Source organism: Flavobacterium sp., from assembly GCF_043780635.1.
GTDB lineage: Bacteria > Bacteroidota > Bacteroidia > Flavobacteriales > Flavobacteriaceae > Flavobacterium.
Map to the genome: position 1 here is coordinate 1 of NZ_JAYWCK010000027.1, position 44935 is coordinate 44935.

General features: G+C 35.3%; 29 protein-coding genes and 1 tRNA gene. 11 read left to right on the forward strand and 19 right to left on the reverse strand.

The genetic code is table 11. The annotated features are described in order from the left end of the window. Window positions 1–214 precede the first annotated feature (214 nt). A complete protein-coding gene (locus tag ACH2BV_RS02165; RefSeq protein ID WP_395049008.1) occupies window positions 215–667 on the forward strand; it encodes a GNAT family N-acetyltransferase in 453 nt (150 codons plus the stop codon). After that, the gene (locus tag ACH2BV_RS02170) at window positions 664–1347 is read left to right on the forward strand and encodes a formyltransferase family protein (RefSeq protein ID WP_395048968.1); all 684 of its coding nucleotides are present in this window, start codon (window positions 664–666) and stop codon (window positions 1345–1347) included. Before ACH2BV_RS02165 ends, ACH2BV_RS02170 begins: the two co-directional genes overlap by 4 nt. Window positions 1348–1452: 105 nt before the next feature. Here the strand turns inward: ACH2BV_RS02170 and ACH2BV_RS02175 are convergent, their stop codons facing one another. Beyond that, complete coding sequence (locus tag ACH2BV_RS02175; RefSeq protein ID WP_395048970.1) at window positions 1453–2661, reverse strand: NAD(P)/FAD-dependent oxidoreductase; 1209 nt, start codon at window positions 2659–2661, stop codon at window positions 1453–1455. Continuing rightward, a complete protein-coding gene (locus ACH2BV_RS02180; RefSeq protein ID WP_395048971.1) occupies window positions 2658–3335 on the reverse strand; it encodes a glycerophosphodiester phosphodiesterase in 678 nt (225 codons plus the stop codon). Before ACH2BV_RS02180 ends, ACH2BV_RS02175 begins: the two co-directional genes overlap by 4 nt. Window positions 3336–3489: 154 nt before the next feature. On the opposite strand from ACH2BV_RS02180, the gene ACH2BV_RS02185 reads away from it, so the two are divergent. Further along, on the forward strand, window positions 3490–6201 hold the full coding sequence (locus tag ACH2BV_RS02185) for a M16 family metallopeptidase (protein WP_395048972.1): 2712 nt from the start codon (window positions 3490–3492) through the stop codon (window positions 6199–6201). Between the two features lie 75 nt (window positions 6202–6276). On the opposite strand, the gene ACH2BV_RS02190 is transcribed toward ACH2BV_RS02185, so the two are convergent. From ACH2BV_RS02190 to ACH2BV_RS02220, 7 genes are all read right to left on the reverse strand, one after another. Continuing rightward, window positions 6277–7932 carry an alpha-amylase family glycosyl hydrolase gene (locus tag ACH2BV_RS02190; RefSeq protein WP_395048973.1) on the reverse strand — a complete coding sequence of 552 codons (1656 nt, stop codon included), beginning with the start codon at window positions 7930–7932 and terminating at the stop codon, window positions 6277–6279. A gap of 1 nt (window position 7933) precedes the next feature. Continuing rightward, complete coding sequence (locus tag ACH2BV_RS02195; RefSeq protein WP_395048975.1) at window positions 7934–10366, reverse strand: TIM-barrel domain-containing protein; 2433 nt, start codon at window positions 10364–10366, stop codon at window positions 7934–7936. 34 nt (window positions 10367–10400) lie between these two features. Further along, window positions 10401–12260 (reverse strand): glycoside hydrolase family 13 protein, encoded by a 1860-nt coding sequence (locus ACH2BV_RS02200; RefSeq protein ID WP_395048976.1) that lies wholly within the window; start codon window positions 12258–12260, stop codon window positions 10401–10403. 106 nt (window positions 12261–12366) lie between these two features. Next, window positions 12367–14673 (reverse strand): glycoside hydrolase family 65 protein, encoded by a 2307-nt coding sequence (locus tag ACH2BV_RS02205; protein ID WP_395048977.1) that lies wholly within the window; start codon window positions 14671–14673, stop codon window positions 12367–12369. 23 nt (window positions 14674–14696) lie between these two features. Then, window positions 14697–15353 carry a beta-phosphoglucomutase gene (gene pgmB, locus ACH2BV_RS02210; protein WP_395048978.1) on the reverse strand — a complete coding sequence of 219 codons (657 nt, stop codon included), beginning with the start codon at window positions 15351–15353 and terminating at the stop codon, window positions 14697–14699. Between the two features lie 13 nt (window positions 15354–15366). After that, window positions 15367–16698, reverse strand: a complete 1332-nt coding sequence (locus ACH2BV_RS02215) for an MFS transporter (RefSeq protein WP_395048979.1) — start codon at window positions 16696–16698, stop codon at window positions 15367–15369. 193 nt (window positions 16699–16891) lie between these two features. Further along, window positions 16892–17926, reverse strand: coding sequence for a LacI family DNA-binding transcriptional regulator (locus tag ACH2BV_RS02220; RefSeq protein ID WP_395048980.1), 1035 nt, complete (start codon window positions 17924–17926; stop codon window positions 16892–16894). 225 nt (window positions 17927–18151) lie between these two features. On the opposite strand from ACH2BV_RS02220, the gene ACH2BV_RS02225 reads away from it, so the two are divergent. From ACH2BV_RS02225 to ACH2BV_RS02245, 5 genes are all read left to right on the forward strand, one after another. After that, entirely contained in the window at window positions 18152–21064 is a 2913-nt protein-coding gene (locus ACH2BV_RS02225; RefSeq protein WP_395048982.1) for a SusC/RagA family TonB-linked outer membrane protein, read from the forward strand. Window positions 21065–21083: 19 nt separating this feature from the next. Beyond that, window positions 21084–22712, forward strand: a complete 1629-nt coding sequence (locus ACH2BV_RS02230) for a RagB/SusD family nutrient uptake outer membrane protein (protein ID WP_395048984.1) — start codon at window positions 21084–21086, stop codon at window positions 22710–22712. A gap of 35 nt (window positions 22713–22747) precedes the next feature. Beyond that, on the forward strand, window positions 22748–23818 hold the full coding sequence (locus ACH2BV_RS02235; protein ID WP_395048985.1) for a SusE domain-containing protein: 1071 nt from the start codon (window positions 22748–22750) through the stop codon (window positions 23816–23818). Window positions 23819–23877: 59 nt separating this feature from the next. Next, entirely contained in the window at window positions 23878–26805 is a 2928-nt protein-coding gene (locus tag ACH2BV_RS02240) for an alpha-amylase family glycosyl hydrolase (RefSeq protein WP_395048987.1), read from the forward strand. A gap of 235 nt (window positions 26806–27040) precedes the next feature. Continuing rightward, the gene (locus ACH2BV_RS02245) at window positions 27041–28630 is read left to right on the forward strand and encodes a T9SS type A sorting domain-containing protein (RefSeq protein WP_395048988.1); all 1590 of its coding nucleotides are present in this window, start codon (window positions 27041–27043) and stop codon (window positions 28628–28630) included. A 547-nt stretch (window positions 28631–29177) separates the two neighbouring features. On the opposite strand, the gene acs is transcribed toward ACH2BV_RS02245, so the two are convergent. The 9 genes from acs to ACH2BV_RS02290 form a co-directional block, all read right to left on the reverse strand. Continuing rightward, the gene (gene acs / locus ACH2BV_RS02250; RefSeq protein ID WP_395048990.1) at window positions 29178–31085 is read right to left on the reverse strand and encodes an acetate--CoA ligase; all 1908 of its coding nucleotides are present in this window, start codon (window positions 31083–31085) and stop codon (window positions 29178–29180) included. Window positions 31086–31110: 25 nt separating this feature from the next. Beyond that, window positions 31111–33012, reverse strand: coding sequence for an AMP-binding protein (locus ACH2BV_RS02255; protein WP_395048991.1), 1902 nt, complete (start codon window positions 33010–33012; stop codon window positions 31111–31113). Window positions 33013–33028: 16 nt separating this feature from the next. Then, window positions 33029–33391 carry a response regulator transcription factor gene (locus ACH2BV_RS02260; protein WP_395048993.1) on the reverse strand — a complete coding sequence of 121 codons (363 nt, stop codon included), beginning with the start codon at window positions 33389–33391 and terminating at the stop codon, window positions 33029–33031. Beyond that, window positions 33388–36099 (reverse strand): ATP-binding protein, encoded by a 2712-nt coding sequence (locus tag ACH2BV_RS02265; protein ID WP_395048994.1) that lies wholly within the window; start codon window positions 36097–36099, stop codon window positions 33388–33390. The genes ACH2BV_RS02260 and ACH2BV_RS02265 overlap by 4 nt, the downstream gene beginning before the upstream one ends. Next, window positions 36092–36286 (reverse strand): hypothetical protein, encoded by a 195-nt coding sequence (locus ACH2BV_RS02270; protein ID WP_395048995.1) that lies wholly within the window; start codon window positions 36284–36286, stop codon window positions 36092–36094. Before ACH2BV_RS02270 ends, ACH2BV_RS02265 begins: the two co-directional genes overlap by 8 nt. Before the next feature lie 72 nt (window positions 36287–36358). Further along, on the reverse strand, window positions 36359–36586 hold the full coding sequence (locus ACH2BV_RS02275; RefSeq protein WP_395048996.1) for a DUF6814 family protein: 228 nt from the start codon (window positions 36584–36586) through the stop codon (window positions 36359–36361). Window positions 36587–36596: 10 nt separating this feature from the next. Beyond that, entirely contained in the window at window positions 36597–38381 is a 1785-nt protein-coding gene (locus ACH2BV_RS02280; RefSeq protein ID WP_395048998.1) for an MFS transporter, read from the reverse strand. Window positions 38382–38405: 24 nt separating this feature from the next. Next, entirely contained in the window at window positions 38406–39707 is a 1302-nt protein-coding gene (locus tag ACH2BV_RS02285) for a hypothetical protein (RefSeq protein WP_395049000.1), read from the reverse strand. A gap of 108 nt (window positions 39708–39815) precedes the next feature. Then, the gene (locus ACH2BV_RS02290) at window positions 39816–40235 is read right to left on the reverse strand and encodes a helix-turn-helix domain-containing protein (protein ID WP_395049001.1); all 420 of its coding nucleotides are present in this window, start codon (window positions 40233–40235) and stop codon (window positions 39816–39818) included. Between the two features lie 478 nt (window positions 40236–40713). On the opposite strand from ACH2BV_RS02290, the gene ppdK reads away from it, so the two are divergent. Beyond that, window positions 40714–43467, forward strand: coding sequence for a pyruvate, phosphate dikinase (gene ppdK, locus ACH2BV_RS02295; RefSeq protein WP_395049003.1), 2754 nt, complete (start codon window positions 40714–40716; stop codon window positions 43465–43467). A 414-nt stretch (window positions 43468–43881) separates the two neighbouring features. Next, on the forward strand, window positions 43882–44436 hold the full coding sequence (locus tag ACH2BV_RS02300) for an REP-associated tyrosine transposase (protein ID WP_395049004.1): 555 nt from the start codon (window positions 43882–43884) through the stop codon (window positions 44434–44436). Between the two features lie 140 nt (window positions 44437–44576). Here ACH2BV_RS02300 and ACH2BV_RS02305 read toward each other — a convergent pair. Beyond that, window positions 44577–44649, reverse strand: a tRNA-Phe gene (locus ACH2BV_RS02305). A gap of 97 nt (window positions 44650–44746) precedes the next feature. Here ACH2BV_RS02305 and ACH2BV_RS02310 point away from each other — a divergent pair. After that, the coding region (locus ACH2BV_RS02310) for a type III pantothenate kinase (protein WP_395049006.1) at window positions 44747–44935 on the forward strand (189 nt) is incomplete at its 3' end.

Genomic DNA, 44935 nt, shown 5'->3' on the forward strand with positions numbered 1-44935 from the left:
AAATGCAGTTCCGTTAGTCACAGGTGGAGCAGGAACAGGTAAAACTATTAAAATAGCCGGGTTATCAACTAACGCCACAATGATTTCAGACCAAAACGGAACCGGCGTAACTGTCACACAATTCACAAATTATTAAAAATACAAATATGAAACTAATAGCACAAACATACGTGTCACCTTTGTTGAACCAAGGCACATCGGAACTTACTGGAAACTGTTTAAAGAGCATTATTATTTAGATCTCGCACACCCACCTGCAGCGGAGTATTTTGTGGGAGTTGTCGATGGTGAACTTGTGGCACACCTTGCCGTTTGTCCAATGTTTACCGCTAATGCATACCGAGCCACACGTTTAGTTGTTATGCCGGAGTGGCAAGGAGCCGGTGTAGGAACCGCCTTTTTAAATGAGGTTATGCAATACCACCTTGAAGGTAACGGCCGATGTCAACGAAAGTACCACACGTTCTTTCATACTTCGCACCCGCAATTGTGCGGTTACCTTCGAAATGCTGACGTTTGGAAACAAACAAATGCCATTCTTTATGGTGCGAATAAATCAAGGAGTAACGCCAGTATAACGAAAACAGGCAAAAAAGGCACCATAACCGGGTGCGGCTACGGTGGCCACTTCAGAGCCGTACAAAGTTTTAAATATTTAGGAAAATGAAAAAATTAAGAGTTTTTATAAGCGGTCAGAAGTATTTTGGCCAAGAAGTATTCAGGTTATGCAATGAGCTGCCGTTTGTTGAGATTGTAGGCGTTTGTACTCCGCTTGATGATAAGTGTATGACTAAAATGGCGCATACGTTTAACGTTCCTATTGTTGCCGGTGGCACGCTCAGAGAGGACACGTTACCCGATAATGTTGACTTAGGTATAACTGCGCACTCTTTTGATTATATTGGCGTAAAGACCCGATTTAAGACTAAGTTTGGTTGGATAGGTTACCATCCAAGTTTGTTACCCAGGCATCGTGGCCGGTCTTCCATTGAGTGGGCGGTTCGTATGCGTGACGCAATAACTGGCGGCACGGTGTTTTGGCTCAACGCAGGGATTGACAGAGGCGATATCGCTTATCAGGATATTTGCTTTATTGACCCAAAGATGTACGGCATGGAGCCTAAAAAGGCGGCAAAGCTGCTATGGGAACATGAACTGCAAGCGATGGGGCTAAAACTGTTAGAGCAAGCGCTCACGGATATTAATAACGGTGTTGTTATTAAGAGGCCGCAGCGTAAAGAGTTTAGCACGTTTGAACCTAATGCGGACGTTAAGGATGTGTTTAAACCTGATTTGTTGATGCTAGAGCAATACAGCTCCGCAAGTAAAGAGAAAAGCCCCAGTTAGGGGCTTTTTAAGTATTGTTTAAATACTGATTAAATATTTTATATTTGCCACGAAACTGCATGATTCATTTTGGATTTATGCATGTTTCATTTTTTCGATTATAAGTTATAATGAATTTGCCAAAATAAAACCACTTGTCCATGCATTTTGAAAGTTAAAACCACCAGTGACAGCATCAATATTTACGATTTCCCCAGCAAAAAAGAGGTTCTCGTGCAGTTTGCTTTCCATTGTTTTGAAGTTGATTTCCTTTAAATCAATGCCGCCAGCAGTCACGAATTCTTCCTTGAAAGTGCTTTTTCCATTGACTTGAAAACAGCAATTAGTCAATTGATTCGCCAAATGTTGTAGTTGAACCTTTGTCAAATCAGCCCATTTGGTTTCCTCTTGAATATTGGACGTCAGAACCAGACTTTCCCAAAGTCGATTCGGAAAGTCAAAAGGAGACTTTTTGGAAACCGCTTTCTTGGCATTTTCCTGTTTTAAATCTTTGAGGATTTTTTCGGCATCATCAGTTTCAATGTCATTGAGCCAATTGACGAATATAGTAAATTGGTAATTTTTTTCGAATAATATCCTTGCGCCCCAAGCCGACAATTTCAAAATCGCAGGGCCACTCATTCCCCAATGCGTTATTAACAAAGGACCTGTTGAGGTTAGTTTTGTATCTTTTACTTTTACACTTACTTCTGCTGAAACTCCTGGCAATTCCTTTATTCTCGGATCTTTAATATTGAAAGTAAATAAAGAAGGAACAGGATTTACAATCGCGTGACCAAAAGTTTGTAACATTTCCCATATTTTAGGATTGCTTCCAGTCGCAAGAATTAATTTTTCGGTGATGTAATTTTCCTTCTGGGTTTCAATTTTCCAAAGATTGTCTTTTTTGAAAATGGATTGTACGCTTTGTCCGGTCAAAACTGTAATTCCCAATTTTTGAGTTGCTTTTAGAAAACAATCAATGATGGTTTGCGAAGAATTCGAGACAGGAAACATACGACCGTCATCCTCGATTTTGAGTTCCACGCCATGATTGCTGAACCATTCAACAGTATCGCCAGAGCAAAATTGATGAAAAGGACCACGTAATTCTTTTTCGCCTCGTGGATAAAATTTTACTAATTCGTTTGGTTCAAAACAGGCGTGGGTCACGTTGCATCTTCCGCCACCAGAGATTCTGACTTTTGTTAATACTTCGCTCCCTCGTTCGAGAATAGCTATTTTTAGCTTCGGATTTTTCTCCACAATATTAATTGCAGTGAAAAATCCAGCTGCACCTCCACCTACAATTATAATATCGAAATTCTGGTTCATAATTTATCTGGAAAATTCGAAATAATTCCGTTTACGTTGTATGATTTTATTTTTTGAATGGCATCTTCAGTGTTCACTGTCCAAGGTAAGATCTCGAAACCATTTTCTTGCATCAAAGCTACATTTTCTTTAGATAATAATGCATATTCGGGATGAATAGAAAAGGCTTTTACTTTTTTGGCGAAAGCCCAAGCCTCTTCAATAGATTCTTCTGTTAAAACTCCAATTCGAATTTTTGGATTCAAAATATGAAATTCTTCCAGCATATTCCAATCGAAACTTGATACAAGAAAATCGTTAATCTCCCATTTTTCATCTAAAATGTAATGATTTATCAGGTCGTTTACTGGTTTGGCGGTCCCAATTCCTTTGAGTTCAATATTGATGAAGCAACGTCGGTGTACTAAATCAAAAACTTCAATCAATGTTGGAATTTCTTGATTTTTACCTGAATGAAATTTTTTTAATTCTTTTAAAGTAAAATCTTTAACTGCACCTTTTCCGTTGGTGGTTCGGTCAATCGTCTCATCGTGTATTACAATTAATTCACCATCCGAACTCAAATGCACATCGAGTTCAATACCGTCAGTTTTCAATTCAATTGCTTTTTCAAATGAAATTAAGGTGTTTTCAGGTTCATAACCTGATGCTCCACGATGTCCAATTTTCTTCATTTGCTGGGTTTTTGAATACAAAAAAAAGCAAAATATTCAAGTTAAGTCTTTTATATGATTTTTATTTCTTTAAAAAGATATAGCTATTTAAAAAAAGTCGGATATTTACCTAAGATTTTTAAAAAAATAACTCTTTAAATTTAAAATTACATTTATGAAAAAAACCATTTTATCATTCCTGTTAACGGGTATGTTGGTAAGTTCAAGTTTTGCACAACTGCCAAAATTTGTTACATCAGTTGAAGGTATTAAAGAATATTCTTTGCCAAACGGGCTTAAAATTCTTTTAATTCCAGATGCAGCACAATCTAATGTTGTTGTAAATATTGTTTATAATGTGGGTTCAAGAAATGAAGGTTATGGAGAAACCGGTATGGCGCATTTATTAGAACATATGTTGTTTAAACGTTCCTCTAAGTTTAGTGAAATAAAAAAAGCAATTGCAGATAAAGGGGCTGAGGCAAACGGAACGACTTTTTATGACAGAACAAATTATTATGAAATTCTTCCTGCGACGGATGAAAACCTGACATGGGCTTTGGATATGGAAGCGGACAGGATGATTACTTCAGCTATTTTGCAATCAGATCTGGATAAAGAATTTTCTGTTGTTCGAAATGAGTTCGAAATAGGAGAAAATAACCCATCAGGGATTCTTCGGGAAAGGGTATTTTCTTCAGCCTATCTTTGGCATAATTACGGAAATTCAACCATTGGAAGTAAAGAAGATATCGAAAGAGTAAAAGCAAGTTCGCTTAAAAACTTCTACAAAAAATATTATCAGCCCAATAATGCAACATTAATTGTTGGTGGAAAATTTGATGAAAAGAAAACATTGGATTTGATTGCAAAATATTTTGCTATGATTCCAAAATCTAAACAAATTATCGAACCAACATATACAGTTGAACCAGCACAAGATGGGGAACGATTTATAGAATTAAAAAGAAATGGAGATATGCAGTATGTGGCAATGGCGTATCACACTCCCAGTTTTTCGGATAAAGAAAATGCCGCAAACACCGCTTTGATTTCAATTCTAACTAACAATCCTTCTGGCGCTTTGTACAAAGCATTGATAGAAACGAAATTTGCAACTAATGTTTATGGGTATAGTATTACTCTAAAAGACCCAGGGTTAGGTTATTTTGCGTGTGAAATCCCAAAAGATAAAGATTTAAAAACAGCTCAGGATGCTTTTCTACAAACTATGAATGAGGTACCAAAAATGTCGTTTACGGAAGATGATTTGAAAAGAGCCAAAAACGAATTGTTAAAACAATTTGAAAACACTTATAATAAAACAATCGACTTATCAATTGCATTGACTGAAGATATTGCTGCCGGAGATTGGCGTTTATTCTTTATTGATAGGGATAATGTTGAAAAATTAACAGTTGCCGATATTCAAAATGTTGCCAAAAAATATTATTTGCAAAGCAATAGAACTTGGGGAAGATTTGTTCCCGAGAATAATGCAGAACGGGTAAAAGTAAGCGATACACCTGATATTGCAGTTTTGACAAATGGATATAAAGGCAAAACTTTAGAAGCAAATAAGGCCACTTTCGAAACTTCGGTTGCCAATATTTTAAAAACTACTGAAATGGGGAAATTAGCTTCCGGAGGGCAATATGCATTACTGGAAAAACCATCAAAAGGAGACAAAATTAACGCCCGGTTTTTATTGCGAATGGGCGACGAAAAGTCACTGGAAGGCAAAAGTTTAATTGCGAATTTAACTGCCCAAATGCTTAAATTAGGCACAAAAACAAGAACTAAAAAAGATATAAACGATCAGTTGGATCAATATAAAACTACTATAAATGTTCAAGGGAATGTTGATGGATTGTATATTGGTCTAAACACGGATAAAAATAATCTAAATAATGCTTTGGTACTTCTTAAAGATATTTTGAGAAACCCAATATTTGACGCCTCCGAATTTGAAAAATTGAAATTGGAAATGAAAAGTGGGTTGGAAGCTAATAAAAGTGAACCTCAGGCATTAGTAAGCGAGGCAATCGAAAAGCAAACCGCTTTGTATCCAAAATCACACCCCTACTATTCACAAACTTCCGATGAAAAATTAGCTGAATTAAGTACAATTACTTTGGATGATATAAAAAAATATTACAATGATTTTTACAATGGCAACAGCAGCAAAATTGCTTTTGTTGGAGGATTAGACAAGAAAATTATCAAAACTTTTTTAACCGAAACATTTGATAACTGGAATACTAAATTTACTTATACTAGGATTCCAACTCAATATTTTGAAGTTAATGCCTTTAATAATACTATCCAAGTTAATGACAAAACCAATGCTATTGTTTTAGGGAAAGTCAACTTGAATATTGGAATGAACGAACCGGATTATCCAGCAGTTGAAATTGCAAATGAATTGTTAGGAGGAGGAGCTTTTATGTCATCCAGAATTCCAAAACGATTACGCGAAGCTGAAGGAATGAGTTATGGTGCGGGATCTTTTGTTTCAGGAAATGGAATTGATAAAAATGGAGATTGGGGAGTTTACGCCTTTTTTAATCCATTGTTTAAAGATAAATTGGACAGCGCTTTGAAAGAAGAAATTCAAAAAGCGTCGGATAAAGGTTTTACAAAAGAGGAATTCGATGCAGTAGTAAAATCTTGGTTACAACAACGTCAGACAACTCTTGGAACAGATGAGTTTCTAGCCCGGCAACTTAGAGAATATTTAGATCAGAATAAGTCATTTAAAGAATACTCTGATTATGAAAATAAAGTAAAAGCTTTGGATGCGGCTAAGGTAAATGCAGCTATGAAAAAGTATTTTGATTTGCAAAAATTTGTCTTGATTTACGCTGGCGATTTTACTAAAAAATAAGATTTAATGAATTAAACAAATAAGGCTGTTTGAAAGAACAGCCTTATTTTTTTGTAAAAATCAAAAAATGGATACTTACAACTTTTCCAATAATACTATGTCAAAATCAGTGTCAATACTAACTTTTCCATTGATAACGACAGTTTCTTTTCCGGAATAAGCATCTTTTAATTTTGTTCCATCCTTGAAAATGCTTCCCGCCAAAATTTCTTTTTGTCCTTTTGGTAAATCCAGTCCAATAACTACGTTATCCGTATAATTATCTTTACTGAAAGTTCGGCTAAAAACATAAGGACTGGCCAAAATTTCTTGGTGAATTCCAGCTCCAATAGCTGGATGATTTTTTCTAAAATTACCCAGTTTTTGCCAATGCAAAAGCACTTTTTGAGTTTCGGGATTGGTTTTTATTTCGTTCCAATTCATCATCGAACGCAAGGTTGCGTCTCCTGTAGTTCCAGGAATGTCTAACGTACGAGCACTTTCGTCCCCATAATAAACTTGCGAAATTCCTGGGGTGAGCAATAATTTTGTACCGCTTTCGAATGTTTTTTCACGTTTCTTGTCATACGGAGAGCTGTCATCGTGAGAAGAAACGTAGTTCATTACCGTATTTCCCTTTAAGTCATTTTGAAGAATTGTGTTATATTTTGAAAACAAAGGTTCATAATTCAACTTGGCCTCATTTCTAAAATCAAAATTGATTAATCCCGTAAAACCATTTTCAAAATAGTTTACTTTTTTGTCTCCAAAATCAAATAGTTTTTTTGCTCCAATGTTGTAACCATAAACTTCGCCAACCGTGAAAAAGGCATTGTTGTCCAATATTTTTTTAGGATTGTTTTTTTTAAAATCGGCAAATGCGCCATCACATACTTTCTTGAAATCTGCCCAAACATCTTCATATGTGTGTTTCGCTGTATCTACGCGATAGCCATCAATTCCGTAATCGGTGATGTAATCCGATAACCATTTCATAATATAATATTTTGGCGCACGAGGATAACTGGTTTTGGCGAAAAACGCATCTAGTTCGGCTACTTCTTGTTCATAACGACCTTCTTTTTTCCATTTTTCAATCAAGAAAGGAGGCAAAGCTACAGCCTCATTGCTTTCTGTTTTTACATCTGGAAGATTCTCAACCAAAGTGCAATTAATATAAGTGTCATAGGATTTGTAAGTGCATTTTGGAGTCGTTCTCACCCAATCATTCGGATATGCAGGATCTTCACCGGTAACGGGTCCAGTATGATTGATAACAGCATCCAATAAAACTCGAATCCCTTTTGCGTGTGCTTTTTGTACCAATTCAGCCAAGTCCTTTTTAGTTCCAAAACTAGGATCTAAAGTAGTCCAATCTCTTGCCCAATAGCCGTGAAAAGCATAGGTAAAGCCAGTTCCTTCATTGACTCCATCGTGAATTTGTTCAACAACCGGTGTCATCCAAAGGGCAGTTATTCCCAGTTTTTCAAAATAGCCTTCATCCAGTTTTTGAATCACACCTCGAATATCGCCGCCTTCAAAACCCCGCAATTTTGCCGCTGCTTTATTTCTATTGTAAGTTTGATCGTTCGTTTTGTCTCCGTTGTTGAATCTGTCAATTAAAAGAAAATACACATTGGCATTTTCCCAAACAAAAGGAGTTTTGGATGCTGTTTTTGCTGTTTTTGTTGAGGAACAACTTGTGAAAAGCATAGAAAGTAATGCTATTGAAAATAAAAGGTTTTTTTTCATTTTATAATTGAATTTTGATTTCGACTTCAGTTCCTTTTTTCCAAAAAACTGGAATCTCTATGTTGTTTTTAACGGTTTTGAAAGCAATGGTTTTTCCGTTTATGACCACTGAATTTGGTTTTATATTATGGATAATCAAATTTATATTTTTATCCAAAGATTGAAAGTTTTTTCCAATTTCCGAATTCATTTTGATAACAGCCGTTTTGTTATTGATATTACCATTGAAATTCAATATTTCAAATTCTCCCTTTTCAAATGCGTTTGCCGTTGTGCCGTCGTCATTGTATATTTTTCCTTTGCTTTGTCTCGTTTTCGCATCAAAATAAAAATGCAAATCAAAGCTTTCCAACGAATATTTCGATGTATTCTGGATGGTTTTTATCATTGGAATAAAAGCGCCACCTCGAACAAAAACAGGAATATGGTCTTCAACAACGGCAATTGTCGAAGTCGTTCCTGCTAATTGCTCAGCATCCGAATAGAAATCAAACCAGTTGTTGTTTTTTGGAAAATATACAGAAGTTGAAGTTACTCCAGGTTTTGTAATTGGTGTAACCAAAAAGTCATTTCCCCATAAATAAGTTTCGCAAACTGTATAAAGGTTTTTGTTTTCTGGTTCTTCAAAAAACAACGGACGCATTAATGGTGTTCCTTTTTGATTGTTTTCAAATGCCAAAGTATAATTATATGGCATTAATTGATAACGCAATTCCACTTGAATTTTTGCTTTAGCTTTAGTTACAATGTCTTTATAAACGGGTTCTGCAGCAACATCTTCATGTGCGTGTGGACGAAAGATAGGATTGAAAACGCCGTATTGCAACCAACGAATGTACAATTCATTGTCGAAATAATCTCCTGCAAAACCACCTAAATCCGAGTGCATATACCCCATTCCTTGCATTCCCATTTGCAATGCAATTTCGGTTTGTGGTTGTAATCCGCCCCAACTTCTACTTACATCACCTGACCAAGGTATCATTCCATAACGTTGCGAACCTGAATATCCAGCGCGCATTAATATAAACGGACGCTGATTTGAAAAGTCTTTTTTGTAACCATCAGCAATTAATTTTGCCCAATTGTGCCCATAAACATTATGAACTTCATCGGCTTTTCCTCCGACAGTTATGGCTTCTGATGGAAATACTTCTGGTTCACCCAAATCGCCCCAAAGACCTCCAACGCCCTGATTAATCAGGTTTTTATAAATATTCCAAAACCATTCTTTTCCTTCGGGTTTAAAAATGTCGATGATTCCCGTGTTTCCAAAATAGAAATCATAGGTAAATGCCTTTCCATTTTTATCTGTTGCCACTACTTTTTTATCAACAGCTTCCTGCCATTTCTTGGAGGTTGTAAGTACAAAAGGTTCAGTAATGAGAACGGTTTTTATGCCTTTCGTATTTAAATCGGCAATCATTTTCGTTGGATTTTGAAATTTGTCTTTGTCCCAATCCAAATTTCCCATTGTTCCTTGAATAGTTTTTCCAAACCAATACAAATCGAGAATTATTGCATCGACAGGGATTTTATCTTCTTCGAATTTCTTGATGGTTTTCTCGACTTCTTCCTGAGAGTGATAGCCAAAACGGCTGGAGAAATTGCCCAAAGTCCACCGAGCTGGTAAAGGTTGTCTTCCGGTTAAATCGGTGTAACTTGAAATCAAATCCGTCCAGGAATCACCCACAATTACTTGATATGTTTTTCTGCCGGAAATGGTCTCATAAGCCAAAGTATTGTCTTTTTTGCTGTCTAAATCCAAATAGCCAATAGCGGAATTATCGAAATGAACGGCGTACATTTTCGAGGACAAAACCATTGGAATAGTAAAATTCATTAACTCTGAATGGCTTTGATATCCATAATGCGCTCTGTTATATAAAGCTAATTTATGGCCACGACGATTCATTCCCAAAGCACGAGCACCGCCACCATACAAAACTTCATCAGGCGAAATGTTGAATTGAATTACTTCGGTTGAATCCGCTTTTATGTTGCCCTTTACATTTTCTAACGGAATATGTTTTTGCTTGAAATAACCTTCTTTTTCAGAAAATAAAAGTTTTTGTTGGTTGAAATAAGAAATTTGAAAAGGAGATTTTTGAATAGAAACCACGATTCCAGAAGTTGAAAACTTTATTAAATTTGGTTTTTCAGAAATCTTTGCAATTCCTTTTTTTGGAACTAAAACGACTGCTTCTGAAATAGGGTTGAAGGTTTGCTTCACCGATTCGCTGTCGCTCGGGTCTCCTTTTGGAATAAAAGAGGTTTCCACAATTTTATCCGAATAGTCTTTGATGATGTATTGACCATCGGAAGTTTTTATTTCTAAAGAGTTGTTGACTTTTTTGAAACTTTCGAATTTCCTGTTAGCATTTTGTGCAAAAGAAAGGGAAGTTATAAATAGTAAGAAAAATAATTTTTTCATAGTTGTATTTTAAAACCTGTTGGGTTTGTTGTGATTATTTCAATTCCAATATCAAAACTGATTTTGCATCCATAGTAATTTCTTTAGTCACGTCAATTATTTTGTCTGTTATGACGTCTTTTCCAGTTTTATAATTCCCGATGTTTTCTTTGAAACGATTCGTTTTAAGAGTTTTGGTTTCATTGCTATTGTTGAACAGAACCATCACGCTTTGCTCCGCCAGTTCGCTAACGCTCGGGTCAGTAGCATTGTATCTGAAATAGACATAGGTATTGTTTTCTGGAATATAATGCGTCATTTTCCCGAAATGAACCGCCGATTTTGTTTTTCTCCAATTGAATAACTTGGAGGTAAAATCAAAATATTCGTTTTGCCCTTGTGTTCTTCCTTCTTTGGTAAAAGCATTATTGGTATCGCCTTCCCATCCGCCTGGAAAATCTTGACGAACATCGGCATCGCCTTTGTCTTTATTTCCTGCCATCCCAATTTCGGAGCCATAATAAGTTTGTGGGATTCCTCTAACGGTGGCTAACAATGCCATCGCCATTTTGTATTTTCTAATGTCGTTGTTATAAACGTGATTTACTCTTTGGGTGTCGTGATTTTCGGCAAAAATCAGTAAATTGTTTACGTTTGGATAAAGAAAGTCATTGGCAAAATTGTTGTAAACTCGTATCATTCCTGTTTCCCAATTACCATCTTCGTTAAATATAGTCAAAAGATCATCGGATAAAATGAAATCCATTACACTGGGTAAATAGGAATTGAAATTTTGAATTTTACCTATTGGGCTGTCTTTTTGCCAATACGAAAGTTGGGCTTGATCCCGCATCGAAATTTCCCCAACGATATTGAAATTCGGGTATTCATCGGTTATGGCTTTGGTCCATTTTGCAATAGCACTTGGTTCTGCATAATTATAAGTGTCCACTCTAAAGCCATCCAAATTGGCGTATTCAATCCACCAAATCGCATTTTGGGTAAGATAATTCAAAACCAAAGGATTTCTTTGATTCAAATCGGGCATTGAAGGTACAAACCAGCCATCGAAACATATTTTGGTATCTATTTTTGAGGCGTTGATATCGTGAACAAGGGTTCTTTTATGATTGGTTTGGGTGTAATTTTCAAATTGGTTAATCCAGTCGTGAGTGGGTAGATCTTTTATCATCCAATGTTCTTTTCCCCAATGATTCGTCACATAATCCAGCACCAATTTCATTTTCATTTTGTGCATTTCTGAAGATAATCGCAAATAATCTTCATTGGTTCCGTAACGAGGATCAATTTTGTAAACGTCAGATTGTCCATAGGTATGATAGGAATATGCTTCGTCATTATCCTCGCAAAGTGGAGTGCTCCAAATAGTTGTCGCACCTAGTTCCTTAATATAATCTAAATGATTGATGATGCCTTGAATGTCTCCACCGTGTCTTCCTCCGGGTAAATCACGATTGAATTTTTCTAAAGTAGAATCGCTGGAATCATTATTTTTTTTACCATTTGAGAAACGGTCCGGCATCAATAAATATATCATGTCCGAGGCATCGTAACTTTTCCGTTGTGCCGAGTTATCTCTTCTCTTTTTCAGAGAATAATTTTGGGTAAATGCTTTTTTATTGCTGTCTTTGAAAGTGAAAATACAGTCGGATGCCTTAACATTTTTGGTGTTAATAGTAACGAAAAGATAATTGGAATTTTCGGTTCTTTTTATGTCTGTAATTTTAATCGGATTGGAAACAGTAACCTGAAATTGTGCAATGTTTTTTCCGTAAAACATAATTTGCACTTCAGGATTGTTCATTCCGGCATACCAAAATGGAGGTTCTATTCTTTCGATTTGTGCAAACATAGTTGAAGTTGTAAAAATAAAGAGTAAAATTATTTTTTTCATTTGACAAATAATTAAATTTTCCAACAATTTTTATTTAAACAAATAAGGCAAAAAAGGTAATTTAAGAAAAACTTAAATGAACTTAAATGCCTTATTAAATTGGATTTTAAACTGTTACTAAAATATTTGGTTCAACCAAAACAGCATTACCATTAACAAAAACTGTCAAACCATTAGTTCCTTCAAGCGAGAATTGAGTTTTTTTGTGATTGATTACTACTTTCAAAATCTGGTTTCTGAAATTAATTTTAAAGGAATAACCTGTCCATTCTTTTGGAATTTTTGGAGAAAAATGAAGTGCATCGTTTTTCACTCGCATTCCACCAAAACCTTCTACAATACTCATCCAGGTCCCTGCCATTGACGTAATGTGACAGCCTTCTTCCACTTCTTTGTTGTAATCATCCAAGTCCAATCTGGAAGTCCTTAAATAGAAAGTGTAAGCCATATCCATTTTGTCCAATTTTGCAGCTTGAATAGAGTGTACACAAGGTGAAAGCGAACTTTCGTGAACGGTAAAGGGTTCGTAAAAATCGAAATGTTTTTCTAATTGTTCTTTGGTAAAATGATCTTCAAAGAAATAAAAACCTTGTAAAGTATCGGCTTGTTTGATGTAAGGCGAACGCAAAACTCTGTCCCAAGACCATTTTTGGTTGATTGGTCGTTGGCTTTTGTCCAAATCTTTTACCAAAATTAAATCTTTATCTAAGAAGCCGTCTTGTTGCAAATAGATTCCCAATTCTTCGGAAAATGGAAAGTACATATTGCCGGAAACTTTTTTCCAATCTTGCAATTCAGCATCCGATAATTTTACTTTTTCGATGATGCGTTTGTGGTCTGATGGATACTCCAAAGACACTTTTTGAATTTGCTCGTGTGTGTAATCAATACACCATTTTGCAATATAATTAGTGTAGAAATTATTGTTTACGTTGTTTTCGTATTCGTTTGGACCAGTAACTCCCAAGATTACGTATTGGTTTTTATCTTTCGAAAAATTAGCTCTTTGATGCCAAAAACGGGCAATTCCGATTAATACTTCCAAACCTTTTTCAGGAATATAGGAGTAATCACCAGTGAAACGATGGTAATTAAAAATTGCAAAAGCAATCGCTCCATTTCTATGGATTTCTTCGTGCGTGATTTCCCATTCGTTATGACATTCTTCACCATTCATCGTCACCATTGGATACAATGCCGCTCCGTTTTTAAAACCAAGATTATTCTGGGCGTTTTCAATCGCTTTGTCTAATTGATTGAAACGATAGGTCAATAAATTTCTCGCCACTTGCTGGTCTTTGGTCGCCATATAAAACGGAATACAATAGGCTTCGGTGTCCCAATACGTGGAACCGCCGTATTTTTCGCCAGTGAACCCTTTTGGACCAATGTTCAAACGAGAATCTTTACCGGAATACGTTTGGTTCAATTGAAATATATTGAATCGAATACCTTGTTGTGCTTTTACGTCACCATCAATAGTAATGTCTGACATTTCCCAAATTTTTGCCCAAGCTGTAATTTGTTCTGCTAATAATAAGTCATATCCTTTTGCCAAAGCAGCTTTGATTACTTTTTCAGCGCCGGAAAGTGTGTTTTCGTGATTTAAGGAAACCGTATAACCACCTATTTTTTGAATGGATGATGTTGCATCTTTAGCTATGGAAACAGAATAAGTGAATTCAACTTTATCCTTGGTTGCTGAAACAAGTTCAGGTAAAATATCTAGTTTTTTACCGTTTTCCAGGATGCTGTTTTCCATAAAAGTCGTCACCTTGAAATGAGTTTTGAAAGTTTGAGCCGTAACAAAAGCTTCGTTTTCGTGGTCTTTTGTTTCCAAAGGTTCCCAGAATTTTTCTTCCCAGTTTGCATCTTCATTTGTTACACCTGCATCAATATAAGGTTTGTAAACTATTTGCGCTTCCTTGTTTAAAGGCGTGATTTCGTAATTTATAACGCCAACTTCATCTAAATCCATACAAAGGAAACGACGAATATTAACCGCAACTTCAGTTCCGTTTTGCAAAGTAGCTTCAAAAGAACGGTTGTACCAACCTTCTTTCATATTCAATTCGCGACGGAAATTTTTTACTGCCGTACAAGCATTCAAATCAAGACTTTCGCCGTTGATTTCAATTTCAATTCCTATCCAGTTTGGAGCATTTAATACTTTGGCAAAATATTTTGGATAACCATTTTTCCACCAGCCCACTTTAGTTTTATCGGGATAATAAATTCCTGCGATATAACTTCCTTGGAAAGTTTCTCCTGAATAATTTTCTTCAAAATTAGCACGTTGTCCCATAGCACCGTTGCCAATGCTGAAAAGACTTTCGGACGATTTCACACTCTCAACATCAAATCCCTCTTCAATGATGGACCAATTGTCTGCTTTTATATAATCTTGGTTCATTCTTTCTGTTTTCTATTCGTTTATTATCCTTTAATCAAATCATCGATAAAACTTTTATCAATATGCGTAAAATCTTTAAATATGTATTTTGCTTCGTGCAATGTTGATGCTTCGCCAATTCCTACGCTCATCATTCCGCCGATATTAGCGGCCTGAATTCCCGCTACCGAATCTTCAAAAACTATCGAATCTTCGGGTTTTGTATTCAATAATTTTGCTGCAAGCAAAAAGACTTCGGGATCAGGTTTTGCATTCGAAACATCATTTCCGTCAACAATAGCGTCAAAATACTCTAGTGTTCCCGTCTTTTCGAGAATAGGTCTGGCGTTTTTACTTGCCGAACCCAATGCAATTAATTGATTCTTTTCTTTCAAATATTTTAAAACTGGCATAACACCAGGCAGGATTTCGCTTTCGTCCATATCGACTAAATAGGACAAATAATTTTCGTTTTTCTCAAAAAGCCATTTGTTTTTGTCTTCTTGAGAAGCTTCCACTCTTCCTAATCCTAAAATAATATCAAGTGAGCGAACGCGACTCACACCTTTTAATAATTCGTTATGTTCGTGTGTAAATTCGATTCCTAATTGATTGGCAATTTTAAGCCAAGCCAAATAATGGTATTTCGCCGTATCGACAATTACGCCGTCAAGGTCGAATATAAATGCTTTTGTATTCATTAATTTTAATAATTTATTTAGCTGTTGAGATATTTTCTTTGACAAAAAATACTGCCAGTCCGGCAATCAGCATTGAAACTCCTGCGATTACAATAATTGCCATTGGAAAACCTCCAAACAAAGCAATGATTGTACTGCCTAATACTCCAGCCGCGATTTGCGGAATGGTAATGGTTGCATTAAACAATCCCATGTAAACGCCCATTTTGTCTGCAGGTAATGAACCGGAAAGCATAGCATAAGGCATTGCCAATATTGCGGCCCAAGCCAATCCTACTCCGGAAATCGAAAGTAACAAAATAGTTTTGTCGTGTACAAAATACATCGAAGCCAATCCAATCCCTCCCATTAAAAGAGAAAAACTATAGGTTTTCTTTCTGCCGATTGATTTTGCAATTGACGGGATGAGTAATGAGAATAGCGCTGCAACGGCACTATAAAAAGCAAACATTACACCTGTCCAGTCTCCGGCTTCGTTAAAACCAATTGATTTTGGATCCAATGCTTCTGCTCCCCATACCTGATTGGCAATGGCTCTTGTGGTGTATACCCACATTAAAAATAAAGCAAACCAAGAAAAGAACTGTACAATTCCCAATTGCCAAAAGATTTTTGGAGCGTTAGAAATCAATTTCAAAATGCTTGTTTTTTCGGTTACAGTTGCAGATTCTAAGTCAATGTCATTGTATAGAGCGTGTTCTTTAGGAGCATATTCTTTGGTTCTAAAAGCAGTCCAAAGAACGGTTATCAACAAAATAGCTCCTCCAATATAGAAAGACCATATTACTGACGCCGCTACTTTCTCACCAGCAGCAGGGACATTTGCAACTCCTGCTTTGGCAAGAATCCAAGGCAATAAGGAACCAAATACAGCTCCAAAATTGATTAAGGCACTTTGCAAGGAATAGCCAAGGTTTTTCTGTTCATCATTTACCATATCGCCTACAAGGGCTCTAAAGGGTTGCATGGTGACATTAAATGAAGTGTCCATTAAAAGAAGCATCACGGCACCAAAAATTAATGGTGGTAACAGATAGGTAAAGTATTCCGCATTTGGCATAAAAAACATCGCCAAAGCCGAAACAATTGCACCAAAAAAGATAAATGGAATTCTTCGACCAAGACGCGTCCATGTTTTATCGCTTGAAAGACCAATGATGGGCTGAACAATTAAACCTGCAAGAGGTGCTGCCAACCAAAAATAACCTATGCTGTGAACATCGGCACCAAGGGCTTCCAATATTCTGCTGGTATTACCATTTTGTAGTGAATATCCAATCTGTACTCCCAGGAATCCAAAGCTTAGATTCCAGATTTGCCAAAAACTTAATTTGGGTTTTTTCATTATCGTATATTGTTTTAAATGTACGATAAGCGCCTTGCTTATCAAAACTTAACTTATTTTTCGAAGTAAAAGTAAAAGTTTTGAATTGTGTAAATATATAAAAGAATTTAAATATTTAATATTTATAATTTATAATAAATAAAATTACTAGTTACTACAACGTAATAGTGTGAATAAATAAATTATTTTGTAGCTAATTTGTTGATTCTCTTTCTATCAGATGCGTTTCAATTACTACGGTTTTGTATATTTCTTCTTCCTCTTCTTCTAATTCATGTTCCTCTGATTCTAATCTATCAATGAGAATTTTTGCAGCAGTGTTTCCCATTTCTATTCCGTTTTGGGTTACCGTTGTAATAGTTGGAGTCGAATATTTAGAAATAATTCCATCGGTAAAAGCGATAACAGCCAAATCATCGGGAACTTTTATTCCCATTTTATGGGCAATTTTAATGATGGTTACGGCAAATAATTCATTCACTGCAAAAACAGCATCAAAAGCTTTGTCTTCGAGTAATTTAGCTATTGTGACTTCGCAATTATCAACATTTTCAATTTTAATAATCAGATTTTCATCAAAAGGCAAGCCATTGTCTCTTAATGCCTTGGTATAACCGTCAGTTCTGAATTTCCCTACACTAACATAATCGACTGTTGTTACGAGGGCAATTTTTTTCCTTCCTTTATCAATCAAACTTTGAACTGCTCCGTAAGCGGATAATTCATCGTTAATAATTACTTTGTCGCATAAGATATCATTGGTAACTCTATCAAACATAACTACAGGCATTCCTTGATTAATTACTTCTGTAATATGATGAAAATCTCCTTTTTGCTGAGTTTCTTTAGAGAGTGACATAATAAATCCATCAATACTGCCATTAGCAAGCATTTCCATATTTAGAACTTCTTTATCAAAGGAATCATCTGATAAGCAAATAATAACACTATACCCTTTTTCATTGGCTATTTGTTCAATTCCGTTGATAACAGTCGAAAAGAAATAATGCACAATTTCAGGAATAATAAGACCTATGGTTTTTGTTTTTCTGTTTTTTAGACTAAGCGCAATATTATTGGGTTTGTAGTGATAAAACTTGGCAAAAGCCTGCACTTTTAATCTAGTTTCTTCTCCAATTTCCAAGCTGTTTCTCAAAGATTTAGAAACGGTCGAAATAGAGACATCTAGCTCTCTGGCAATTTGTTTAAGTGTTATTTTCTTTTTCATATAGAAATTTCATAAAAATCATTTTCGTAATAAAGATAAGATATTATATAGATTATGGTAATTTTAATCCGCTTTTTTCATCAAAAAACAGAAAGTTTTCAACACTACCACGTTTTCGTAACCTATTTAATTTTTACATTTGTTATAAGCTAAAAAATTAATGTAATTTTAACATTCGAAGTAAAGGTAAATTAAACAAAAATCAAATTAATTTAAACAAAAAGTATGAAAACAATTTACAATAAGTTGTTATTTTTATTACTATTCTTACCATTTAGCGTTCTTGCACAAGGAACATTGGGCGGTACGGTTTTAGATTCAAAAACGAATCAGCCAATTCCTGGTGTAAATATAGTAATACAAGGTTCCACAAATGGAATGCAAACTGATTTTGACGGAAAATTCAAATTACCTAAAGTTAATATAGGCGATAAAATCGTTTTTTCTTTTATTGGTTATACAAGTCAAACGGTTGTTTTTAACAATCAACAAACATTGACTGTAAATCTTGCTGAAGAATCTAATGAATTAAAAGAAGTTGTAGTTCAGGTAGGTTATGGATCTGTAAAGAAGAAAGACGCTACGGGTGCAGTTGCTTTAATTACGGCTAAAGACTTTAATAAAGGAGCCATTGTAAGCGTTGACGGTTTGTTAAACGGTAGAGCCGCGGGTGTAGTAGTTACATCTTCTGGGACTCCGGGTAACGATCCTGTGATTAGAATTCGTGGCGGATCTTCGTTGCTTGCCAGTAATGATCCATTAATTGTTGTTGATGGATTGCCAATTGATGGAGGTTTATCAGCTATAAATCCGAATGATATTGAATCTTTTTCTATCTTGAAAGATGCTTCGGCAACTGCAATTTACGGAAATAGAGGATCTAATGGGGTTATCCTTATTACTACCAAAAAAGGTTCTAAAAAAGACTTGCAAGTTTCTTTCAACTCTTTTACTACCTTAAATACATTGGCCAAAAAAGTAGATGTTTATTCTGCGGATGAATATAGAGTACTGATTAATGAAAAAGCACCTTTAAAAGCAAACCTTTTAGGGAAATCAAATACAGATTGGCAGAATGAAATTTTCAGTAATTCTCTTACTTCTGATATTAATTTATCTGTAATGGGTAATCTTTTCAAAACGGTACCTTCCAGATTAACTATAGGAAATACTGATAATAGTGGGATATTAAAAACTTCTAATTTTAAAAGATCAACAGCGTCTATTGCATTGAATCCTAGTTTTTTTGATAACCATTTAAAATTTAATATCACTGGAAATTATTCTTATACTTTTAGACAAAATGCAGATGAAGGAGCTATAGGAAGTGCTATTTCTTATGACCCTACACAATCTGTTTATAATCCAAACTCAATTTTTGCAGGATATACGGAATGGGTGGTTGGTGGACTACCGAAAGGAACTGCAAACCCTGTAAGTTTATTGAATGAGAAAAGAAATGTAGGAAATCAGTTTAGATTTTTTGGGAATATTAATATTGATTATAAGTTTCATTTTTTGCCTGAATTAAGAGCGATTGTAAATGCAGGTATGGATAAACAAGATGGAGACGGAAGTGTAACCGTAAATCCGCTTTCAAGATCAGGGTTTAACAATAATGTGCCAAACAAACAAATTGGGTCTTACTCAGAAACTTGGTATCACAACAAAAATGAAAACCTAAATGCTCAATTGAATTATACCAAAGCATTTGGAAAATTAAATGTTGATTTATTGGCTGGTTACGAGTACCAACAATTTGATTGGCAAAATTATTATTCAGGAAACAAAAACTTGTTTGGTTTAGGTCAGAATGAAGAAGCCAATGAAGATGTTTATACGGATCCAGGAAATAATTTGCAAGCCTTTTTCGGTCGTTTAAACTTAGGATATAATGATAAATATTTATTGACAGTCAATTTTAGACGAGATGGTTCTACAAGGGTTTCTCCAGTTAATAAATGGGCTAATTTCCCGGGAGTTGCTTTTGCTTGGAAAATCAAAGAAGAAAGTTTCCTTAAGGATTCAAAAACATTTTCTGATTTAAAACTTAGATTAAGTTATGGTGAAACAGGACAACAAAATTTAGGAAGTTCATTGGCTTGGATTAAAAAATATAGTACTTCTAATAATAACTATTATCAATTTGGTAATGAATTTGTACTCATTTCTAAGCCTGACGGATACAACGAAAGTTTGAAATGGGAAAGAAGTGCTAAATATAATGCAGGATTGGATGTTGCATTTATTGACAATAGATTAAAAGCTTCTATAGATGCTTATTTTTCTCAAACGAATGATTTGTTTGCCAATACAAAACTGGGAGCACTTCAAAATTTAGGAGTTTACGGACCTACAAACATAGGGTCTCTTGAATCTAGAGGAATTGATTTTGGATTGAATTTTGATGCATTTCAAAAAGATAATTTCACTTTAGGAATAAATTATAATCTTACTTATAATAAAATTGAAATTACCGATTTAGCTACCGATAATGACCCTCAGGGGGGTGTAGGATTAGGCGCATTTATTCAAACGCATACAATAGGATTATCTCCTTTTTCATTTAGAGTTTACGAACAAGTTTATACTCCAGAAGGAAAACCAATTGAAGGTGTATTTGTAGATAGAAATGGAGACGGAAAAATAGACAGTAGCGACCAGTATAATTATCATAAACCACAGGCCGATGTAACCATGGGGCTGATGTTGAATGGAACTTTTTATAAAAATTGGGACTATTCTATGGCTTGGAGAGCAAGTTTTGGAAATTATGTTTATGATGATGTTAATGCAAGTAGAGCTTTCTTGGGAACTATTAATGATACTTTTAATCAGACTATCAACAACTCTCCTGTAGATTACAGCAATACAAGTTTTATAGCAGCTTCTAAACAATCTGATTATTACATTAAAGACGCAACTTTTTTGAAATTAGATAACATTACTTTAGGATATAATTTTAAATCTGTATTAAACACAGATAAATATTCATTAAGAATGTATACTGGTGTTCAGAATGTATTGACTATTACCGACTATAAAGGTATTGATCCTGAGGTTTTCAATAATGGAATTGATGGAACAATCTTCCCTAGAGCAAGAATGTATATGTTGGGTGTAAATGCTAATTTTTAATATTAAAAAATAAATTAAAATGAAAAAATTACTAATAATAAAGAATTTAAAATGGGTATTTATTTTATCTATCTTGTTTTCATTAAGTTCTTGCTTAGATGATTTAAATATAGCTCCTAAAGATGATGATCAGTCAATAAGTGAAGCATTTTTTGCAGGCAATCCAAACTCTTATAAACAGTTTTTGGCCAAAATTTATGCAGGTTTTGTAGTAACTGGACAAAAGGGACCTGCTGGAGATCCAAAAACGGATGCTGATTTAGGTTCGTCAGTAGATGAAGGATTTTCACAATACATGAGAGGATATTGGCAATGTCAGGAATTAACAACTGACGAAGCTATGATTGCTTGGGGTGAAAGTGATAACAAAACGATTAAAGATTTGAATTTTAATACATGGGATAAAGACAATGTTTTTACTGAAGCATTTTTTGCCAGAGTCTTTTTTCAGATAGGTTTGTGTAATGAATTTTTAAGAGAAACTACTCCGGAAAAACTAAGTAGCAGAGGAGTAAGTGATGATTTAAAAAATCAAATAATCAAATTTAGAGCTGAAGTTCGATTTTTGAGAGCACTTACTTATTATCATGGAATTGATATTTTTGGAAACTTGCCCTTTATGACAGATGCTGACGTTTTAGGAATTAAACCACCAATGCAAAGCCGTGAATATATATTTGATTTTGCATTAAAAGAATTAGATGCTATTGATGGGGATTTAGCAGCTCCTAAGTCTAATGAATATGGGAGAGCTGATAAAGCTGCTGCCTGGATGTTAAAAGCAAAATTATTGCTAAATTCAAAAGTATATACCAATAAAGATCGAAGCGCTGATGCACTCATAGCGGTTAATAAAGTAATTAGTTCAGGATATAGTATTATTGCTGATCGAACTAAATTATTTAAAGCTGACAACAATACCAACGGTGCACAAAATGAAATTATTTTCCCTTTATGTTCTGATGGTTTGAAATCCCAAACTTGGGGAGGAATGACTTATTTAGTTCATGCCTCTTGCGATAATGCAGTTGGATTATTGTTAGGAGTTGATTCCGGATGGAAAGGGTATAGAGTTCGTAAAGAATTTGCTCAAACTGTAGGGACTGATGATGCTAGAGTTACTTATGTTGCAGGAAACACTGATCCAGCTTCTATAACTAATCCAACGGTTGATACGAACCAAGATGCATTTTATCAAGGTAAAAAACTTACAAAATTTACTAATGTAAGATCAGATGGTGCCAAAGCTTCTTCGACAGCATTCCCTGATACTGATTTTCCATTATTTAGAATGGGAGATGCTTACTTAATGTATGCTGAATTAGCAGCTAACGGTGTTGGTGATAAAGCAATCGCAATGGGTTATATTAATGATTTAAGAAAAAGAGCTAATGTAAATGCTGCCACAATCACTGCTGGCGAAGTAACTCCTGACTTAGTTTTAAATGAAAGAGCTAAAGAATTATACTGGGAAGGTTGCAGACGTCAAGATTTGATTCGATTTGGCAAATATTTAAGCGGATACAATTGGGAATGGAAAGGTGGAGTTCAAGCTGGAACTACTTTGGCTGACTATAGACTCTTATTTGCTATTCCTGCAAATGAGTTAAGATCAAATTCTAATTTATCACAAAACCTAGGGTATTAATATTCCCAGGTATTGATATTAAATAAATATATAAAATGAAAAATATTTTAAAGATAACGGCTTTAGCATTTTTGCTTATTTCATTTGCTTCATGCACAGATACGATTGACCCAAAGGTCTCACCAAATGGGTTCAAACTAAATGCTCTGGATCCTACTGGTCCATTTGTATTGTCACCTTTAGACGGAGATAATTTATTAACGACAGTAACTTGGGGTCCTGCTGATAGCGGGGTCACTACAGTGTCAGCAAAATATACCGTTGAAATCGCCAAAGGAGGAACAAATTTTGCGAAACCTATTGTTGCTAGTACAACTTCAACTGCTTTGAAAGTAGTGTGGCAAGAAGGTTATATCAATGCATTGCTTTTAGATAATGGATTTGTTCCTGATGCTGCTGTTGATATAGACATTAGAGTAAAATCAGTGTTAGGTGAAAGTGCAAATCCTTTTGTACAATATTCTAATATAGTTAGCATGAAAGTTACACCTTTTGCACAATTATTATTGGCTTTTACAAAAGTAGGAGATAATCCCGCAACTGCACCAACAACAAAATCATCGAGTTTATACACTAGTGATACCGAAGGATATGCGTGGTTAGAAGTAGGAAGTTATAAATTTTACACTGCAACAGGAGGAGTATTTCAATCAACAAATCCGTTTTATGGTGATGATGGTAGCGGAGCTCTTGTTTTGAATGGTGCTGCTATTAATGTAACAACAGCAGGGTTTTATTTGATAAAAGCCGATATTAGCAAAAGTCCAAAAACATATTCATTGACCACAACTGAATGGGGAATTTTTGGTACTGCCAAGCCTTTTCCAACCGGAGTTAACAGGAAAATGATTTACAATAACGTGAGTAAAAAATGGGAACTTACCATTATTTTAAACGGAGGAAAAGGGTTTAAATTCAGAAATACCGCTACTACTTTAATTCTTGGAGCATTTAACTCTGCAAAAGTAGGGGTCGATTACGCCGGAACAAAAATGAGTTACAATGGTGGAGACATCAATTTACCAGGATTAACCCCTTCAACTTATACAGTCACTCTAGATTTAAATTCGCCAAGAGCTTATACCTATACGCTGGTTAAACAGTAATTAAAAATCTTTTAAAAAGGGCTGTTTTTACAGCCCTTTTTATCTTTAAATTTTATGATATGAAAAAAATTACTTTTCTATTTTTATTGATGACCTCTTTGGGTTATGCGCAACAAGTAACAATTTCGCCAGCAGCATTCAATGTTACGGATCAAATTACTATCACCGTCTCGTTTGTTAGTCCAACGTGCAATTCTATGGGGACGAATCCAGTAAAAGTATATTTGCATTCTGGAGTTGGTGCTGGTGCAACAGCAACTGATGCTTGGGGTATTAATACTGTTGGAAATTGGGGAATAGATGATGGTGTAGGTCTGATGACCAATAACGGCAACGGCACTTGGAGTAAAACCATAACTCCCAGCGTTTATTATAATTTAAATGCGGCGCAACAACTTAGTGCTACCAAAATGGGAATGGTTTTTAGAAATGCAACAGGTTCGCAAACCTTAAAACTGGCGCCAAGTTGTGGCGACTTCTTTTTCAATGTGGGTTATTTTCAAACTACATTGGTTACACCTGCAGTTAGCAGTTCATCTGTTATCGCTTCTGGAGGGAGCATAAGTATTTCAGCAAACAACACTAATGGCAATGCCGATTACAATTTATTGGCAAACGGAACAAGCATTAATACCTTTAATGGCATTTCTTATTCTTATACAGATTCTAATATAGTTACCAACAAAAGTTATGATTTGCAAATTACTCAATCAGGAACCACTTTTTCAAAAAAGTTTTCTGTAATTGTAAACCCTATAACAGTTTCAGAAGTAAAGCCTATAGGTTTAGTTGATGGGATAAATTATAATCCTGGTGATGCAACCAAAGCTATATTAGTAATAGATGCACCGGGAAAAGATTTTATTTATGCGGCAGGAAGTTTCAATAATTGGCAACCTGATGCGAATTATGCAATGAAAAAAGATGCTACAATTGGTTCTACTAAATTTTGGTTAGAACTCACAGGGTTAGTTTCTGGTACAAATTATACCTATCAATATTGGGTAGTAGATCAGACGCCTATAGTAGGTTCTCCAATTTTAGTTAAAACAGCAGATCCTTATTCTACCTTGGTTTTGAATAAAGACGAAGATCCTTGGATTCCTGCCGGGAACTACCCAAATCTTCCCGCTTATCCTGTAGGACAAGACAGAGAAGTTACCGTTTTACAAACAGGACAAACATCTTATGCTTGGAGCGCTGCAACAACTAATTTTGTAAAACCAGAAAAAGATAATTTGGTGGTTTATGAAGTCTTGGTTCGAGATTTTGATGCCAACCGAAGTTATCAAAATTTGATTGACAGAATTGACTATTTCAAAAACTTGAAAGTCAATGCCATCGAATTAATGCCGGTAATGGAATTTGACGGCAACGAAAGTTGGGGATATAATACCTCTTTTCACATGGCCTTAGACAAAGCGTATGGCCCTGCTGCTAAATTAAAACAGTTTATCGATTTATGCCATCAAAATGGAATTGCAGTAATTCTGGATGTGGCATTGAATCATGCTTTTGGAAGAAACCCGATGGATAGAATGTGGATGAACGATCCCGATGGAGACGGGTGGGGCGGCCCAGCTACTGACAATCCTTATTTCAATGTAACAGCAACCCATAGTTATAGTGTTGGAAATGATTTCAATCATCAGTCTACTTACACTAAAAATTACGTAAAAAGAGTGGTGAAACAATGGATTGAAGAATACAAAATTGATGGTTTTCGTTGGGATTTAACCAAAGGATTTACGCAAAATTGTGCTAGTGGCGATGCTTGTACAAACTCTTATCAACAAGATAGAGTGGATGTGCTGAGAGAATATGCAGATTATTCTTGGAGTTTAGACGATACGCATTATGTTATTTTTGAACATTTAGGAAATGATAATGAAGAGCAACAATGGGCAAATTATAGAATAGCCGAATCACCAAGCAAAGGAGTGATGATGTGGGGAAAAATGACCGAAGCCTACAACGAATTATCAATGGGGTATAATAATACAAAAAACAACTTCGAAAGAATGGGTTATGACAGTCATGGTTTTTCTGGAAAAAGAGTTATGGGGTATGCCGAAAGTCATGATGAGGAGCGATTAATGTATAAAAATGTAACCTACGGAAACTCTTCCAATCCTGCTCATAACGTAAAAAATTTAAACACCGCTTTGTCAAGAATGTCTGCCATTGGCGCAGTTTCCCTCCTAGTTCCTGGGCCAAAAATGATTTGGCATTTTGGAGCTTTAGGTTGGGAAAAATCGATTTGGACTTGTAATAATGGAAGCATAAATAGAGATGACAAAGATGATGGAGGAGTTCCTCCGGGGGATTGTAAATTAGATACAAAACCACAACCACAATGGGTAAGCAATTGGTTGGGAGATGTAAATAGAAATAAAATCTATTTTGATTGGGCAAAAATGATTACCCTGAAAACTACGGAGCCTATTTTTAATACTAACATTACAGCGAATAGCGGTTTTGATATTCAATCGGGAAGTACCTTTACACCAAGATTGTTCATTTGGGATAATACGATGCCATCTACCCAATTAAGAAATGTGGTGGTATTAACAAATTTTGATGTAAATACACAAAATGTAATTCCAGATTTTCCAAATACAGGAACTTGGTATAACTTGATGGATAATTCTACTATAGATGTGACAAGCCCAACTGCGACAATTGCCATTGAAGCAGGGGGATTTAGAATTTATGGCAATAAACCTTCTGCATTGGGAACGGATAAATTTGAAGTAGACGGTGAAATCTATTTATATCCAAATCCAGCTTCGAATTATTTTACGCTGAATACAATTACTTCAAAAGTGGAAATTTATTCTATTACTGGGCAATTAGTGAAAAGTTTCAATGCTAATCAATCTAAAGATTCTCAATTTAACATTGGTGATTTGAATAAAGGCATTTACTTCGTAAAAGCACTGAACGAAAACAACGAAGTTAAAGTGATGAAGTTATTGAAGCAATAAAAAAAATTTAATAAAATATTTGCAAAGGCTGTCTTTTTTGGACAGCCTTTTTTATTGTAATTATTTGTTTTTCAACTATTGCCATAAATTCTTAAGAAATCAGAGTTTTAATGAGTTAACAATATAATGTTATCAACACGAAAACGTGGTAGTTGGTTTTTTTTTGAAGCATTCTTTTTTTATGTGCTGTTTTTTTATAATTTTATGGTGTATTAATCTAAAAAAACTATTAATTATGAAAACAAAATTATTTTATTTATTTATTGCTGTGTTTTTATTTAGCTTCAGCGGTAAATCACAAACATGTACACCAGGGTCGCCTTATCCTCACTGTATTTCCTTGATTGGGCCCGGTGTTAGCGATTGGTCTACGGATGTTTATTTAACCACGGGAGATGGTGATGTTTTTACATTAGCGAATGTACTAATAAAGGAAACCGTACCAGGTTCTGGAATTGGAGCCGATATAAAATTTCGAAGAGACGGTTGTTGGGATACTTGCATCGGCAACCCAGCTGGGTATAGTTCAGCGACAGGAACAGGTTTTCCTACAGGATCAGGTGTTTCTGTTCCTTTTGGACCAAACATCCAACCTACTCCAGGAGTTTGGAATGTTACTTTTACTTTAAGTACTACTTCTTGGGTTTTTACTCCCGGAACTCCTAATCCAACTGTTAAGATTTTGGGAACAGCAACAACGCCTTCTACTGGTGTGTCGATGTTTGCAACTAGTGCGACTACTTTTGTGATAAAAAAACTTCCCTTACTAGCAGGGAATGCCCAGTTTGAAATAAACACTACACCTGGTGGTGCGCCAACCCTAGCACTACTTGGCGGAACTGCTTTTCCTGACGGAATAGCAGATGATCCAGCAAAATTTATCCCAGTATCTGCTGCACATGATTATGATGTTACTTTAGATATCGCAAGTGGAGCTTATACTTTCAAAATAGCTACTTTCCCTGGTATAGCACTTGTTGGAGCAGCTGTTGGAGGATGGCCTGGACAACCAGGAAACCCTGGGCCGATAGATGTTTGGCAAATGGCTACAACTGACGGTATTACTTACACTTTGAATAATGTTCCAATTGTTCCTGAAGATTGTGTATTCCGTGGCGGTAATGATTGGGCTATAAAATACGGCAGCCCTGCTTTTCCAACTGGAACAAATAGTGGCGGTCAGAACATTACTGTACCTCCAGGAAACGCAGGAACTTACAATGTTACTTTGAATGCAACAACAGGAGCATACAACTTTACTAAAATCACTTATGCTATTGTTGGTGAAGCAGTTGGAGGATGGCCTGGAGATCCTGGAAATCCAGGACCGCTAGATACGCATCAATTATCAACTGTTGATGGTGTAAATTATACAGTTAATAATCTTGTATGTACAAATTTTGCTGTAGGTGGTGGAGCAAAATTCCGTCTAAACAATGCTTGGGCTGGTGGTGACTGGGGAGGAGATTTATTCCCTGCAGGAACAAAAACGGGAAACAATATACCTACAGTTGCGGGAACTTATAATCTAACGGTTAATGTTTTAACAGGAGCTTATAATTTTGGAACTCCTTTAGCAGTTAAAAACTTTAACGCAGGAAGTTTCAAAGTGTATCCTAATCCAGCAAAAACTAGCTGGAACATCACTTCAAATGATGATATCACTTCAGTTCAAGTATATGATATGTTAGGAAAATCAGTTTATGCAAAAACTGCTTCATCAAAAGAAGTTACTGTTAATGGTACTGAACTTTCAAAAGGAGTTTATTTTGCAAAAGTTTCAACTGCAAATGGTTCTTCTACTGTTAAGTTAGTAAAAGAATAAACCAACTTTAAATTTACACTTAATCCCTTACTGCAATGCAGTAAGGGATTTTTTTTGTGCTAAAACGACTATTTTTAAAGCGCTCTTATTGCTGTCAAGTTGAACGCAATCCAAACTCAGGGATGGAGTTCGACAGCACAACCCTTTTAAAGAAAAGTGAACAGTCTTTACTGTTTAAATACCCCTTTTGCGGCCACGTCCGGTACATTTTGCCTTTCCGGTACAATTCTTGAAATCCGCAATCCAAGGCGGGTCATATTCCTATGTAAAGCATAGCTTGTGGCAGTCATAGTCCTGTCAACTTCGTATTGACTCTATACTGACTCTATACTAACTCTATACTGAGTCTATACTTATATAATTTTATATAGAGTCAGTATAGAAATAATTTAGTAGTATAATAGAAAAAATAGGAAGTTCAGTAGGAGTAAGCTGCTGTTATAGACGGCTAAAAGGGGGCTGATATTGCTTTAGAAAATCTTGAATGGGGTACAAAAAATAAAGGCTGTCTTATCGGACAGCCTTTACTATTTAAATTCAACTATTTTTACAACCTTCCTTCTTTAATTTCATCCACGATTTCCGGATTCAATAAGGTAGATGTATCTCCAAAATTAGAAAAATCACCTTCGGCTATTTTGCGAAGTATACGACGCATAATTTTACCCGAACGTGTTTTTGGCAAACCAGAAACAAACTGTATTTTATCTAATTTAGCAATTGGTCCAATGTGGTCAGAAACATGTTGATTGATCTCTTTAGTCAAGTTCTCTCTGTCACGATATTCTCCGGATTCTTTCAGGATTACAAAGCCATACAAAGCATTTCCTTTGACATCGTGAGGGAAACCTACAATAGCACTTTCTGCAACTGCCGGATGTTCGTTTATCGCATCTTCAATAGGTGCAGTTCCCAGATTATGACCGGAAACAATGATGACATCGTCAACACGACCCGTAATTCTATAATAACCAACTTCATCTCGCAAAGCTCCATCTCCGGTGAAATATTTTCCTGGAAAAGCACTGAAATAAGTTTCTTTATACCGTTGATGATCACCCCAGATGGTTCTTGCGATTCCCGGCCAAGGAAACTTAATGCACAAACTTCCGGTAACTTGATTGCCTTCAATTTCATTTCGTTTTTCATCCATCAGAACCGGTTGAATTCCTGGTAATGGCAAGGAAGCATAAGTTGGTTTTGTAGGTGTCACAAAGGCAAGTGCCGAAATCAAGATGCCTCCGGTTTCAGTTTGCCACCAAGTGTCAACTAATGGACAGCGTTTTCCGCCAACGTGGTCATTATACCAGTGCCAAGCTTCCTCGTTGATAGGTTCACCAACGGAACCAATAACTTTCAAAGAGGATAACGGATATTTTTGTACATATTCCAAGTTTTCCTTTGCCAAGGCACGAATGGCTGTTGGTGCAGTATAAAATTGAGTTACTTTATGTTTTTCGATGATTTCCCAAAAACGGCTAAAATCAGGATAGGAAGGAACACCTTCAAACATTACTGTCGTAGCACCGTTCAATAACGGGCCGTATAAAATATAGGAATGTCCAGTAATCCAGCCAATATCAGCAGTACACCAGAAAATATCATTTTCTTCATAATTAAAAACATTCTTAAAAGTATAAGCGGTGTAAACCATATATCCGGCGGTTGTATGCACCATACCTTTTGGTTTTCCGGTTGATCCAGAAGTGTAAAGTATGAACAAAGGATCTTCGGCATCCATTATTTCGGCAACACTATTGTCTGATGCTTCATCAATTAGCGGTTGTAACCATTGGTCACGACCTTCTTTCATAGCAATGGAAGTATTGGTTCTTTTAGCAACCAAAACGGTTTTTACGCCAGGACAACTCTTTAAAGCTTCATCAATAATTCCTTTTAAATCTATAGTTTTTTCGCCTCTGAATCCACCATCTGAAGTGATGACCATTTTACAATCGCTGTCATTGATTCTAGTAGCTACTGCCGAAGCTGAAAATCCCGCAAAAACAACGGAGTGAATGGCACCAATTCGGGCACAAGCCAAAACAGCAACTGACAATTCCGGAATCATTGGTAAATAAATACAAACACGATCTCCTTTCTTAATGCCTTGTTCACGCAGTACATTTGCCATTTTAGAAACTCTCGTATATAAATCATTATACGTTATGTTTTGTGCTTCTTCATTAGGATTATTGGGTTCAAAAATGATCGCAGTTTTCTCACCTCTTTTGGCAAGATGCCTGTCAAGACAATTTTTTACGATGTTTACTTTGGCGCCTTTGAACCATTCAATCTTTGCCTCAGCCATATCAAACTCCATCACTTTTTCGCATTCTTGGTACCAAGTGAAGTTTTCGGAAGCTATTTTATTCCAAAATTTTCTGGGTTCACGAACAGATTTATTATAATGCTTGAAGTATTGTTCTAAATTTTCGATTTTGTAGTAACTCATAACTATTCTAATTTATTTTTGATTCCTATTTTTTATTATATACACCTATTCCATATTTTTTTAAAACTTCAATAATTTCATCAACAATAGTTTCATCATCAATTGTGGAAGGAATTTGAAAGTTTTCGCCGTCAGCTATACTTCGCATTAGTTTTCGGAGTGTTTTTCCCGAACGTGTTTTTGGCAAACGTTCCACAATTACTACGTTCCGTAAGGAAGCTACTGCACCAATTTGCTGACGTACTAATTTTACAATTTCCTGTTCTAATTGGAAATGTTCGATATCTTCTCCAAGCTTAGTTACAACCAAAGCCAGCGGAATCTGACCTCTTAAATCGTCATTAATCCCAATTACAGCACATTCCGCAACTGAATGATGCGAAGCAACAATTTCTTCCATTTCAGCAGTAGAAAGGCGATGTCCTGCAACATTTATCACATCATCAACCCTTCCAGTGATGTAAATGTAGTCATCTTCATCTTTAAATCCTCCATCGCCAGAAAAATAATATCCCGGGAATTTGTTCAAATAACCGGCTTGAAACCTTGGATTATCATTCCATAAATTGAGTAAAGTTCCCGGTGGCAAAGGTAATTTGATAACTACATAGCCTTCTTCATTTGGACCTAACTCTGTTCCGTTTTCACCAAATATTTTGATATCATATCCGCAAACTGCCTTCCCCACAGAACCTGGTTTTATAACAGCATTTTCAACGCCAATCATATTAGCAACCATTGGCCAGCCTGATTCGGTCTGCCACCAGTGGTCAATTGCCGGCACGGGAATATTTTCTAAATACCATTCTAGAGTGGCTACATCGCAACGTTCTCCAGCTAAAAATTGAGTTTTTAACGAACTTAAATCATATTGTTTTATAAATTCGCCATCAGGGTCTTCTTTTTTTATGGCTCGAATTGCCGTTGGTGCAGTAAACATTATATTTACTTTATGATCGTCAATTATTCTCCAAAAGGTACTTGCATCAGGTGTTTTAATTGGTTTTCCTTCGAAAATAATTGTGGCGTTTCGGTTGATTAATGGTCCGTAAACGATATAACTATGACCAACGACCCAACCCACATCAGAGGCGGCCCAAAAAACTTCATCTTCTTTTGCACCATAAATATATTGCATCGAAAATTTTAATGCTGCAGCATAACCCCCGGTATCTCGAACAATTCCTTTTGGTTTTCCTGTAGTTCCCGAGGTATATAAAACGTATAATGGATGTGTTGAGTTTACAGGTACACAAGCAGTTTCTTCGGAACCATAAATTAACGCATCATAGTCAACATCATATTTTTTAAATGGAACTCTGGCTCCAAGTTTTCTATTGAAAACGACTACTCTTTTAGGTTTATGTAAAGCTAATTCAATAGCCTCATCTACTAATGGTTTGTAAGCAATTAATCGGTCTATTTCTATTCCGGAAGAGGCGGTAATTATTACTCTGGGTTTGCAATCGTCTATTCTTATGGCTAATTCATGCGGTGCAAAACCACCAAAAACTACAGAATGTGTAACTCCAATTCTGGCACAAGCGAGCATGGCAAAAGCCGCTTGCGGAATCATTGGCATATAAATAATGGCTCGGTCTCCTTTTTTTAAACCTAGAGATTGCAGTCCGCCGGCAAGTTTTGCCACTTCGGTTTTTACTTCTATGAAGGTGTATTTTTTGACAGTTTGAGTAACTGGGGAATCATAAATAAGGGCAGTTTCTTCCCCATATCCATCTTGAATATGTTTGTCTAATGCCAGATAACAAATGTTTAATTCACCATCTTTATACCATAGTGGATACCCATTTTCATCTTCCGATAAAATGATTTCGGGTTTGTTGTACCATTCGATTGCTTCGGCCTGTTGAGCCCAGAATTCTATGGGTTGATTAATGCTTTTTGTATATATATCTTTATAGTTCATTTTTTGTTGCTTAAAATTATTGTATTAATTCATTTACTTGGTCGACTAATTTTTTAATAGAAAATGGCTTGACCACATACAAATCGGCACCAAGCGAAAGCCCTTTTTCGATGTCTTTTTCTTTGTTTTTTGCCGAGAGAAAAATGACTTTGCAATGCCTTAGTCGTTCCTCTTTTTTTATTTGTTCCAATGTTGCAAAACCATCAACCATAGGCATCATGACATCAAGAATGATGATATCAGGAAGCTGATCTTTTAGAATGTCCAAAGCTTCCTGACCGTCGCGAGCAATAAATACTTCAAAATTGTTTTTTTTGAAAGTATATTCAAGAGACATTACAATGTTTGGCTCGTCATCTACAATTAAAATCTTTTTCATTTTTGGATGTTTTCAGTTGTATTGTAATTGGGTAATGTGAATATAAATGTGACTCCTTTTCCATCAGTATTTTCAGCCCAAATTCTTCCTTTGTGGTGTTCGATTATTTGCTTGCAAATGGCTAATCCCAATCCGCTACCAATCGGTTTTTTTACATTCTGATTCCGGGATTGATAAAATTTATCAAAAATGGCTTCAAAATCTTCTTCCTTGATTACTCTCCCATTGTTATGAATTTGGACTTCAATATCTTCCTTGTTCTCCTTGATTTTAATCGAGATTTTTCCATCAGTTTGCGAACAAAATTTTATGGCATTGGATAACAAATTATGAACTACCTGAACAATCCGTTCTTCGTCATAAAAAGCTTTTATTTCTTTGTTTGCTTCTTGAAAATCAATAGTAATAGTTCTGTTTTTGATTAATTGTGACAATGATTCTAATGTCTTTCTAATAGTTCTGGAAATGTTATTTTTAGAAAGATAAATTTTTTGTTTCCCGGTTTCAAATTTTTCTAAATCCAGGATTTTGTCAATCAATCGATTCAGTCTGTCGGATTCAGAAATAATGTTTTGTAAAAATTGTTTTCTCAATTCATCAGGAATATCATCATCTTCATAAAGGATTTCGCTCGCCGCTCTAATAGCTGTAATTGGGGTTCTTAATTCGTGTGTTACGGTATCGAGAAAGTCATCTTTTTGAATGTCTTTATTAACTAGTTCCTGATTAGCGTTTTTTAGTTGTTCAGATATTTTTTTTAATTCATTTGATGTTTCGGTTAGTTTTTTGTTTACTATAATGTTTTCTTTAGATTCTTCTAGAATTCTTAATACTTCGGGCAGCGAAACTTTATCTTCTTTGATTACACTGGAAATTAATATTTTGGCGGAAGCCGTACCAATATGTCCGGTTAGTAAATTCTCTGCAAACTTGATAAATCGAGAATCGGCCATAGTGGCATTTTTGTCAACGTTATATTTTAGATTAAAGATTGATAACGCTCGTTTTGTTCTTTCTTCGCCAAGAAAACGCTGTAAAACTTTTTGAATGTCAGATATGTAAGCAGTTCCTTTCCATACAAAAGCATCTTCGTGATTTGAGATGTATTTGTTGATATCAACAAACATTTCGGCATAATTGCGTTCTCTATAATTTCCTTTAAAACTTACTGAAACTGCCAAATAACTCATTGTATTGAAAAACATACTCCAGAAAAAAGCATGTGGAATGGGTTGTAAATAATCTAATCCAAAAAGTTGAAATGGTTTTAGTAATTCAATTCCCCAAGGACCTTCTTGTATAAATAGACTCGACGATTTTGTAATTCCTATGGCATAAGGAATTAAAAGCGTGTAGATTGAAATTAAAAAACCAAGTATTATTCCAACTACTGCACCTATATTTGAGCCTCTTCTCCAAAATAGTGCGCCAAAAAAAGAGGGTGCTAATTGAGCAATAACCACAAAAGAAACCAACCCAATGGAAACTAGGGAATAGTCTAAAATAAAAATTCTGTAAATGGCATAGGCTATTATAATGAGTGAAAATATACCTATTTTTCTGCTGTTTAAAATTCGTTTGCTATTTTTTTCAGGTGAAATATTTTTGAGCGAACCTATAAAACCATAAGGGATCAGCAGGTTATTACTCAACATAATTGACAATGCTATAGAGGAAACTACAATCATTGATATTGCTGCTGAAAATCCGCCAAGAAAGACTAAAACAGTCAGGAAATTGTTATTGAAAAATTGAGGAATTAATAACGAATAGGTGTCTGAATTGAGGCCTTTTCCTTGAAAAAGTATGTTTCCGCCCCAAGCGATTGGAAATACAAAAATATTGAACAATAAGAGATATAATGGAAAAAGCCACATAGCCGTTTTGATATGTGATTCTTTATTGTTTTCTACGATTGATGTGTGAAATTGTCTTGGCAGCAGGAAAATGGCAAACAAGGATAAAACACAAAGAAAAAGCCAATTTATTCCATTGGTAAGACCGCCAACAGAATTTTTCTTGGCAAAACCCTCAAGAACTGAAGCCTTATCGTAAATATCGCCAAAACCATTATAAACAAAGTAGGTTACATAAACGCCAACAATTAAAAAGAAGACTAATTTTAGTATTGACTCAATTGCAACTGCTGTAACAATTCCTCGTCTTTTTTCGGAAGCATCCACATAGCGCGTTCCGTAGTAAGAAGCAAATAATGCCAGGGCAATACAAACATAAGTGGTGGTATCAGTGAATATATCAGAACTTGATTGTGTTTTTGTTACAATATGAAATGTATCGGAAATAGATTTTAATTGCAAAGAAATATAAGGAACAATTCCAAAAATGCATACCATCGTAACTAAAGCACCCAGAAATCTGCTGTTTCCATAACGCAAAGAGATAAAATCTGCAATACTGGAGATTTTATTCACTCTTGAAATTCGGATAATTTTTTTGAGAATAATCATCCAAACCGGAATAATTAGTACAGGTCCCAAATAGATGGGCAAGTAGCTTAACCCTGAATCTGCTGCAACTCCGATGCTTCCATAATAAGTCCAAGCGGTACAATAAACAGCTAGGGAAAGCGAATAGATATAGGGATTATTTGTCCATTTTGAATGGCTTCTTTTTTCTGCCCAATGAGCAATATAAAAAAGAATAAATAGGTACACTGCCAAAATCACTAAAAGTCCAACGCTACTCATAATATCTTTTTATGATTAAGAAGGTAGTGGCAATGGAGAACAACCAAGCCGAAAAGATGTAGATATAGATAATTGGCAACCCAAAAAGGGGCTTTGAACTATCAAACAATAGTAAAAGCGGAAGATTCAACGCTAATAGCATTAGCATTGAAAGTATTATCAACTTTTGTTCGTGTCTCTTTTTCATTTGGTAATAAAAATACACAATCTCTACTGAAAAAAATGTAGAGATTGCCTATTTTTCTAATTAATTTAACTTTTAATGTTTGGAGTCATCGTATTCTCCCATAAGGGCATAGTAACCAAAAGTTCCTAATCCTATTACGATTAATGGTGTAAGTATGAATAAGATTATTATTCCAAATACTAAATCATCTTGTTTGCCGGATATGAATTTTGGTATTCCAAATTGAAATATGCAAAAATAGGCTGCGGCAATTGCCAATGCAATCCAAATCATTCCTAAAGCTCTTTTTAACTGATCCATGTGATATATTTTAGATGTGAATTTTTATATTTTTATTTTTGATGTAAACCATTCCGACTACAAGACAGACCGAAGTAATGATTATTGGATACCAAAGCCCTTCTAAGTAAAACTCTGCATCTCCGGCATTTTTGCCATTCATTACCAGATAAGTTGAGATAGCAGGAAGTAAGCCTCCAAAGATTCCGTTTCCAATGTGATAAGGAAGCGACATAGAGGTATATCTGATTCTTACCGGGAACATTTCTACTAAGAAAGCAGCGATAGGTCCGTAAACCATGGTTACAAATATAACCTGAATAAAGATTAAAAATATCAATGACCATCTTGTTTCACTTGTAATATTTTTTATTACAGCTACATTTGGTTTTTCACTGATGCCATCAATATGCGATTTGTTTTTTAATTCACCACCAGTAAATTGATTCAGTGCTAATGTTTGTAAAGTGTCAACTTTTGCAGGAGCTTCGTCTTTCTTAAGATCATTTTTGACTTTGACTACGTTATGCACTATTATGCCATCTTTGTCTTTTGAATCATATTTTATCCAAGTTTCATTTTTACTATTTAATTTTGCATCAAATGCTAATTCTTTGGCTAAATACAAAGTATCTGTTTTAGTAAAATGATATTTTGCACCACTTTTAAATAAGGAATCCGATTTCAGATCAATAAAAACTCTTGTTTTCATGATAGTTGGATCTTTTTTGTCCGCTTCCGTTTTTATAGTGGCTACTTTTGCACCAATAACTTTACAACTATCTAAAACTATATTATTTCCACCTGCTTTCATAGTCTTAACATCCGTAAGTTGATACATGCTTCTGTAAATAGGTCTGTAACTAAGAACGGCAATAAGCATACCCGCCATCATGATATATTTTCTGCCCACTTTATCGCTCAACCATCCGAAGAAAATGAAAAACGGAGTTCCCATAATCAATGCAATTCCGAGTAAAGTATCCACTTGTGAAGTATCCACAGACATTACGGTTTTCATAAAACTCATCGCATAGAATTGTCCTGTGTACCAAACCACACCTTGTCCCATCGTAGCGCCGAATAAAGCTAACAATACAAATTTGTAGTTGTAACGATTTCCAAAACTTTCTTTCAAAGGGTTTTTACTAGTGGTACCTTCACTTTTAGCTTTGGCAAAAACAGGAGATTCTTCCATGTTTTTTCTAATCATATATGAAATAGCAACCATGATAATCGAAACCCAAAATGGAACTCTCCATCCCCAAGTGTCAAATTGTTCAGGAGTTAATAAATTTCTGGTGGCTAAAATTACCATCAATGAAATAAATAAACCTACTGTTGCGGTAGTTTGAATCCATGAAGTCCAATAGCCTCTTTCGCCAACCGGAGCATGTTCAGCCACATAAGTTGCGGCTCCGCCATATTCACCGCCAAGTGCAAGACCTTGAAGCATTCTTAATATCAATACTAAAACAGGCGCCATAAATCCAATGGTTTCATAGCTAGGAATACAGCCTATCAAAAACGTGGCACCACCCATCAAGAGTAAGGTGACCATAAAAGTGTATTTTCTTCCAATTAAATCTCCTAATCTACCGAAGAAAAGTGCGCCAAACGGACGAACTACGAATCCTACTGCAAAAGTTGCTAATGTTGCCAAAAATGCGGCAGTGGGATTATCGGCAGGGAAAAATTTTGTTGAAATTACAACGGCTAAACTCCCGAAGATGTAGAAGTCATACCATTCAATCATTGTGCCCATTGAGGATGCGGAAATCACTTTCCAAATTCCTTTTGTTGATTTTTTAGTCATAGATTATTGGTTTTAATAGTTGGTTTAAAATGAATATACACAGGAAATCATAGTTCTAAGATTCCCTACGTCTTTTTTGTTTGTGGTTGCTTTTCCAAATAAATCTGCATCTCCCCAAGTTGCAGCGGTGTATTCTAATTCTGGAGAAACCCTGAATTTGTTTTTCTTGAAGTCAATCCTTCCAGACATTCTCCATACATTATCTACAACTCTTGATCCGGTAAGTCCTCTCATATAGATAGAATTCAATGCGGTTGCAGCAGTACCGGCGCCATTATTTTTTGTGGTTCCAAAGAAGAAACCAGGCGCAATAGATTTTCCGTTGCTTGCAATGTCAAACCAAAAAGAAGTGGTTTTTGTAGGGTCATAAGACTGGATCCCTGATGCGGTAGTTCCTGTAAATCCACCTAGCATTACTAGATTATTCATATTTCCTCCTGAGATTCCATAAGCTTTAATAATCACTTTATCATTTGAATATTTAGCATAACCAAAAACGGAAGAACTCGTTACTTTTTCTTTTGTTACAAGATTAGTTGCGCTAACGGTCAAAGGTTGCATCGATTTGTATTCCAATCCTGCGCCTAAAAACACATTTTTTCCTTTGTATTGAAGTTGCGCATTTAAAGAAGGCAAAGCAGAGTTAATTGATGCAGAATTTTGAGTTCCTGTTGTGCCAAGAGCCGTAAATTCTCTTTCTTTAAAAGCCGTGAACGTTGCAGAAAGCTCTTTGGTAAAATTTTGTTTCAATTTAACTTGAGTAGCCCATCCAAAAACATTAAACATAATTCCGGTATTAAAATCGCTAACACCAGGAAAAACTTCGGGAATAAAAGTAGGATACCAAGTTTGACCCATTGTCAATGAGGTTTTAGACCAGTCCATATTTACATAGGCGTGTCTTAATCTAAAAAGCCCAATAGTACTTGTAGTAGCTGTTTCAGTGTTTCCGAAGAAATCGCCTTCAATAGTTCCACTCATTTTTGCACCCCAAACATCGGGTCCTTTGACTTTCACACCCAATCTTGAAGTAATAGATAGAAAATTGGATTGTCCAACGGCGTTTATGTCCTTACCGTTTGCATCTACTACCACATCTAAAGGATATAGATTTAGGTTATCTTCTCTAACTTGGGCACATTTTCGAGTATCCCAAATATAATCAGTTCTTATAAAGCCATAAAGGCTTACGTCCCATTCTTTTAATGGTGTAGCTACAGGAGCTATGACCTGAGTTGTAGTCGTTGTAGCCGTTGTCGTTGGGGTTTGAGAATATCCTTTTATAGAAGCAATTCCTATTAAGAGAATAACATAAATTTTTTTCATAATAAATTTAAAGATTTGGTTAGCAAAATAGTTGGTTTCAACACGGCCAAATTCTAATTTATTATTTGATAAAAAAATAATGATATATTTATATGTAAAGTAATATAGTTAATCCTTGAATCGTTCCCATTTTATTAACATAAATTTGTCTCCAAGCTCAGTTATTATCATCCCAGCTCCGGACAATAATTCTTTGTTTTTTAAGTATTCTACTAATTCTAGATGGTTAAAAATCTTATATGTGGGATGGTAATTAACTTGTGAAGGTTTTTTAATATTAAAGGTTCTTACCCAATTGCTGATTGTTACATGAGAAACCCCAATAATACGCTCAATTTCTCTATAACTCAATCCTTCGAGATACAGTTGCAATGCCTTGGTTACATAATAATCATCGATCTTTTTTCCTAATTTATTGACGGTAAAAAAATAGTTACATTTTTTACATAAATACCTTTGTTTGTTGTTAATTATGCCGCTTTTAATGATATGATTATTTTGGCATTTCGGACAGGATAAAATCTCCATATATATAAATTTTGCATAAATATAGTAAATTAGCAATTATATAAATTTTTATTTCATAAAAATTTCTTTGTATTTTTATGGAGTCCATAATTTTATTGATAAAACATTACTAATTTAGTGCGAAAAATTGGAAAAAGTGAAAAAACAGAAATCTTAAAATAGAGTATGGGAATATACATCTTGCAAACGAGATGCCTTAAATATTGATGCACACGTTCTGAACAATAGTATAGTATTTTAATTTTATTTCAAATCTTTAAAAACAGATACTTAACTGTTTATGCTTTCAATAAGTCATGGATAGGATGACAAATTTGTTGCAAAAACGGTTGTTTTATCGAGGCGCTAGAGTTCTTGGTTTTGCAATAAAAAAGGCAATTATCAAATATGACAATTATCATTTTTTATACAATGTATTGCCCATATCTTTGAGAGGAAAATAATTACAATAGAATAATCATAAATAAAATTTATTAATATGGCACAAGTTAAAAAAGCTACAAAATATGTATATTATTTCGGTGGCGGAAAAGCAGACGGTAATGAATCTATGAAAAATTTGTTGGGAGGCAAAGGAGCCAATTTGGCTGAAATGGCCGGGCACCCGAATCTTTTGTTACCAGTTCCTCCGGGATATACATTGACTACAGAAGTATGTACAGCTTACTACGACAATAAAAAGAAATATCCTGTTGAACTAATGGCCCAGACAGAAATAGCACTGGCTGCCGTAGAAAAAGAAATGGGCAAAAAATTTGGTGATGTAAACAATCCTTTATTGCTTTCTGTTCGTTCTGGTGCGAGAAAATCGATGCCAGGAATGATGGATACCGTTTTGAATATTGGATTAAACGAACAAACCATCGAAGGGGTGATCAAACAATCGGGTGATGCTCGTTTTGCTTATGATGCTTACCGTCGTTTAATAATGATGTATGCCGATGTGGTGATGGAAAAAGCTGCAGGAATTGAACCTAAAGACGGAAAAGGAATCAGAAAAGTATTAGACGAAAAACTTGAAAAAGTTAAACACAAACAAGGATATCAAAATGATACAGATTTAACAGTTACGGAATTAAAAGCTTTGGTAAAAGAATTTAAAGCCACAATTATTAAAGTATTAGGCGCGCCATTTCCAGAAGACCCAAACGAACAATTATGGGGAAGTATCGGAGGCGTGTTTAGTAGCTGGATGGGAAAACGCGCTATCGAATACCGTCGCATTGAAAATATTCCTCACCAATGGGGAACTGCTGTGAATGTTCAGGCTATGGTTTTCGGAAATATGGGAGAATCGAGTGCCACTGGTGTTGCTTTTACAAGAAATCCTGGTAATGGAGAAGATTATTTTTATGGAGAATATTTAATCAATGCCCAAGGTGAAGATGTGGTTGCAGGTATTAGAACTCCAGCTCCCGTAAATGACAAATCTAAAAACGACCATAGCAGACTACTGCCAACTCTAGAAGAAGTAATGCCTGTGGCCTACAAACAACTGTTTGAAATTCAAAACAGATTAGAAAATCATTACAAAGACATGCAAGATATTGAGTTTACCATCGAAAAGGGAACTCTTTATATGTTGCAATGCCGTGTCGGGAAACGTAATGGAGTTGCCGCTGTGAAAATTGCAAGCGATATGTACAATTCCAAATTAATTGATGCCAATACCGCCGTGATGCGTGTAGGACCCAACCAATTAGTTGAATTATTATTGCCAATGTTAAATCCAGAAATTCAAAAAATCACCAAAGCAGTAGCTAAAGGATTACCTGCTGGACCAGGTGGTGCAATAGGACGTGTCGTTTTCTCTTCTAACGATGCTGTTGAATGGGCAAGCCGTGGTGAAAAAGTAATCTTAGTTAGAGAAGAAACCTCTCCTGAAGATGTCGATGGAATGCACAAATCTCAAGCTATTCTAACTACTAAAGGGGGAATGACTTCTCACGCTGCATTAGTGGCTAGAGGCTGGGGAAAATGTTGTATCGTTGGTTGTAATGATATTCAAATTAATAGCGAAACTAAATCTTTTAGAGCTAACGATGGTACTTTTATCAAAGAAGGCGATTGGTTAAGTCTTGATGGTACAAAAGGACTTGTTTACCTTGGAAGTATGGAATTGGTAGATGTTGATTTAGATAAAAATGAATCCTACAAAAATCTAATGAAATTAGTTGATAAAACAAAAGTGATTGGCGTTCGTACCAATGCCGAAACTCCAGGGGATGCTGAACAAGGAGCGAAATTTGGAGCCGAAGGAATTGGACTTTTCCGCACAGAACATATGTTTTATGGAGAAGGAAGTGATCAACCACTTTTCTTATTGCGCAAAATGATTGTGAGTAAAACCGAAAAAGAAAGAAGAACTGCTTTGAATGGTTTATTCGTATATGTGAAAAAAGATATTAAAAGAACATTAGGTGTTATGAGTGGTTTTCCAGTAACAATTCGTTTGCTCGATCCACCATTGCACGAATTTGTTCCTCATGATAAAGAAAAATTAATTCAATTAAGTAAAGAATTAGGGATTAGTATGGGTGTATTAAACAGAAGAGTTCTGGCTTTGCACGAAAATAATCCAATGCTAGGACATAGAGGAGTTCGTTTAGGAGTTAGTTATCCTGAAATCACCGAAATGCAAATTAGAGCTATCTTTGAAGCATCGGCTGAGTTGATTCAAGAAGGTAAAAAAGCAATGCCTGAAATTATGGTTCCTGTTACTTGTTCTAAAAATGAATTAAAACATCAAAGAGAAATCGTTGATGCTGTTTACAAAGAAACATGTGAAAAATTAGGGGTTAAAAAGATTCCATATTTGTATGGAACAATGATCGAAATTCCTCGTGCTGCTTTAAAAGCAAATAGTATGGCAGAAGAGGCTGATTTCTTCAGTTTTGGAACAAATGACTTAACACAAATGAGTTTTGGTTTCAGCCGTGATGATATTGGCGGATTCCTTCCAAAATATCTTGACTTAGGAATTCTTCCAGATGATCCTTTCCAGACTATTGATCAGGAAGGTGTAGGCGAGTTGATAAAAATTGGGGTAGAAAGAGGTCGTCAAACAAAACCAAATCTAAAAGTTGGTATTTGTGGTGAACACGGTGGAGATCCTGAAAGCGTTGTTTTCTGTCACAAAATTGGGATGAACTACGTAAGTTGCTCTCCTTTCCGTGTGCCAATTGCAAGATTAGCAGCAGCGCAGGCAGCTTTGTTATTTCCAAGAAAATAAATTCTGAAACCTGTTTTATTTATAATGAAAGACGGCATCCCGAAAGGGTTGCCGTTTTTTTGTTTTAGAATTAAATAAAAATTGCTCGTTTACGGGAAACCTCAATTGTAGGAATTTTAAATAGATTATATTTGAGAGATAATAATCAATAATTTTAACAAAATGAAATTAGAAAAAATACTAGATAAGCTTGGTTCACTTGAAAAAAATTCGTTTATCAAGATAATAGATAACATCATTTCTAAAAATCCAAAAAATTTTAAAGAGATTGATTTGACCCGATCGCTCTGATATAACAAAATATTCTCACGAACGATAGCGCGGATTTGCAATCCGTGCCGACAAACAAGAGCAAACCAACACAAAAACTACAACTTTTTAGGTTGTAGTTTTGTTTTTTAAAAACAAAAATTTATGTCAACAAAATACAAGGCTACAACAACAGAAGAAGCTTATTTTATAACCATTACAACGGTAGGCTGGATAGATGTTTTTACAAGATTAAGTCAGAAATACAATATTATAAATTCTCTAAAACATTGTCAAGAGAAAAAAGGGCTTGAAATCTATGCTTATTGTTTAATGCCAAGTCATTTGCATTTGCTTTGCAAGGCAACAAACGGTTTTATATTATCGGACGTAATGAGAGATTTAAAAAAACACACCTCAAAGCAAATAGTCAAAACTACTATTGAAGAGACAGAAAGTCGTCGAGAATGGATGTTGGATTATTTTCAAAAATCATGTGAACATTTAAAAAGAGAGCAGAAATATAAAGTTTGGCAAGGAGGTTATCATGCTGAAATTGTTGAAACTAATTGGTTTATAAAACAAAAAATAAATTACATCCATAACAATCCTGTAGAAGACAAAATAGTAGCATTGCCTGAAGATTATTATTTTAGTTCTGCAAGAAATTATGCTGGTTTAGAGAATGAATTAGAAGTTGTTTTGTTAGATTTGTTTTGAAATTGATTGTGGGTTGTGGTTGTGGGCACGGATTGTAAATCCGCGCTATCGGTAGTAATGAGGATGTATTTTGCTATCGTCGAAATGACAAAAATAACACAAATTAAAAACAAAAAACCCACTCGTTTGAGTGGGTTTTGTGGTACCTCCAGGGATCGAACCAGGGACACATGGATTTTCAGTCCATTGCTCTACCATCTGAGCTAAGGTACCTCGCTAATGCGGGTGCAAATATAGAATGATTTTTAATTTATACAAAACAATTATTAAAAAAAATCTATTCGTAACTTCGCAGCGTTAAATATAAATTATGATTCTAGCTGTTGATGTTGGTAATACCAGAATTAAAGCCGCTGTATTTGAGGGAAGTACCCTTTTAGAGGCCTTTGTTTTTCTGAAAACAGAGCTCGAAAAAAGCATTCAAAATATTTTAAATAAGTACAAAAAGATCTCTTATTTAGTCGTATCATCCGTTTCGGATGTCGAAAAACAAGCTTTT

What these genes read in the sequence shown, in the direction of transcription:
- ppdK (WP_395049003.1), top strand. Translation starts at nt 40,714, where the DNA reads ATGGCACAAGTTAAAAAAGCTACAAAATATGTATATTATTTCGGTGGC.
- ACH2BV_RS02230 (WP_395048984.1), top strand. Translation starts at nt 21,084, where the DNA reads ATGAAAAAATTACTAATAATAAAGAATTTAAAATGGGTATTTATTTTA.
- ACH2BV_RS02255 (WP_395048991.1), bottom strand. Translation starts at nt 33,012, where the DNA reads ATGAACTATAAAGATATATATACAAAAAGCATTAATCAACCCATAGAA.
- ACH2BV_RS02285 (WP_395049000.1), bottom strand. Translation starts at nt 39,707, where the DNA reads ATGAAAAAAATTTATGTTATTCTCTTAATAGGAATTGCTTCTATAAAA.
- ACH2BV_RS02270 (WP_395048995.1), bottom strand. Translation starts at nt 36,286, where the DNA reads ATGAAAAAGAGACACGAACAAAAGTTGATAATACTTTCAATGCTAATG.
- ACH2BV_RS02215 (WP_395048979.1), bottom strand. Translation starts at nt 16,698, where the DNA reads ATGAAAAAACCCAAATTAAGTTTTTGGCAAATCTGGAATCTAAGCTTT.
- ACH2BV_RS02185 (WP_395048972.1), top strand. Translation starts at nt 3,490, where the DNA reads ATGAAAAAAACCATTTTATCATTCCTGTTAACGGGTATGTTGGTAAGT.
- ACH2BV_RS02300 (WP_395049004.1), top strand. Translation starts at nt 43,882, where the DNA reads ATGTCAACAAAATACAAGGCTACAACAACAGAAGAAGCTTATTTTATA.
- ACH2BV_RS02200 (WP_395048976.1), bottom strand. Translation starts at nt 12,260, where the DNA reads ATGAAAAAAATAATTTTACTCTTTATTTTTACAACTTCAACTATGTTT.
- ACH2BV_RS02195 (WP_395048975.1), bottom strand. Translation starts at nt 10,366, where the DNA reads ATGAAAAAATTATTTTTCTTACTATTTATAACTTCCCTTTCTTTTGCA.
- pgmB (WP_395048978.1), bottom strand. Translation starts at nt 15,353, where the DNA reads ATGAATACAAAAGCATTTATATTCGACCTTGACGGCGTAATTGTCGAT.
- ACH2BV_RS02225 (WP_395048982.1), top strand. Translation starts at nt 18,152, where the DNA reads ATGAAAACAATTTACAATAAGTTGTTATTTTTATTACTATTCTTACCA.
- ACH2BV_RS02220 (WP_395048980.1), bottom strand. Translation starts at nt 17,926, where the DNA reads ATGAAAAAGAAAATAACACTTAAACAAATTGCCAGAGAGCTAGATGTC.
- ACH2BV_RS02260 (WP_395048993.1), bottom strand. Translation starts at nt 33,391, where the DNA reads ATGAAAAAGATTTTAATTGTAGATGACGAGCCAAACATTGTAATGTCT.
- ACH2BV_RS02245 (WP_395048988.1), top strand. Translation starts at nt 27,041, where the DNA reads ATGAAAACAAAATTATTTTATTTATTTATTGCTGTGTTTTTATTTAGC.
- ACH2BV_RS02175 (WP_395048970.1), bottom strand. Translation starts at nt 2,661, where the DNA reads ATGAACCAGAATTTCGATATTATAATTGTAGGTGGAGGTGCAGCTGGA.
- ACH2BV_RS02290 (WP_395049001.1), bottom strand. Translation starts at nt 40,235, where the DNA reads ATGGAGATTTTATCCTGTCCGAAATGCCAAAATAATCATATCATTAAA.
- ACH2BV_RS02275 (WP_395048996.1), bottom strand. Translation starts at nt 36,586, where the DNA reads ATGGATCAGTTAAAAAGAGCTTTAGGAATGATTTGGATTGCATTGGCA.
- ACH2BV_RS02170 (WP_395048968.1), top strand. Translation starts at nt 664, where the DNA reads ATGAAAAAATTAAGAGTTTTTATAAGCGGTCAGAAGTATTTTGGCCAA.
- ACH2BV_RS02205 (WP_395048977.1), bottom strand. Translation starts at nt 14,673, where the DNA reads ATGAACCAAGATTATATAAAAGCAGACAATTGGTCCATCATTGAAGAG.
- ACH2BV_RS02190 (WP_395048973.1), bottom strand. Translation starts at nt 7,932, where the DNA reads ATGAAAAAAAACCTTTTATTTTCAATAGCATTACTTTCTATGCTTTTC.
- ACH2BV_RS02235 (WP_395048985.1), top strand. Translation starts at nt 22,748, where the DNA reads ATGAAAAATATTTTAAAGATAACGGCTTTAGCATTTTTGCTTATTTCA.
- ACH2BV_RS02180 (WP_395048971.1), bottom strand. Translation starts at nt 3,335, where the DNA reads ATGAAGAAAATTGGACATCGTGGAGCATCAGGTTATGAACCTGAAAAC.
- ACH2BV_RS02265 (WP_395048994.1), bottom strand. Translation starts at nt 36,099, where the DNA reads ATGAGTAGCGTTGGACTTTTAGTGATTTTGGCAGTGTACCTATTTATT.
- ACH2BV_RS02240 (WP_395048987.1), top strand. Translation starts at nt 23,878, where the DNA reads ATGAAAAAAATTACTTTTCTATTTTTATTGATGACCTCTTTGGGTTAT.
- ACH2BV_RS02280 (WP_395048998.1), bottom strand. Translation starts at nt 38,381, where the DNA reads ATGACTAAAAAATCAACAAAAGGAATTTGGAAAGTGATTTCCGCATCC.
- acs (WP_395048990.1), bottom strand. Translation starts at nt 31,085, where the DNA reads ATGAGTTACTACAAAATCGAAAATTTAGAACAATACTTCAAGCATTAT.